Here is a 57,671-nt window from a genome sequence, read left to right as displayed (position 1 = left end):
ATGTGGAGAAGCGTTATACGACGCTCATGCGACAAGCCCGCTCCAGGTCGAAGGAGCAGGGACAGGATGCTGAGGAATCTTTTGCGAAAATAACGAAAGCCTACCGTCTTATCCTGGAATACGAGGACCGCAAGCTGACCGACGCCTTCAATGAACAGGAATACGGCAAGTACAAGAAAATGGCGGGGCAAGCGCAGAAGATGGACCATTTCTGGCGCTATTATAAATTCCATACGCTTGGCGCCATTGCCGCGGTTGCACTTATTATTTACGGCATTATCAGCTTTATGGATTACCGTGCCGAGCAGGAGCGGCTCGCGAACCTGCCGCCCGTCGATCTGAACGTTTCTTTCATGGGCAATTATATGCTGATGGAGGACGCTCCCAAGGATGAGCCAATCGAGAAAGCACTTTTGACAGCGTTTCCCGAATGGAAACGGTTCGCCTCGATGGTGACCTTCGTCCCTGCGGATGAGGCGAATCAATACGCTTATATGCAGAAGGCCGTCCTTATTCTGGCGACGGAGCACCCGGACGTTTATATTATGGACCGTAATATTTTTCAATGGGTCGGGGTACAAGGCGTACTCATGAACCTGGACAGCGACGTTGAAGGCGATTTCAAGCCGCTGCTGAAGGAAGGCGTCGCCATGAAGCTGAAGACGGACGAAGACACCGAAGAGCATGTGTACGGCATCGATCTCACCAATACCGCCCTCGCGGACGATGTCCCTCTCTACAAGGAGAACATGATTGTCGGCATCCGCGTCGACAGCAAGAATCCCGATAAAGCGCGGGAGTTTATTAAAAAATATTTGACAACGCTCAAATAAGGAAAAGCCCGGACTTACGCAGTTAGTCATGACTGCCGAGAACCGGGCTTTTTTGCGGTACAACAAAATCTATTTGGAGCGTCCGCTTCGGAAGACATATGCGTCAATGATATCGCCCTCGGGCTCCGAATCTTGTTCTAAGAGCTGATCGTAACGAAGGTACGACATTTCCTCCATGCCGATGCATGCTTTGAATTGATCGACCAAGTCGAATTTTTGATCGCCGGTTGAATCGTTATTTGCGGTTAGCATGCCGCGAAGCTTCGCGATTTGTTCCTCCGGAACTTCGAAGAGTCTGAAAGCTTCGACATGACTTTCTTGAAACAACACCTGCTTGGCATGCTTAAGACCGCCTTGCTCAAGAAAAGCTGCATGAACTTCATCATAAGCTTCACCGTATAATGCAAGGATATCGCGTGTCGGATACTTAGCCTTGTAAAACTCTACGAGCGCTTCTTCCTCCAGTTCGTATGTAAAACGCAGGTAAGCTTCTTCACGCCCTGCCGAGAAGATCCGATATCCCCAAAAATGATCGCCAAAGTTACAAAAATATAAAACCGGAGCATCCTTGGAGAGCTCATAAATAAAAGAAGGAGCGTCCTCGTATTCCAGGTATTGATCATTCGGCGTAAAGAAAGCGGCCCATTTATGGTTTAACGGGATAGTAATTACTTCATTCCGTATATGTCTGGAGATGGTCTCCCGGTGAGCTGAAAGCATAAGATGTCCCGACGTAAATTCGCTCACGATCATCACCTCTTCAGTTATTCATTTTTGTTGCCTCTAGTTGGCCGCCCTAGCGCCTATCGCCCCAAATGCTTCATCACGATGCTCCCGATATGCTGCAAATGCCGTCTCATCCGCTCGGAGGCCAGTTCTGCGTCCTGTAAGCCAATCGCATCGAAAATCGCGGAATGCTCCTTGTACAGCCGCTCCGCAACGGCCTCGCTTGCATACAGCTCGACCCTTCTTATATCGTGAATGGCCGTTTCGATATGCCCCATGATCGACTCGAATAGCCGGACCATGATCGAATTATGCGTCGCTTTGGCAAGTGTCAAATGGAAAAGAAGGTCAAGTCTCTCCCCTTCCGTTTCATCCCCGGCGAAGCGCTTCATCTCGTCAACGATGCCGCGCAGCTCTGCCAAATCTTCAGCTGACCGCTTTAAGGCAGCAATTGCGGCATTCGATACCTCCAGCGACTCCCTCGCCTCCAGCAGCTCCAGCACCGTACTGCGGTTCAAGCGGAGCGATCGCAGCTCCGGGAGCTCCACCCCGGCCGGGGCGCTGCCGATGACTCGGCAGCCGCCGCCTTGGCGGATTTCGATCAGCCCCATCGCTTTAAGCGCGCTAAGCGCCTCGCGCGTGGTCGAGCGGCCGACGCCGAATTGCTCCGACAGCTGCTTCGTGGAAGGCAGCTTATCGCCTGCCTTGAGCTTGCCCTCCACGATCAAACGCTTAACCTGCTCGGTTATTTCTTCATAGTGGTTACGCTTTGACAGCTTCTCAATGTCCAGCGGCGGCATGCCGGTTCACCTCCTGGGCGGTATGGATCACTTCCGTTACCCGACAAGCAGAGCATAGACGATGCCCGGGCCATGTACGCCAATCGTCAGATCATTCTCAATATCGGATGAACGGCTCGGTCCCGATATAAAATGAATGCCGGCGGGCAAATTCTCGCGTCCCGCCTCGTCGAACGCGGAAAGCACCTCGCCCAGACGCGTCTTTAGCCGATCAACCGGGATGATAATGATAAGCACAGTCGGCAGCAGACTCACGGAGCGTCCCTTGTGCTCCGCGGACAGCACCGTTACCGAGCCTGTATAAGCGACGGCATGATCGGCGATAACGATGCCGAAATCCGCTTCCGCCGCGCGGGCCCTCCAGTACTGCCCGGGGTCGGTGTTCCATACCGATACTTGCGATTCCGGAAGAGCGCCTTCCAGATCAAGATCCGCAAGCTCGGGCTGATTTTGACGGATGACATATTTCGCGCTCATTTCTTCGGCCTTCTCTACCATAAACCGTTTCGCTTCTTCCATCGTTTCCAGCCTGGCCACATGTCCGCCTACAGACAGAAAATTATCCGTAAACGCTTCGATCCGTTCTTCGACGGACCATTCGAACGCCTTCCAGAAATCCGGCGAGCCGCGGAACGGATGCTGCGGCTTCTCCGTCATCCTCGGATGTCTCAGTTTGGCGGCGATATCGTTCATGAACAGCTCCTGCTTCTTGCGGGACTCCGCCTCCAGCCTCTCCAACCACTCTTTATGCGTGTCAGCCATGATGCCCGTTCCCCCCTTTGCCATCCTTCCGCTCCTGCTCCCGCTTCTTCACCAGCTCCTCCATCCGGCGTTGCATCGCAGGGTCCATCTGCCTCAGCTCCTGCTTCAGCTCCTGATCAAGCGTATTCCAGCGGTCCCGGAAGGATTCCTTCGGCAGGCTCGGCGTGACGCGGTAAGTATTCCAGCCCTTCAGCGGTCCCAGCTTCGTCTTGATTACGCCGCTGCGGACAACCAGCTTCTGTCCGAGCTTGCCAAGGCGAAGAACGCCGCCAAGCCGCGAGGAATTGCCCATTACGGTCGCGAAGCCCTGCATGCCAAGCGATTCCAGCTTATTGCCGTTGCCGCTCTCGACCTTCCGCCTGCGCAGATAGACGAGCATGTCATGCAGCGGGATTTTGACCGGACAAGCCTCATAGCAAGCGCCGCATAAGCTGGAGGCATTGGCGATATCATCCCATTCGGCGATGTTTTTGTTAAGCGACGGCGTCAATACCGCTCCGATCGGTCCGCTGTACGTGCTGCCGTACGCATGGCCGCCGATATGACGGTAGACCGGGCATGCGTTTAAACAGGCGCCGCAGCGGATACAGTTGAGCAGCTCCTGGAATTCAGGGTCTCCAAGCTGCAGCGAACGACCGTTGTCGACGATTATAATATGCATCTCATCCGGGCCGTCTCCATCCTTCTCGCGGCGCGGTCCCGTAATGCCGGACATGTACATCGTCAGTTTCTGGCCGGTAGCCGAGCGCGGAAGCAGCGTCGCCATAACCTCAAGATCCTCCCAAGACGGAATAATGCGCTCCATCCCCATAAGGGTGATTTGCGTTTTCGGAACCGTTGTGACCATACGGGCATTTCCTTCGTTCTCAAATAGCACTATCGAGCCGGTCTCCGCAATCGCAAAGTTACAGCCGGTCATCCCGATCTCGGCTTCAAGAAACTTCTCCCGAAGCTTCTTGCGCACGAACCCGGCAAGCGCCGTCGTATCCGGCGGCAGCGTATAACCCGCTTCCTTCGACAGCAGGTCGGCGATTTGGTAGCGGTTCTTGTGAATGGCGGGAATGACGATATGGGACGGCATCTCGCCGGCCAGCTGAATGATATATTCGCCGAGATCGGTCTCCACCGCTTCTATGCCGATCGATTCGAGCGCATGATTCAAATGCAGCTCCTCCGAAACCATCGACTTCGATTTGACGACTGATTTCGCCGATGCATGCTGAGCGATATCAAGCGAGAGCTTAACCGCCTCCTCGCCCGTATTCGCAAAATGCACATGAACGCCGTTGGATCGGGCATTATCAACGAATAAGTTCAAATAATAATCGAGATGCGCGATCGTATGGAGACGGATTTGCTTGCCGCGCTCCCGCCATTCCTCCCAATTGCCGTGCTCCTCGGATGCCTTTTTCTTCCCGCCCCGCAGCCGTTCCGTCGTGAAGCGTACCGCTTTGCGTAGAAATTCATCGTTAAGGGCAAGCTCGGCTCTCGCTTTTACCGACGATTCCGTCTTCGATCCAGCAGCCATCCTATTTCACCCCTTCATATAACAGTTCTGCCAAATGCATGACGCGAACCGGTTCATTCCGGTAGCGCAGGTTGCCGGCAATGTTGAGCAGGCAGGCCATATCGAGCCCGACCAGCACCTCCGCTTCCGTCTCCAGCACATGATCCGCCTTCTCCGTCACCATGGCGCCGGATATATCGGCCATCTTCACCGCAAAAGTGCCGCCGAAGCCGCAGCAGTCCTCCGCGAACGGAAGCGGAACGAGTTCAAGCCCTTTTACGTTTTCCATCAGCGCTATCGGTTCGTCCTTCACGCCCAGAATCCGGCTCCCGTGACAGGATGGATGATAGGTAACCTTATGGGGAAAATGCGCGCCTACATCCGTCACGCCAAGCACCTGTACGAGAAACTGAGTAAATTCATAAGCTTTGCTTTGCAGAAGGTTCGCCCGCTCCAGCATAACCGGATCGTCCTCGAACAGCTTCGGATAATGATGAATCATGCCCGTGCAGGAGCCGGAAGGCGAAATGACAAAATCGCTGTCTTCGAAAGCATCCAGTATCGTCCTTGCCGTATCTCTCGCTTCCTTCCAATAACCGCTGTTAAAAGCAGGCTGCCCGCAGCAGGTTTGCACCGTCGGAAACTGCAGCGACACGCCGTACTTGGCCAGCAGCCGCACCATCGCTTCGCCGACGCGCGGGTACAGCGCATCGCTCAAGCAAGTAATAAATAATGAGACTTTCATTCCCGGCACCCCTTTGTTCTCGATTGCTGAATTCTATCAGGTTGTCAGACATGTTGAGTAAACGTAAACGGCTTTTACCGTCCTATGGCGACCATAGCCAAATTTTATCCCGTATTTTCGGAAGCTGCTCAAGAAGCATGCTCATCGAAAAATCGGAACCGCAGCGAATTCTAACCAGCCTATACGTGAAACTTATATGCTCCTAGAATGAAATAAAGCAGCTGCCGCTGCTTCGGGTGCATTTCTGCACCTCATTCCCGCCTCCCGTACAACCCTAACGAATGAACTTGGGCTACACCGTCGTAACGGTGATTTGCTTCTCCTTAAGCTGCGCCAGCAGCTCACCGGACAAGTGCGTGTCCGTAATGACGGCGTCGATTTCGCTCATATCCGCGACATGCGTAAACGCTTGAACGCCGAACTTGCTCGAGTCGGCCAGCAGGATAACCTGTTCGGCCATGCCGACCATTTTTTGCTTAATGCGCGCCTGCAGCTCGTTCGACTCGCTGACGCCGCGCTCCATGTGTACGCCTTTGCAAGAGAAGAAGGCTTTATCCACGTGATAGGCGTCAAGGGAACGTTCCGCAAGCGGGCCGACATAGGACAAAGAACGTGCGGCGAGGATACCGCCGGTCGAGATCACCTCGATTCTTTCCTTGCCGCTGAGCTCCATCGCGACTTTAATCGAATTTGTCAGCACCGTAAGCGGGATATCCGGCATGCTGGCCGCCATATACCAGGCCGTCGAACTGGCATCGAGCAGAATGCGGTCCTGCGGCTGAATCAGCCTGACCGCCGCCTCAGCGATCCGCTTCTTCTCGTCCGCCCTCGTCACCTCGCGCTCGAAATAAGGGATTTCCGGCTGCTGATCCTTGACGCTAACCGCACCGCCATGGGATCGGCGTAATCGTCCGGCTTGCTCCAAGCGGTCCAAATCGCGCCGAATCGTTTCCTCGGTCACCTGGCAAAGCTCGCTCAGCTCCGTTACCCTAATACTGCCTCTCTCATTGACTAGCTGTACAATTTTGTCATATCGTTCCGCAACCAGCATGGCGTACCTCATCCTTACCATTAATTTATATTCGCATCGATTCCTGTCTCTATCTAGGAGATTCCGACTTGCGCTTTAAAAGCAAGGTAAGCCTTCTCCCATTCCTCATCCTGCTCCGGTTCGTAACTCTCGATCGGGAACGACTCGCGAATGACCTTGCGCGCTTCCCATATGTCCGCAAGCTCACCGCTTGCGATCCACTGCACGGCCATGTTCCCGATCGCGCTTCCCTCCACCGGCCCCGCCCATACCGGCTTGCCGATGGCGTTCGCGGTCCATTGGCACAGCAGCGTATTCTGAATGCCGCCTCCAACCATATGAAGCCCGCTGAACGACTGGCCGGACAGCTGTTCCGTCAGCTCCAGCACATAGCGGTATTTGAACGCCAAGCTTTCCAAAATGCAGCGGACGACGGCCCCTGCTTCCTCCGGCGCCTGTTGTCCCGTTGCCGAGCAGTACTCGCTTATCCGGGCCGGCATATCGCCCGGGTGAAGAAAAACCGGATCGTCCGGGTCGATGAAGGCCGCAAACGGCTTCGCGCCGCCGGCAAGCTTAACTAATTCGGGGAAGCTGTACGAAATTCCTGCCCGCTCCCACGCACGCCTGCACTCCAGCAGGATCCATAGGCCCATTATATTTTTGAGCAAACGATACGTGCCGCAAACGCCGCCCTCATTCGTAAAATTCAGCTCCTTAGCGGTCTCGTTAATAACCGGCTCGTCCACCTCCGTCCCCATCAGCGACCAAGTGCCGCAGCTGAGGTAGGCGAACGAACGCTCCAGAGCCGGAACCGCGGCAACCGCCGAGCCGGTATCGTGCTCCGCAGCGGCATACACGTCAATCGGTTCAATATCAAGCTCCTCGCACAGAAACTGGCGCAGCCGCCCAACCTTCGCGCCGGGCCGCACTACCGTGCAGAAGAGATCCGGCGATATGCCGATGGCGCGAATAAGCTCCTCGTCCCATGCCTCCGTTACCGGATTATACAGCTGCGTCGTCGTCGCATTGGAGAACTCATTGAACATTTCCCCGGTCAGGAAGTATCGCAGCAAATCCGGAATCATCAGAAAATGCTTCGCTTCCCGGAGCAAAGGCGAGTCGGCCCGCTTCAATGCCGCAAGCTGGTATATCGTGTTAAACGGCAGAAACTGAATGCCCGTTTTGCCGAATATGGCGGATGCCGACAGCTCCTTCACAACCTCTTCCATCACACCGTCCGTATGGCGGTCACGGTAATGGTACGGATTGCCGAGCAATTCCCCGTTGCCGCCAATCAGACCGAAATCGACGGCCCAGGAGTCGATGGCGATGCTGCTGAGCTTTATATTGCGGTGCTTCACCTTCAGAAGCGCTTGCTTAAGCTCATGCAGCAGCCGCAATATATCCCAGTGCAGCCGTTCGCCGGCCTGTACGGGATCATTCGGGAACCGGTGCAGCTCCTCGACCTCGATTTTCCCGTTATTCAACCGGCCGAGCAGCGCCCGGCCGCTGCTCGCCCCCAAATCGTAAGCGAGGATGGTCACCAGCTGGCACCGCCCTTGCCTCTCGCCAGGATGTCCTTGCCGTAGCTGCTGTTCAAATAAGCCTTCATCGGATCCAGCGGCAAGCCCTGCTCCTCGCGAATCGCATGAAGAAGCGGAGTCACGTCGAACTCGAATGCGCGTCGGACGGCATCTTCCGCGCCAAGAACGTCATTGCTCTCAGCCGCCGCGCTTACTTCCGCGTGATTGATCAGCAGCGCTTTCGCGAATTGCGTCTGCACGTTAAGCACGGAACGCAGCATGGCAGGAATTTTTTGTTCGATGTTATGCGATTGGTCGATCATGTACGCGATGTTAGAGACATTTTGACGAACACCCGGGTCCGCATCGCCTGCCGCATTCAAGATTTGATAAAAAATAAGGAACAGCTCGTATGGATTAACCGACCCGACGATCAGATCGTCGTCCGCATATTTGCGGCTGTTGAAGTGGAAGCCGCCCAGCCTTTTCTCATCAAGCAAATAAGCGACGATATGCTCGATGTTCGCGCCCGGCAGGTGATGTCCGGTATCGACGAGCACCTCCGCTTGCGGGCCAAGCTTCTGCGCCATATTAAACGCCATGCCCCAATCGGCCAGATCGGTATGATAGAACGCAGGCTCGAAGCATTTGTATTCGATCAGCATCCGCATATCCGGCGTCATCGCTTTGTACATTTCGGATAATGCCTCGTGCATCCAGCCTTTACGCTTGCGGATATCGCCTTGGCCCGGGTAGTTCGTGCCGTCGGCAAACCATAAGCTAAGATCGCGGGAGCCCGTTTCCTTCGCGATGTCGACGCATTCCAGCAGGTGGTCCGCCGCTTTGCGGCGGATTGCGGCGTTCGCGTTCGTCACGCTGCCGAGCATGTAGTCCTCATCCTGGAACAGATTCGGGTTCACCGCGCCGATGGAGAGGCCAAGGCTTTCCGCATGGCTTCTCAGCTTGCTATAGTCGTCTACTTTGTCCCATGGAATATGGATCGCAACGGACGGCGCAAGACCGGTCAGGCCGTGCACCTGCGCGGCATCCTCGAATTTCTCAAACGGATTGCGCGGAACGCCTTCCTTCTGGAATACTTTGAACCGGGTGCCGGAATCGCCGTAGCCCCAGGATGGAGTTTCGATTTTTAGCGCTTTCAAATTTGCTTTCACTTCGTCCAAATTAATGCCTCTAGCCTTCTGCTGCTCTTCGAATAACGCGTAAGCGCGGTCGGACATATCGAACACCCTTTCTTTCAACTGGGAATGATTTATTTTATCGGATAGGCCATTGTCGACATCAGCGTGTTCTCCGCCTGCGTCGAATCCAGCCTGCTGTATTGCACAATGATCGGAATATCGCTAAGCACCTCGATGGCGTAAGGAACGCCGATTGGAATCGACGCTCCGTCCTTCGTCAAAGAGCTGGTGCGAATATGTTTCGTGCGGCGGCCCTGAACGACAAGGAGAATATCATCCATCGGTTCCCGGTCTTCAAAATAAATCGTAAAACGGATAAGTGCTTCTTCCGACGAGCAATTCAGCACGCAGACCGATTCGTGGCTGGTGAGCGCGCCCGTGCTGTCCGGGGGAATAAAACCGTCAGGTATAAACCAATGTTTCTCGCCTCGCGCTTGATACATCCGTCAGCTCTCCTTTTTCTTAACGCGTAAACGCAGCCGGCACGCCGCCGTCGATCGTCAGCATGCAGCCCGTCGTTTTGTCCGCTTTCGACGATGCGAAGAACGCAATGCCTTCGGCAATATCGCGCGGATAGATATTAACGAGCAGCGTCGTCCGCTTGCGGTAGTACTCTTCCAATTGATCCGGCTCGATGCCGTATGCGGCTGCGCGCTCGTTGCGCCAGCTTCCGTTCCAAATCGCCGACCCTTGCAGAATCGCGTCCGGCAAAATCGTATTCACGCGAATGCCGAACTCGCCGCCTTCAGCCGCGATGCAGCGTGCCAGATGCGCCTCAAGCGCTTTGGCTGCGCTGTACGCCGACGCGTTTTTACCCGCATAGACGGAGTTTTTCGAGCCGATGAATACCATGTTCCCGCCGATGTTCTGCTGCTTCATTAATTTAAACGCTTCGCGGGCAACCAGGAAGTAACCCGTGCCGAGCACGTTCATGTTCAGGTTCCATTCCTTCAGCGAGGTCTCGTCAAACGGGCTCGAAGTCGCAAGTCCCGCATTGTTGACGATAATGTCAACGCCGCCGTAAGCAAGCGAAGTCTCGGCGTATGCCGCCATAACCTGCTCCTCGGAGGTTACGTCCATCTTAACCGCTGCAGCCCGGTTCTCGCCATATTTCTCGTTAATCTCAGCCGCAACCTTCTGAGCGCCTTCGAGATTAAGGTCCGCCAGTACGACATGCGCGCCTTCCGATACGAGCCGGCGCGCCGTTTCGCTCCCGATACCGCCTGCGCCGCCGGTGATGAAAGCAATCTTGCGCGAAAATTCGGCTTCCGCCGGTGCCAGCGACAGCTTGTAAAGCTCAAGCGGCCAGTACTCCACGTTGTACGATTCGTTCTCGCTCAGTGATACGAAATCGCCCAGCGCCGTCGCGCCGCGCATAACCGCAATCGCCCGGTGGTAGAGCGCTCCGCTCACCTGCGACATTGCCCAGCTCTTGCCCGTATTGATCATGCCGATGCCCGGAATGAGAATAACGCGCGGAGCGGCTTCGAACATGACGTCGCCTTCGTTCTTGTTGCGGTCAAAATAAGCTTTATACTGCTCTTTATAGGAAGCGATTCCTTCCGCCAGCTTCGCTTTCAAGCCTTCGACATCCTCCGCATTCGGCGTCCAGTCGATAAACAGCGGCACGACCTTCGTGTGAACGAGATGGTCCGGGCAAGCTGCGCCGACTTGGGACAGTTGCGGCGAAAGTTGACCGCTGACAAATGCCAGAACGTCCGCTTCGTCATCGAAGGACAAAATCATTTTCTTCGTATCGCTTACCGCCCCGCGAATCGTCGGCATCACTTGCGCAGCTACGCTTCGGCGAACGCCTTCCGGCAGCACCTCATGCTTCACGCCGCCGAAAAGGCTTGCTTCGTCGAAACGCGCTTCGATGAACGATTCCGCTTCGGAAATGATTTTGATCGTTTGCGCGTAGCACTGCTCGGAAGTCTCGCCCCAAGTAACAAGGCCGTGCTTCTCCATAAGCACAAGCTCTGCATTCGGGTTGGCGAGAACGCCTTCCGCAATCATTTTGGAGAGATTGAAGCCGGGACGCACGTAAGGTACCCAGACGAAACGGTCGCCGAAAATTTCCTTCGCCAGCGCCTTGCCGTTGTCCGCGCAGCAGAGGCTGATGATCGAATCCGGGTGCGTGTGATCCACGTGCTTGAACGGAAGGAACGCATGCAGCAGCGTCTCGATGGAAGCGCGCGGATGCTTGGCGTCAATCATGCAGTTCGCGAGGTAAGAAACCATTTCCTCGTCCGGCATTTCGGAGCGTTCGAACAGCGGACGGATATCATCCATGCGAAGTCCCGTAAAATTGCCCGCTTTCATCGTCGCAAGGTCGGAACCGCTGCCTTTCACATACATCACTTCGATGTCGCGGCCGCGGAAGTCCTTCACGATCGTTTTGCTCGACGTATTGCCTCCGCCGTAATTGCAGACGCGGCGGTCTGCTCCGATAATGTTGGAGCGGTAGACCAGCTCAGCCAGACCGCCTTCCAGCTCCGATGCTTTTGCCTTATCCCATAAACTTTGTACCATGAGAATACCTCCGAATGATGTTTTGTTTTTGTTTGAATCGATCATATCATATTTGTTTGTTTTTGAATATATGGATTTCAAACAAAAACAGAAATATGATGCGGTAGACTTATGCCCGATTCAGCGGCATTTATGCCGCTCATCCGCCGCTCCGGCGCCAGATTCAGCGGCATTTTTGCCTTTCATTCGCCGCTCCGGCGCTCACAAGCATAATTCTACGGCATTTATGCCGTACATTCGCCGCTCAGGCGCTCCAGTGTCCAATTCTACGGCATTTATGCCGTACATTCGCCGCTCAGGCGCTCACAAGCACAATTCAACGGCATTTATGCCGTTCACGCCGCTCAGGCGCTTACAAGCACAATTCAACGGCATTTTTGCCGCTCATTTGCCCCTCCGGCGTTCCAGCGCCCGATTCAACGGCATTTATGCCGCTCATTTGCCGCTCCGGCGCCAGCGCACGATTCAGCGGCACTTATGCCGCTCATTTGCCGCTCCGCCGCTCCAGCGCCCGATTCTGCGGCACTTTTGCCGCTCATTCGCCGCTCCGGCGCTCCAGCGCGCCCGATTCAACGGCATTTATGCCGCTTATTCGCCGCTCCGGCGCTCCAGCGCCCGATTCTGCGGCACTTTTGCCGCTTATTCGCCGCTCCGGCGCTCCAGCGCCCGATTCTGCGGCACTTTTGCCGCTCATTCGCCGCTCCGGCGCTCCAGCGCCCGATTCTACGGCATTTATGCCGCTCATTCGCCGCTCCGGCGCTCCAGCGCCCGATTCTACGGCATTTATGCCGCTCATCCGCCGCTCCGGCGTCTGTAAATAAAACAAAAAAACCGCTCAACAAACGGGCGGTTATCCAAACATTCAATCACAGCGAAGCGTTACATCGATGTCCTGGTTATAATTACCGAAACCTTTGCCGAACAAGGTGACGCCGCCGCAGTTTTTGGCTGAAGCGCTGCAGGAGATCCGGAATAATATTTCTTTGTCGTAGGCCAGCATCAGCCGGTCGATCGTGACATCGGATACTTGAATACCGTCGATAAAGGAACCTTGGCGGTTGACGCGGATCGTCTTGATCAAGCCATGCTGGATGTTTTTGTGCCACCACTCCGGCGTATACAAGCCGCGCGTGCTGCCGAAGTCGCCGGGATAGGTCCATGTCCCGATGCCGACCCCGTTAAGCATGAACGCGATGTCCGAGGGCAAGCGGTTAACGGCGCATGGCGTTTCCGAGCATATTTCCAATGAAATTTCCAGCGATTCCGGCGTTTCATTATTCACCATATAATTAGGAATCCGATATTCGACATAGCCGGAGCCGAACCACAGCACCCGGGCCTTCACATGCTCCGGATCGGCAAAATACCGCGGGTCGTCGCACATGCCGATCATTTGCGTCTCGGAAGCAAGCCCGCAGGTAGGCTTAATCTGACAAGACGAGTAATGCCCGACCGGGAGCGAGACCATATATTTTTTCGACTCATCCGCCGGAACCGTTCCTCTAAAGAGAAGCATCGCATGCGTGAGCCGCAAGTGACACAGCTTCTGCATCCCCCTCTTGCCCGCAATGCTCTCGCAGCGAACGATTCCCGCTTCCTCCAGCATATGTATATGCCGCGTTACGATAGGAGACTTTATATCTAGCGCTTCGGAAAGGCTCTTAATATTCATAGGCTGAACGTTCAGCAGCTCGATGATTCGAACCCGGGTTTGCGACGAGAAGCATTCCAGGAACTTCATGTTCCGACTGCTTACTTCGATTTCCATTACGGTTACCCCTTTATTGTAAACGATCTAATGCTTCATCATTATATAACTAAAAAGTTAACGTATCAATCTATAATTTTGTCTATAAATGTGTCTACCTTGACAGATCGGTCTAGTTTCACTAAAATAAACGGCGTATACATAACTCGAATGATATTTAGTTGCTTTTTTAGTTACCTAAATAGAATTGCAGGAGGAAACCCATGAACTCTTTTCAATTTGCAAATCCGACGAAAATTGTATTTGGCGAAGGCACGGCCGACCAGGTCGGACAATTAACCGCGCAATATGGCAAAACGATTCTGCTTGTCTACGGTTCCGGCAGCATAAAAAAAACGGGCTTGTACGACAGAACGATGAAGCATCTGAAGGATGCGGGCCTGACGGTTCACGAACTTCCGGATATCGAACCCAATCCGCGTCTGACTACTGTGAAGAAAGGGATTGAAATTTGCCGTGCACAAGGCGTCGATTTCGTTCTCGCGGTAGGCGGAGGCAGCGTGATCGACGGCGCGAAGGCGATTGCGGCCGGCGTTCCTTATGAAGGCGACGTTTGGGATTTCTTCACGAACAAAGCCGTTATTAAGGATGCGCTGCCGCTCGGCACCATCCTGACGCTAGCGGCGACCGGCTCTGAAATGAACGGCAACGCGGTCATTACGAACTGGGAGGAAAACCTGAAGCGCGCTTTCGGCAGCCCCTTTACCTATCCGAAGTTCTCGATTCTCGATCCTGCTCTGACTTATACGGTACCTCGCAACCATACGGTTAACGGCTCCGTCGACATGATGTCGCATGTATTCGAACAATATTTCAGCCTTACGAAAAATACGCCTTTACAGGAGCGCTTCTGCGAATCCATCCTTCAAACGGTGATCGAGAACGTTGAAATCGCGCTTGAAAATCCGAACGACGCTGCCGCGCGCGCTAATCTGATGTGGTGCGGCACGATGGCGCTTAACGGCGGCATGATCAGCGTCGGCATGGAGAATGACTGGGCATCGCACGGCATCGAGCATGAAGTTAGCGCGATTTACGATATTCCGCACGGCGCGGGGCTTGCGGTTATTTTCCCGAATTGGATGAAATATGTCCATGAGGAGAGACTTGACCGATTCGTTCAATATGCCGTGCGCGTATGGGGCATTAATCCCGAAGGCAAGTCGGACAAAGAAGCGGCGCTGGCCGGCATTCAGGCGACAAGGGACTTCTTCACGCGCATCGGAGCGGAATCTCGTCTCGCCGACTTCGGCATCGGCAGCGAGAAGCTGGACCGCATGGCCGAGGAAGCGGTCCGCTACGGCGCGATCGGTTCCTTCAAACGACTGGAGAAGCAGGATGTTTACGCTATTTTAGAAATGTCATTATAATTCGGGAGGGCTGCTGAAATGATGAAATCAATGACGGATACGACGGTATTAAGCAATGGAGTAAAAATGCCTTGGCTCGGTCTTGGCGTATGGAAGCTGAAGGATGACGGGGAGACGGAAAGAACCGTTCTTTCCGCGATTGAAGCAGGCTACAGAAGCATTGATACAGCGGCTGCTTATAACAATGAAGAAAGTGTTGGCGCCGCTATCCGAAACAGCGGAATCCCGCGCGACGAGCTGTTTGTCACGACAAAAATTTGGAATGCGGACCAGGGGTATGAATCGTCGCTAGCCGCTTTCGAGGAAAGCAGACGAAAGCTTGGCATCGAAGTCGTGGATCTTCTGCTCATTCACTGGCCGGTCAAGGGCAAATATACCGAAACCTGGCGTGCGCTTGAGAAGATTTACCGGGATGGACATGTGAGGGCGATTGGCGTCAGCAACTTCCAGATCCATCACCTGCAGGATGTCATGAAATCCGGCGAAATCGTACCGATGGTCAACCAGGTGGAATACCATCCTCTGCTGTCCCAGCAGGAGCTTCGTCAGTTCTGCCAAAGCAACAACATTCAGCTTGAAGCATGGAGCCCGCTTATGCAGGGGAACCTCGAGCAGCCGGTTCTCGCCGAAATCGGGGCCAAGTACGGCAAATCGGCGGCACAGGTCATTCTTCGATGGGATCTTCAGAACGGTGTCGTTACGATTCCGAAATCGACGAACCCGGCGCGCTTGAAGCAAAATGCCGAAATCTTCGATTTCGAATTGACGCCGGAGGATATCGAACAAATTAACGGGCTTAACCGCAATCAGCGATTCGGTGCCGATCCGGACAATTTTAACTTCTAATCCTTCTTTTTAAGAAAAGAGGCATCCGCGACATGCTCCCGTACAGGGGATTGCGCGGCTGCCTCTTTTGTTTTTATTCGATTCATTTTTCGTTTATTTGATAAAATAAGGACACATCCAGCCGCAAAAGCTAAAATAGTGAGTCAAAACTCAATCGGATAGCTTCATGCGGCGAGGTTTTCCTTACTGATTTGATTTTAAGCTGAGCTGTCATAGTCATCTATGAGTTTGGCTTCATTAATAAAGAAGATTGATTTACTAATCTGCAGCACCATCACCCAAGGTCCGGCTCACTTCATATTATAAGCCCGAAGCAGCGTGTATCGGTTCGGCCTGACATGATGCGCCTCCCGCAGGCTGCGCGCGAGCAGCTCCGCATCCACGCCCAGCTCCTCCGTCGTCGACGGGCCGCCAGCCGCACGGAGCCAGCTGCGGATCGTCTGCTCCTCCGGCAGCGCCGCGATTGCTTCTCGGACTTTTACCGGATTAGCAGCGAATGATAATCCTGCTTCCTCGGCGGCAAGCCGGTGGTACAGCTTCGAAATTTCCGCGCAGGCAACGCCGACCTTGGCGCCGTGCAGCAGCTGTCTCCGGCCGAGCCGGATGTATTCCATCTCCCAATAGTGGGAAAGGTGATGCTCAGAGCCGGATGCCGAATGCGATTGTCCTAACATCAGCATGGCCAGTCCGGATTCAATCAAGGCCTCGATCAGAATCCTAATGCCTTCCTGATCTCGGCGGGCAATCGCCTCAACATGCTCCATACATTTGTCCAGCGCCAGCCTTGTAATTTCCGCGACCTGCTCCGAGTATGGTTCTCCTCCCTCAGCGGCGCCGAAGCTCCAATCCAGCAGGGACGTATACTTGCCGAGCATATCGCCGAAGCCGGCTGCAATCATCCGTGCGGGAGCTGCCGTCAGGATTTCCAAATCGGCAAAAATGGCAGCCGGTCCGATTGCCGCGATCGTTTTTTTCTCTCCACGAATAATAATCGGAGCTCCTTTGGAATTGAAGCCGTCAACGGATGGTGCCGTCGGTACCGAGACGAAAGGGATTCGCGCCGTATAGGCGGCGTATCTGGAAATATCGTGAATCGTTCCGGAGCCTGCGGCGACCACAACCTCCGTCCCCTGCTGCTGAATATCGAGCAGCAGCTGGACGATGGAAGCTTCATCCGCAATAACATCGCCCTGACGGTCCGGCTTAATGATCGTCCCATGTGCTGAAATACCAAGCGCCTTAGCTGCCGTTTCAATCTCTTTGCCTGCGATTTCGTATGTAATGGCATCCGCGGCGACGATGACATGCCGATACCCCTTCTCCCGCAAGTAAGGAGCAACGCCATGAACCGCACCCGCTTCAATGATAAGCGGTTCAATTTCAATGGATTTCAGCGTCTGTTCGTCGAAACCGACGGCAAGCTTCTTGACTTTATCTATTAGAGCTGACATGAGCTTCGCCTCTTTTCGTATATGTATAAGCTTCATTCTGCTCTTGATCGACAAAGCTTGTCAACATGCGTCCGCATGGAAATCCCGCAGCTTCTTACTCATCTTCGCTGCTGTTCAGCGGTATTTGCAGTTACCTGGATGATATGTTCGTTTGGCGGCGCCTTTGAAAGCGCCCATGGTAGGAATGGCAGAAAGCTATCATGGAATTCGTACTGTGTACAAATCCGATTTTGCACATCCGTCTGGCTATCATGGAATTCATGCAGGATACAGGGCCAATTTAGGCCAAAAGAGCCCGTAATCCGTAATTCAATTGGACGAAATCCAGTATAGGTCGGTTTACGAGGCTAAAATCATAAAATTGCTGCAATATTCCAGTATAGGCTGAGCGGAGTTTGATAAGTTTGATTCGTGGAATGCATCAGGTACGAAGTGCCGGGCAGACTGTGTATCGTTGTGCGAATATTAAACAGTTACCCCAACCTCCAGTACAGGCTGCGCGGTGTTTGATGAGTTTGGTGCGAGGAACGCATCATAAACAGGTATAAGTCAAGAATTGAGCGTACTGATGTACACCTGAAAGGGGACCGGCCGCAAAATAATTGCAAGCCGGTCCCCTCGCCTTTCCGTAGTCCTATACCATGTAAGCTCATTTCACGTTTGCAACGCAAGCTGCAAAGATTTAAAAGTCCCGTTAGCCACCCAACCGATCTTCAATCACATGTAAAAATATATTCTATTGTAAAATCTGTGAGCCTGGCGGCTATTTACCGGAAGCCGCCTGCATAAAATCGGCTATCCGTACTTTGCGCTCCGTCTTCGCGCTCTCGAGCGCGGCAAGCACCATCGCCATGCTGTATATATTGTCGCCGCAATCCGTCTCCGGCTTGCGTCCTTCTTCCAGCGAAGCAAACATCTCGTCCAGACAGCCATGGTGGAACGTATTTCCCATTTCAACCCGTCCGCCTTCGATCCGGTCATATGAAAGGATGAACTTGCCAGCCTGATCGCCGCCCGCCACGATTTCCGCATATGGCTCCCCATGGCCGTCCCAAATTGCCGTGCCGCGCTCGCCGGTCACGCGCCAGGAAGCTTCCCACGAGGTCGGAACGCCTTCCGCGCACCAGGAGCCTCGATAGTTAAACACGGAACCGTCGGACATTTCGTATATGCAGACGGCATTAGCGTTCCCTGCGTACCAGGATCCGGGAGGATTAAACTCCTGGCAGTAAACGGATACCGGATCGGCTCCGCTAATAAACCGCGCCTGATCGAACGTATGAATGGCCATATCGAGCATCAGCGGACTTTCCATCGCATCGCGAAAGCCGCCGAAATGCGCGCCGATAAAAAAATCAGCGCCAATAAATCCAGTCCTCCCAATTGTTCCTTCAGCAATGAGTTTGCGATACGCCCGGATTCGCGGATCGAAACGGCGATTTTGCATCACCGCATGCGTCTTGCCCGTACGTTCGGACAATCGGACGATATGCAGGCAATCGCTCATCGACTCTGCCAGCGGCTTCTCGCCGAACACATGGCAGCCCAGCTCCAGCGCCGTTGTGCCAATCGTATAATGGCTTGCCGGAATCGTAACGTCAAACACGATCGTGGCGCCCGTAGCCTGCACGGCTTCCTTCATATCCGTAAACGTCGGACAAGCAAGCTCCTTCCGCTCGGCCATCGCCTTTGCGAACTCCTCCTTAATATCGACCAGGCCGACGATTTCCGTATCCGCCCGGTTCTTCGCGTAATCGACCCATGTATTCGCCATGCCTCCGCAGCCTGCGACTACTACTCGATGTTTGATTGTCATTTGACACCAGCCTCCTTTTCTTCACCGTTCCTAAATGGGGTTCGGCACAAAATCGCCGCCGCGGCAACGCTTCAAATAATTTAACGCATGCACCTGGCCGGTCATTTCCAGCTCGCCTTTGTAAACAGGATCATGCCAGCCCTCGATATCGATCGTTCCCTTATAATCGTTCTGCCGCAGTATGGTAATAATATCGCTCCAATTACTGTCGCCAAAGCCCGGGGTGCGGTGCCATACGAACGGCTTAGGTCCGTGTACGCCGTATTCTCTCACGATATCCCAAGCGATTGTCGCATCCTTGCCATGCACATGAAAAACCTTGCTTACCCACTTGCGCAGCTGCGGAATCGGATCGATCAAGCTTACCATCTGGTGGCACGGCTCCCACTCCAGTCCGATATTGTCTTCCGGAACCGCGTTGAACATCATTTCCCATGCGGTCGGATTATGCGCGATATTCCAGTCCCCCGTCGCCCAGGTGCCGCCCATGTCGCAGTTTTCAAAAGCGATCCGGACCCCGCGGTCTGCCGCGCGCTTCGTCAGTTCCCCGAATACCTCCTTGAACCTCGGAATCGATTCATCGATCGGCCGGCCGGTCATACGCCCCGTGAAACCGGATACAATAGTTGCGCCAAATAGAGGCGCATGATCGATCAGGCGCTCCCAGCTTGCGAGCGTGTCCGCGTTGTCGCCTTCCCCGGTCAGCGGATTGCCGAATACGCTAACAGCCGGAACGATAAAATCGTGCTCGTCCGCAAGAGCGCGCACACGCGCAGCCAGCTCGACTAAATTCGTATTTCCCGTCGTCTGCCAGAATGTCAGATTAAACGATTCAAATCCATGCTGCACAATTTGCGGAATAACTTGATCCGCATGGCCTCCGCCCACAAGCGTACCGATTCGCAATTTATTTTCCATCCTTGTATACCACTCCAATTTTGGCTTATAGTTAACGTAACAACTCCATTATAACTGGGCATTTTCCAGATTACTCTAAACAATCTTGCGTAATACTAGTCTAATCTTGCGGTGGTGAATAGCAATATGACGTATCCGAAAGAGCTATGGGAAAATACCCGTCTCGAGCAAAAAACGTATCCGGTCCAGCTGTTTCGAAATCAGCGGACCTCAGCCAAGACGAATGACTGCATCCTTTATTTGCACTGGCATGAGCATTTTGAAATAATCGTCATGAGGCAGGGCAGCGGTTTATTTCATATCGACAGCCGCCCTTATCCGGTTAACGCAGGAGATGTGATCATTATCCCCGGCGGCGGGCTGCATGTCGGCTACGCGCTGAAGGACGAAGATATCCTTTACGACTGTATCGTCTTGAATGCTTCTTTGTTCAACGATTGGGTGCATGATCCCGTTCATGCGCAGTTTGTTGCCCCTTACCTGGAGGGACGGCTGCATTTTCCCGTAAAACCCGCCGATCAGGACGATTCGATCATCCGTTATTATTCATTGCTGGACGAGGCGATCGCCGAGCTTAAGGAGAAGCCGCCGGCCTATCAACTGGTCGTGAAGACAAAGCTGTACGCGTTATTCACCCTGCTTTCCCGCACCTTTCTCGAACGGCAGTCGGGCGGTAAGCCTGCGGAGCCGTACTTTGCGAACCGAGACCGCTTCAAGCAGCTGATCGGGCGGATCGAGAGCCGCTTCACCGATAAAATGACGATCGGGCAGGCGGCCAAGCAAGTCAGCCTGAATCCATACCACTTCTGCAAGCTGTTCAAAAAGCTTACAGGGCGAACTTTCGTCGAATACGTCAATGTGTGCCGCATGAACGAGGCGGAGCGGCTGCTCCGCGAAAGCAACGAATCGATATCCGAAATCGCGGCCAAGGTCGGCTGCGATAATCCGAATTATTTTACGAAGCTGTATAAGCAATATAAGGGGATGACTCCCTCGGAGGCACGGAGGAGATAGGTGCTGCGTTTCACCCGACAAAAAAAAGGCTGCCCTGTACGGTTCTACGCCTGCAAGACAGCCTATAATGATTAAACTCGCTTCAATTTATTGACCGATTTCCGCTCGCCGAGCAGCGGAAACTCCCCGATGCGCAGTCTGGCGCTGCCGTAAGGTACGAGCTCCAGCTCGGTAACCGGCTGTCCTTCAACATCCGGACGAAGCGGCGGCGTGCCCGCGCTGTTGCCCTCCATCCGCCAGTCGCGCACCAGCTTGCCCCTCGCCTTCAACCGGATTGGCGCGACGGAAGGGTCGAACGGCTGGTACGGAATGGGGTCCGCGCTTACCTCTACCTCGAAGCCCGCATCGTCGGCCAGCAGACCGTACTTCCACGGCGATGCCGGATAAATCTCCCAATCATGGAACAGCTCGCGCTTCTTCAGCAGCTGCCAGTTCTCTTCGATCGGCAGCACATAGACGAGGGGCCCGCGTTCAACGTTAACCGCGAACAGGTTGCGGGAAACGGTGCGCACCTCCATCGGCAGCTTCAGCAGCAGCTTATCGCCGGACTTCCATTCCCTCTCCACGCGCGCATAGCCGTTCACGGCATGCAAGGCGACCTGCTCGCCGTTCACCGTTAAGCTTGCCGATTCGCACCATTCGGGAATACGCAGTGAGATGGCAAACGATGCGCTGCCGCTAAGCGTTACATCCATCGATACTTCATCGCGGAACGGGTACTCGCCGCCTACGCGAATCTGAGCACGCACGCCGCCAGCGACCGAGGCATTCACGGCGCACGGCGCGTAGGATACGGCGGCCAAGCCGCCCTGACCGTCCGTCATCCACAGATGTGAAGCAAGCTTCGGCCAGCCTTGATGCATGTTCGAGGTGCAGCAGCCAAAGTTCGGCTCCAGTCCGAATGTATTCGCATCCGCGCTGTTGCTCCAATTTCTCGGCGCGACGTTGCAAATGATTTGATTTACCTGCTGATCATATTGATGCGAAGTCCAGTCCTTCGAGATCGTCGCCGGAAGCGCGTTGAACGCCACCTTTTCCAAAATATCGCCGAAACGGCCTTCCCCGAAAATCCGGGTCAGCTGCTCCATCGAGTACATATATTCTACGACTGCGCACAGCTCAACCCCTTGGCTCGGATGCGTGCCCGACAGCCATTCGTCGCCGGAGAACATGCCGTGCGCCTGCCCGTGATGCGTCATCAGGCTGTCGATCCCGCGATGCACCGCATCCCTCTGAACGGCATCCCCTGTCATCTCAAACAAAATGCCCGGCGTCTTGATGCCCATCGCCACATTGACGACATGCGTCCGGTAATCCCAGTGCTCCACCTTGCGCCAGAACGGGAAGTCATGGAAGATGTCCGTCCAATCGAAGGTTTGGCCGGCTACGATTTCCGCGAGCTTCAGCAGCTCGTTGTCCTCCGTCTTCTTGTACAGCCACAACAGGCAGAGCAGCATTTCCGAGCCGCGGGATTCCGCCCAGCCCCGCAGCGGCTGCTCCTCAATCGTCGCCCGCACATAACCGAAAAACTTGGTCAGAAACGGCACGACGCGCGCATCCCCCGTCGCTTCTTCATACTGCATCAAGACCTTCAGCATGATCATGAAATGCCACCAGTCCTGCTTCTTGTCCACCTCATGATTGACCGTCTCAATACGTTCCGGTCCAAACGAACCGTCCTCCCTCTGGCTGTTCAGCGACCACTCCACCCACCGGTTTGCCTTGGCGATCAGACGCTGATCCTCTAATAAATACGCAAGCGGCAGCAGCCCGTCCAAATAATACGGTCCCCGCTCCCAGCTCTCGCCGCTGCCGCCGATCCAGCCGTTATTCGGCCCCACATCGGCCCATTGCTCCTCCAAATGTCCGGTAAACCCGTCCGCTTGAATGCGAAGCTGATTATTTAGCCATCCCTCAGCCTTGATGCTGCCCAGCGGGAGCGCTCCAAATGCCTCATGTAATTTACTCATCTCTTGCCTTATCACTCCTTCGCGTGAATGGGTTCTACCCGAATATACCACGCGCGGCACCTGCTGTTGGATAGCCGATCCCAACCTTTTTTTATCCAATCACAACATCAATAATAAAACGACAACTTTGCCAAAATCATTGCAGTAACATATAATCGGGCTAACGAATGAACAAGGGAGATGTCCCCGAATGTTCCAATTCATTTGTCCGCCAATGCCCCACTATATCATCGGCGGAGAGGATACATACCCGATCGGCGGCAAGCACGCCGCCCGATCAAATATCGGCGTATTCGACCTTATTGTCGTTACGCGCGGCTGCTTGTATATGGAAGAGGCAGGCGAGGCGATCGACATTGCAGCCGGGCATTATGCCGTCCTTCGTCCGGATCAGGCTCATCGCACGGCTAAGCCGTGTACGGAGGAAACCCGCTTCTATTGGCTTCATTTTCAAACGGTCGGCCAGTGGAGCTTCATGGATGAGAATCAGCCGTTCGCGTTATCCCGATACGGACATCCCTTCGCGCAAATCGAGTATTTCCCTTTTCATTTGCCCCGGAGCAAAAGGCTGCAAGCGCCTCTGGAAATCGAGGAAAAAATGCGCGAGCTGCGGAGACTGCAGGATCAGCTCTCCGCGCATTCCCGCTTCGCGCAGCAGCAGCTGTTCCATTCGCTTCTGCTTATGCTTCAGGAAGAAAGCGGCACGGCCGCGGATAGCCCCTATTTGCGGATTGCCGAGGACGCTGCTTTGTATTTGCGCCGGCAATACCGGGACCCGCTCAGCTATAAGCAGATGGCGGAGGAGCTTCATTTTCATCCTAACTATATCTCGCTCTGCATGAAAAAAACGTTCGGCTGCACGCCGCTCGAATATTTGACTCGTCATCGGATTGACCAAGCCAAACGTCTGCTCATCCATACGAACGAGCCCATCGGCAAAATCGCCGAGGATACGGGCTTCGGGTCCTTCCCTTATTTCGTCAGATGCTTCAGCAAGCATACAGGCGCGAAGCCGAAGGCTTTTCGAATGCGGTACCGGTCGGAACAACCGTAAAAAGGCTGCCGCTTTGCCCGAGCGGTTTTCTTTATTTTCATATAGTTTCATTCTTATAAATTAAAAAGATTGAAAGTTCTGAAAATTCCATTATACTAATAGAAATTTCTTTATTTTCGGAGGTGTGCGGAATGCCGGATTTATATACCGAAAGGTTATTTTTGCGCTTATTAGAACAAAACGACGCAGAAGCCATTGAGCGGTTGATTAACGACTACGGCGTGGCGCGAACGACCTTGAACATTCCGTATCCTTATCCGAAAGGCTCGGCCGTGCCGTTTATTCAGCGGCGTACGGAGGCGGCCGCGAATGGCGACGGTTACTCATTCGCCGTGATCGACAGGGAGAGCGGTACGTTTATGGGCTCGATCGGCATGAATATCGACAAGAACCATCACCGCGCGGAACTAGGCTATTGGCTCGGCGCACAGTTCTGGAATAACGGCTATATGACGGAGGCAGTAAGGCGAGTCGTGCAATTCGGTTTTCTCGAGCTTGGGCTTAACAAAGTGTCGGCTGCCGCGATGACCGGCAATCCCGCCTCTTCCAGCGTGATGAAAAAAATCGGCATGCAATACGAAGGAACGTTCCGGCAGCATTTTATCAAGTGGGGGCAGTATGAGGATATTGGCTATTTTGGCATCCTGCGGAAGGATTTCGTTAAGGGAGGAGCTCAATGATAAAGCCCGGAATTAAGGATGAGTTCGGCGCGTCCCATGTCCCGATTGTCGCTGATTTCGACTTTGGACATACCGACCCCAAATTTATTTGCCTCTTGGGACAATGGTGGAAATAAACGCTCTAACCTTCTGGAAAACCCGTTCGCCGGATGAGGTATGGTTCAGCTACTAAGGCTGCCGTTATGTACGGCAGTCTTGCTGCGCCGAGTTAAGACAACGTCTTCACAGATCCGACAAAGAGCAGCACGCCGCTCTGCAGATCTTGGATGGCGAACAGAAACGGACGGTCAACCGTCATTTCGAAGTTCCCCTCCGGCGGCGCGCTTCCCGCGTCCATCCCAATCATCGTTACGGCAGCGGCTTCCGTGCCATGTTCAGACACGTCGACGAGCGTCTTGTGCAGTACTTTGTTTATATACAGCCGCTGCTCCTGAACGCCGCTCATGTCTGCCATTTCACTGAAGTCGGCCCTATTCGGATCGAACGGCAAGCTCATACCCATGGCTTTTAATAGTTCCGACAATTCAAACTTGCTTTCCGCCCGGAATTTCGGCAGCGCCAGCCGACCGTTTAAATGATCCATTCGTTTTGTCCAAAAATCAGGATCCGCTAATAATTTGGAAGCCAAAGCTGTACGGTCGGAATTTATTCGCGGCTGCACGATGAGCATCCCCATCTGGCCGTCCCCGTAAGGCAGCCGAACCGCTTGGTACGTTTCGGTCTCTTCATATTCAAAGCCGCCCTCTTGATGCATGAATGGAACGCTCCGTACCTTGCCGTCAGAATCCGTAAAGTCTCTGTCTTTCGTGTCTTCCGGTTCAAACGGCGTCTCCCAGTTCCCGTCAAAGTATAGCGCGTTCATTAGCAACAGCTTCGTCATTTCAGGTACAGGCTCATCCAAAATCGTCGGAATAAGTCCGTTTGTCTGCTTATCGACCCATTTATTGATCTCCTTCATCACTGCGGGATCGGACAGCTCCCGTTCATAAAGTTCAGCATCGTATACGGTATTCATGCGGTCAAGGTATGGCTTATGGAACGGCCACTCTTGCTGTATCCAGAGCGAATTGGCCATCGACAGCTTCACGCCCGGACCGGGCTGCCGCAGCAGCTCACGCAGCTTTCGTTGTCCGTCATTCAGCTCATCCGAGGACAATCCCTCCATATGCATCGTCTTCAGCATTTGTTCCCGCGTCGGACCAACCGCTCCGTTCAATGTCATCGATAGCGCTTGCGCGATGCTAATAGGAGAAATGACCATGTTTTGCCCCTTCGTATCCCGCAATAGCTTAGCGGCCAGCTCAAGACCAAATGCATTCGTCGCCTGCGCCGCACGCGGGTCGGTTTGCTTCGATAGCTGACTGCGCTCAGACACGGATATCGGCTTCGGATCTTTGGAATCGGATTGCCCGCATGAAGATAACAGAATAACAGCCGCTGTTGCCGCGATCATAGCTTTGCGTGCCATTTGATCCCTCTTTTCAACCATTCTTATCCATAACGACGAATCGTTCCCGGATAAGGTTGCGGATGGGCAGCTCGTTCCATGGCTTGAATACAAGGAGAAACGCCTGACGGCGTCTTTGTCCGAGGACGCAACCGTTTCGCGGAGAAATATAATCCAAATTATAAGTGCAAAACTTATAAAGTCTTGTATTTAAAAAAGCGGCGCTCCCGATCACTCGGAACGCCGCCTTTGTTCGAGCCGCCATTACTTCTCCGCAATGACGCCCTTCTTCAAAATCAAATTCGCGTACAGCGCGGATTCGCCGGTTGCGATTACCGCATAAGCGCGCTTGGCGCGCTCATAGAAGGCGAACCGTTCAAGCTCCTCGACGGATTCCTCAAGGCCCGTCCGTTCCTTAATAATTGCCCGGTATTCGTCCCAGATCGGCGTTTGAACGGGATCGCCCGGATTCACCTGCATCAGCACAACCGGCTTCGCCACGTATTGGTCAAGCGGGAACAGCTGCAGAATTGCGTCAAGCAGCTCTGTCGCACCATGCCCATCCGCGCGAATCAGGCGCTGCGCATGGCTGGCTGCAGGAAAATTGCCGTCCGCCAGCACGATCTCATCGCCATGCCCCATTTCACTTAACACCTTCAACAGCTCGGGGGAAATAAGCTTGGAAATTCCGATTAACATATATACCTCGTCCTTTCGCCCATATATCCATTGCTATTTTGCGGGAAGCAGCTTAAAAGCCTCGTACGTTTTGTTCCAATCACCCGACCCCGATGGCTCGTAAGTATCCACTGGAAACGAAGCGGCCACCAGCTGCCGGGCATCCCGCAGATTCACGCATTTGCCCTGTGCAACAAGCTGCATCAGCATATTGCCGATCGCGCTCGCTTCAACGGGACCGGTCCACACCTGACGGCCGATAGCATCGGCGGTAAGACGGCAAAGCAGCTGATTCTGAATGCCGCCGCCCACCATGTGCAGCCCCTTATACGCATGACCGGTTAACGCCTCCATCTGCTCCAGCGCTTGCCGGTATCTGAGCGCAAGGCTTTCCAAGACGCATCTCGCCACCTCGCCCATCGATTCGGGCACCGGCTGCGACGTTTCACTACAGTACGCTTGAATGCGGCCTACCATGCCGGACGGCGCATAGAATGCCGGATCATCCGGATAAATGAAGCTGCGAAACGGCTCAGCCTGTTCAGCGAGCACAACCAGCTCGGCGAACGACACGACTTGGCCCTGCTCATCCCACTCCCGCTTGCATTCCTGTAAAATCCACAAACCCATAATGTTCTTGAGCAGCTGATACGTGCCGCAGGCACCGCCTTCATTCGAGAAATCCAGCGCCATCGCTTCCGGCGTCACCAGCGGCTGCGCAAGCTCGGTACCCAGCAGTGACCAGGTGCCGCAGACGAGGTACGCGAACGGCCCTTCGCCTAAGGCAGGCACTGCCGCAACGGCGGATTCCGTATCGTGCGTCCCGACCGCAACGGCTTCGATCGGCGGCACATCCAGCTCCTCGCATACCTCCGCCGTTAACGGACCGATTCCCGTGCCGGGATGGATCGGCTCCAAAAACAGCTTCGACGGGATGCCGAGACGATCCATGAGCGCCGTATTCCAGGTCTGCTCCTTCGGCCGGTACAGCTGCGTCGTTGTCGCCATCGTAAACTCGCATACCTTGCGCCTTGTCAGAAAGTAAGCCAGCAGATCGGGCGTAAGAAGCAGCGTGTCGGCTGCCGCCAGCTTAGCCGAACCGGCTTTGCTCATGGCGTACAGCTGATTAATCGTATTGAAGGGCATGAACTGCAGGCCGCCCTGCTCGTATAAGCTGTCCTTCCCGAGCAGTCCGATCAGCTCCTCCGCAATGCCTTCCGTCTGCGGATCGCGATAATGGTAAGGGTTGCCGAGTAGCTCGCCGCCGGCATCCAGCAGCCCGAAATCGACGCCCCAAGTATCGATGCCGAACGTTTGGGGATGATAGCCCTCTTGAAAGGCTTTGCGGATCGCCGTCTTCAGCTCATGGAGCAGCCGCAGAATGTCCCAGTGCAAATGCCCGTTCACGGCTATCGCATAATTGGGAAATCGGTGAATTTCCGTTACCCGCAGCCTCGGCCCGCCTCCCGTTCCGTCAGGCGCCAGCTCGCCGATCAACGCTCTGCCGCTGCTGGCGCCAAGGTCAAAAGCAAGCACCGTTGTTAGCTTCTCCATCCTGTGAGCCTCCCAACTGAATGACATGTTACGTCTGCGGGTTACTTCATCTTTTGCAGCAGTTCAATCCGGTAAGCCTCGCTCTCCAGTGAAGCGATTTCCTCGAATTCTTCCTTCGTAAGCACCTTTGGCTCGCGAATGGCCGTCGCGATCAAATAAATTTTCGCGCTTTCTTCAACGACCTCCGTCCGGTAATAAGCCTCTCTCAAATTGCGGCCGGAAGTAACGAGACCGTGGTTGCCCAGCAGGACGGAGCTGGCTTCGTTCACCTTCTCCACATAGGCGTCGGCAAGGCGATCCGTCGTCGGCAGCACATATGGGACATACACCGTCTTGCCGACGAGCGCCGCCTGGTCCGGGAACATAATCGGAAGCTCCTGCTCCACCAGCGTGAACGCGATGCAGTACGGCGGATGCGTGTGTACGATCGCGCCGATGTCGGGATTTGCGCGGTATGCATACAAGTGCATGAGCACCTCGGATGACGGGCGCAGGGCGATATCCGTAATATCGCCGGTCTCGATATCCACCTCTACCCATTGATGCGGTTCGATCTCATCCAGCGCGAAGCCGCTCGGCGACAAGTACATTTTCCCTTCATACTTGGCGCTGATGTTGCCGCCCGGGCCGACGACCAGCTTGTTCGCGACGGTCTTGCGGGCGTATTTGCAAAGCTCGTTTCGAATATCCGTGCTGCTCATGATAGTACCTCCGTTTATTTATAGATCGGGCCGAAGTTTTGACATGCCCGGAAATCTGCGCTCTCCAGCTCCGCAGTGCCGAATAAACCCCATGCCCGCGGACGGAAAATGCGTTCCTCCGCCACGTTATGCATGTTGACCGGGATACGAAGCATAGAAGCCAGCGTAATGAGATCTGCGCCAATATGGCCGTAGCTGATGGAGCCATGGTTCGCTCCCCAATTATTCATGACTTCATAGACGGAGCGGAACGAGCCCTCGCCAGTAATGACCGGCGCGAACCAGGTCGTCGGCCAGGTCGGATCCGTTCTTTGGTCAAGCGCATCGTGGACATGAGCAGGCAGGTCGACCGTATAGCCTTCCGCGATTTGCAGCACGGGACCGATTCCCTTTACCAAATTAATCCGCGACATCGTCATCGGCATGCCGCCGCGCGTCATGAAATCCGAGGAGTAGCCGCCGCCGCGGAAATATTCCGTGTTAGCCGGGCGCCAGGACGTGGCGTCCAGACATTTCTGCGCTTCCTCTTCGCTGATATCCCAGAACGGCTTCATCACCGGCTTGCCGTCTTTCGACTGCTCGCCAGTTCCGTCCAGCGTCGCCGAACCGGAGTTGATCAGATGAAGCACGCCGTTCTCCGCGTCGTTGTCGAGCTTAAAGCCTGTCACGCGCTCTACCGATTCCGGGCTCCAGTAGGTGCGGACATCGGCGAAAATTTGCGCCGTGTTCGTAAGCAGATAGCCGAACAGCATAACCGCGCCGTTGAGGCTGTCGTTCTCCGTTGCGACGATATACGGCGCGCGGATGCCGTTCCAATCGAAGGAGGAGTTCAGAATCGATTCCAGGAAGTCCCCGTTCGGAAAATGGTCCGTCCACTGCCGCTGGCCCTGGAAGCCGGATACGATCGCGTTATGCCCGAGCGCCTCTTCGCCGAATCCAAGCTCCGCGAGCTTCGGATTGCCGACCATAAGGTCGCGGGCAATTTGCGTCATTTTGACAACCGTTTCCCAATCCTTATCCTTCTTCTCCCTCGACTGCTGAAGCTCTTCGCGGTTGTTATCCGGCCCTTCGATGCAGTTCTCCTTCACCCATGCGAGCGCTTTCTCAAACTCTGCAGGATCGTAAATGTGTTCATCCATCCGGCGAACATATTCAGTCATGTCGATGTATTCGTTGCGCATGCCCAGATATTCCTGGAAGAACGTATCGTTCACGATCGAGCCGGCAATCCCCATCGATACCGAGCCCATCGACAAGTAGGATTTCCCTTTCATATAAGCGACGGCAAGAGCCGCCTTGGCGAATCCGATCAGCTTGCCTTGAACGTCCTCAGGCACATTCGTGTCGCCGGCATCCTGCACATGCTCGCCGTAAATGCCGAAGGCAGGAAGACCTTTTTGCGCATAACCGGAAAGAACGGCTGCCAAGTATACCGCGCCCGGACGCTCCGTACCGTTAAAGCCCCATACCGCCTTCGGAATATGCGGATCCATATCCATCGTTTCTGTGCCATAGCACCAGCATGGCGTAACGGTTATCGATACGCCTACGCCGGATTTGGCGAATTTATCGGCACAAGCAGCCGCTTCCGCCACGCCTCCGATACAGCTGTCGGCAATAATGCACTCGACCGGCTCGCCGTTCGGGTAACGGAGATGCTCCGACAACAGCTTCGCCGTTGCGATGGCCATGTTCATCGTTTGCTCCTCTAGCGATTCGCGGACTCCTTTGCGCCGGCCGTCAATCGTCGGGCGAATACCGATCTTCGGGAAGCCGGATTGAAAACGAAAGCTTGTGTCCGTCATTATAAATACCTCCAATAAGTAAGATTAATGTTATCGATAACCTTAAAATAACAAGGATAATGCTTGCTGTCAACGCTTACTTTTTTGTATGATAGTACTTATGATTTATCTATAAGGGGACAAAAGTAATGGTAACGATCTATGACATAGCGGCCAAAGCAAACGTATCCGCAATGACCGTCTCCAGAGTTATCAATAACACTGGCAAAATAAGCGAAAAAACAAGAGCGAAGGTAAAGCGCGTCATGGAGGAGCTGAATTACGTGCCGAACCAAACGGCGCGAAGTCTGGTTCTGCAGCAGACGAAGCTTCTCTTCCTGCTCATCACCGATATTATGAACCCGTTCTATACGACGCTCGCGCGCGGCGCGGAGGATGCGGCGAAGAAGTCGGGCTACCGGCTCCTCTTCGGCAACAGCGATGAAAACCTCGAGAAGGAATCGGATTACATCACGACGATACTGACGGCGAGGGTCGACGGCGTGCTGGTCGCGCCGGCGGGCGACCCTTCGCTGCCGCATCTGGAATCGCTGCGGAGGCACAACGTTCCGTTCGTGCTGCTCGATCGCGAGGTGCCCGGCATAGCATGCGATATTGTGCTCGGGGACAGCAAGGACGGCGCGCGGAGACTGGTCGAGCATCTCATCGCGCTGGGCCACCGCAGCATCGCGATGGTTAACGGTTCGTCCTCCATCTCCAGCGCCCGCCTGAGGCTGCAAGGCTATCAGGACGGCCTTAAGCTGAACGATCTGCCGTATGATGAACGGTATGTATATGAAACAAGCTTCGGTCCGTTAAACGATTTAACGGAAATGGAGCAGTGGATCGAACGGATGGATCCGCTGCCGACCGCGATTGTAGCGGGCAACAACGTGCTGGCCATCGAAGTCATGAGGCTGCTGCGAGACCGCGGAATCGGCGTGCCGGAGCATATGTCGATCGTCTGCTTCGACGATCTGGGGCCGTACTCGGAGATTGAGCCTTTCTTAACGGTAGCGGCGCAGCAGGCATACCAATTCGGCTACATGGGCATGCAGATGCTGATCGAACGCATCCAGGAACGCGGAACCTCGCTGCCATGGAAAAAAATCGTGCTGCCCGCCGACCTTATCATACGCAGGTCGGTGAAGGACATTACGTGACGCAAGTGGTGGCATTCGTAAATTTTGAATATTCGCTTACTGCTTGAAACGGTATTACCCGCTTAAGAAGCTTCCGGTCTTGCTAACCGGCCTTGCTAACCGGAATTCCTCCTACTAAATGACAACGAAAACGTTATTTCGCTCATCTAGCGGGATTTTCTCCTGTTATTCCCATTGATTTGGATCAAGTGAACCGCATGTAATGTAATTAACGGGAGGAATTCCAGTTATGCTGATGGTATGATGAGTTTCTGCTGATTTTAGAGGGGGATTTTCCGCTTAACTACAGTTGCTTCACGATAGCAATCAACCAATCAGCTAGCAATCAACTCTCGCACCGTAAACTGATAATATCGAATCAAATGCCGACTACGACCTGCTGACAGCCCACTGGCACACCGCAAACCGATGCTATCGAATCAAATGCCGACTACGATAGCTTGTCCCTATCTCTTCGTCCCCTCCGGAAATCGGTCGGGGATTGCCCGCTCCACTTGTGGAACTGCTTGGTAAAGAACAGCGGGTCGTTATAGCCCACAGAAGCCGCGATTTGCGCGACGGTCAGCTCGCCTTCGAGCAGCTCCTCCGCCTTCTTCATCCTTACCTTGAACAAATACTGCATCGGGGAAAGGCCTGTCGCTTCCTTGAACAGCTTGGACAAATGCGCCCGGTGATAGCCTAATGACCGAGCGATTTCTTCGATGGACAGCTGCTTGCCGTATTGCAGGGAAAGCAAGCGGATGGCCTGGTCGATTTGCCGGAATGAGCGTGACGGCGTCGTCTTCGCCTCGGCATCCGCCGGCTGATGAAGCAGCGCCAGCTCGCCCATAATCAACCGAAGCCAGCCGGAAGACTCCATATTTCCCGCTTGCGGATACTCCGTTTTTTGCAAGCTTTTGCGCAGATTTTTGAACATCCGCTTCATCACGGGCAAGGAGCAGCCCCGAATGACCGCCCTGTCCGGCGTGATGCCGATCGAGGTCAGCGAGTCCTCGACGATTTCACCGGAGAAGCCTACCCACATGTACGTCCACGGAATCTCCACGCTCGCCTCGTATTTGACCAATATATCCGGAAAAATAACAAACGCGTCCCCCGCCCGTAAAGAATGCGTTTCTCCCAGCGTTTCGAATATCCCCTCTCCGCTCAGTACGATATGGATCAAGTAATAGCTGTGCACGCAAGGCCCGATAAAATGCCCGCCCAGCGGCTCCCCATGGCCGCTAAATAAAACCGACATTTCTCCTTTTAAAGGAGCGGCATTTATGTTAAGCGATATGCTGCGATGCGTTTCCACTACATTGCCCCCTTTCTGCTGCTTACATTATCATACTATATGATGCAACATTTCTCCATATATTGCTTCGTTCCTTCCATATTCATTTGGGAGAGGCATCCTTATACTGAAGGAGTCGGAAATAAACTTTTTAGGAGGCAAATGAATCATGTCCAAAATTACGTTTATTGGAGCGGGAAGCACCGTTTTTGCCAAAAACATTCTCGGCGACGTCATGCAGACGCCTGCTCTGCAAGATTTTGAAATCGCTTTATTCGATATTGACATGGAGCGGCTGCGAGACTCCGAGCAGATGCTGCTCAACATTAAGAAGACAAGCGAAAGCACATGCCGGATAAAGGCATATACCGACCGGAAGGAAGCGCTTCGCGGGGCAAAATACGTCGTCAACGCCATCCAAGTCGGCGGCTACGATCCATGCACCATTACGGACTTTGAAATTCCGAAGAAATACGGTCTGCGTCAAACGATCGCCGACACGGTAGGAATCGGGGGGATTTTCCGGAATTTGCGCACGATCCCGGTCATGCTTGATTTTGCCCGCGACATTAACGAGGTGTGTCCGGACGCTCTGTTCCTGAACTATACGAACCCGATGGCCGTTCTGACGAACGTCATGAACACCTACGGCGGCGTTAATACCGTCGGTCTCTGCCACAGCGTTCAAGTATGCGTGCCGCACTTGTTCAAGCATCTGGAGATCGATACGACCGGCGTCAAGTACAAAATCGCCGGCATTAACCATATGGCTTGGCTGCTTGAAGCATCGAAGGACGGCATCGACCTCTATCCGGAGATCAAACGCCGCGCTGCCGAGAAGCAGAAGGAAAAGCATAACGATATGGTTCGTTACGAGCTCATGCTGAAATTCGGCTACTATATTACGGAATCTTCCGAGCATAATGCCGAATACCATCCCTACTTCATTAAGAAAAGCTATCCGGAGCTGGTTGACCGCTTCAATATTCCGCTCGATGAATACCCGCGCCGCTGCGTGAACCAAATCGAACGCTGGAAGACGATGCGCGACGAGCTGGTTACCGACCGCAATCTCGAGCATAAGCGCAGCCATGAATATGCCTCCTATATTTTAGAAGCGGTCGAAACGAACAATCCGTTCAAAATCGGCGGCAACGTCATGAACACGGGGCTGATCACGAACCTTCCGAAGGAGGCGTGCGTCGAGGTGCCTTGCCTCGTCGATGCGAACGGCGTAACGCCTACTTATGTCGGCGATCTGCCGCCGCAGCTGGCCGCCTTGAACCGGACCAATATCAATACGCAGCTGCTCACGATCGAAGCGGCCATCACCGGCAAGCGCGACCATATATACCATGCGGCGCTGCTTGATCCGCATACGTCCGCCGAGCTTTCCATGGACGACATCGTATCGCTCTGCGACGATCTGATCGAAGCGCATGGCAGCTGGCTTCCGAAATATAACTAAACATTAGCCAGGCAGAAACGCCTATTGGCGTCCTCAGCAGAGGACGCCAACCGTTTACTCCGTATTTTCTGAAGCGACTCCTGAAGCAAGCTCACCCTAATAACGGTATCGCAGAGAATTCTAAGCGCATATAAATGTAAAACTTCTCAGAAGCTGCGAAATAGCCGGGCGCTGCCGCCCGGCTATTTGTTATGGTTTATCACCCAAAACATTCATATTCGTTTTACCGCATCTATACTGGATTTGATCCAATGTATTGACGAGTTTCAGCTACAATTTGCAGCTATGATGGAATTCATCCAGCGTGCACGCCAACATACCCGTTTTTTCGGCTGAATTCGCACATTTGATTGGATGGAATACAGTATAGCCGCCGACACACCGACAAACAAACCAAAGTTACTGCAATAACCCACTATAGTACCATACAGCGAGCAATTGAGTTCTTTGGCGGTTAAAGTATCAGCGGGTCAAAAATCTAAAATGAGGCTTACCGCATCTATACCGGATTGGATCCCGTGTAATGACGAGCTTCAGCTTCAATTCGCAACCCGCTTACGCATGCTTCGCCCAGCGGCTGCCGCCAGGGAGCGGACAGGCGCGGTCCTTGTACTTGGCCGCAATCCGGACGAAGCAGCCGCAGACGGCGCAGGTCGTGCCGAATTGCAGCTTCGGGCAGGCGCCGCACTGCGCAAGCCGCCGCTCATACACCTCGTCCGGCACGCTGATGCCGGATGAGAACATCGGCGCCGCCAAAATCCGGTCAATCTGCTCGTCGGTAACGCGATACTCGTCGCTGCAGCCCTTGCACTGCCCGTTGCTGCTCATACAATCAACACCTTATTCCGGAATAATCTCAAGAACGGTAACCGACATCGGCGAAAGCTTGGCGTTAACCGATGAGCCGTCAACAGTGAAAGCATGATAGGAAACAGGCGAAACGGCATCCGGCTGTTCGAACGTATTATGCGCGTCCTTCACTGCCGCCGTCAGCTCGGTTCCGGTTACGTTCAAACCGCTCGCAGCCAGTCCGCGCAGATCAATCGCAACATCCGCGGCTTTCTGATTGTCAAGGTTGCATAGGCTTACGTGAATCCGGCCTTCCGCATCCTTCGACGCAGAGACGGATACCTGCGGGATTTGCTGATCGCGCTGCGCGTAGTTTTCGCTTTCGATCTCCACCTTGAGCAGCGAAGCGTCCTGATGCACCTTGTACATATCGAACACGTGATACGTCGGCGTCAGCACCATTTTCTCGCCCTCCGTCAGAATGACCGACTGAAGCACGTTAATCACCTGCGCGATATTCGCCATCTGTACGCGGTCGCAATGATCGTGGAAGATGTTCAGCGTCAAGCCGGCGACCAGCGCATCGCGAATCGTATTCTGCTGATACAGGAAGCCCGGATTCGTACCCGGCTCAACATCGTACCACGTCCCCCACTCATCGACGATCAGGCCTACCCGTTTGCCCGGATCGTACTTATCCATAATCGTGGAATGCCGCTTAATAAGCTCGTCCATCCAAAGTGCCTTCTTCAACGTCCCGTACCACTCGTCCTCCGAGAAGCCGGTTGACGCGCCTTTGGCCGACCATTCGCCAGGTATGGTGTAATAATGAAGCGAGATCGAATCCATCATCCGGCTTGCCTCGCTCATCAATACATCCATCCAGCGGTAATCGTCCACATTCGGTCCGCAGGCGATTTTATGTATTTTGTTCCCGCCGTAGTTGCGAACGTATGTCTGGTATCTGCGATACTCATCCGCGTAATACTCCGGCCGCATATTGCCTCCGCAGCCCCAGTTCTCGTTGCCGACGCCAAAATATTTCAGCTTCCAAGGCTTCTCTCTGCCGTTCTCCTTGCGCCATTCCGCCATTGGCGATACGCCGTCGAACGTCATATACTCCACCCATTCGGACATTTCCTGGACGGTGCCGCTGCCGACGTTGCCTGAGATATACGGCTCGCACTCCAGCATCTCGCACAGCATCAGAAATTCATGCGTGCCGAAATGGTTGTTCTCGACAACGCCGCCCCAATGCGTATTGACCATCTGTTTGCGGTTCTCGCGAGGCCCGACGCCATCCTTCCAGTGGTACTCGTCGGCAAAGCAGCCGCCCGGCCAGCGAAGCACCGGAATCTTAATGTTCTTGAGAGCCGCTATGACGTCGTTCCGGATCCCGTTCGTGTTCGGAATCGGCGAATCCTCGCCCACCCAAATGCCTTCATAAATGCAGCGGCCCAAATGCTCGGAGAAGTGGCCGTAAATGTTGCGGTTAATCGTGCCTGCCGTCAAATCGGCGTTAATTGTCACGCGGTTTGCCATCGTACAATCGCCCTCGTTTCAATAGGATAAATTAATGAATTAATAAATTCATTACTTAATAATATAATTATTAATTATACTCAAATCATAATGCGAGCGCTTACGTTTTGCAACCTTAAAATTTCAATGCTCCCGATCTAAAGGGAGCCACTTCAGAAAATGCCTGATATGCTCATCCCAATAACCCCATTCATGGCTTCCCGGACCTTCTATGTATGTAAGCGGATAGCCGGCCTGCTCGCAAGCGGCGCGAAACGCCAGGTTGTCGTTGTACAGAAAATCCTCGGTACCGCAGCACTGAAAGAGGGCAGGCTTCGGAGAATCCGTCTCTGACAGCCGGGATACGACATGAAGCAGATCGTCGTCGGTTCCGGTAAGCTCCCGGTCGCCATAGATAAGCTTGAAATAATTATTCATGTGCGGCAGCGGTACGTCCTTAATATGATACGCCATATCCAGCGCCCCGGATAAGCTGCCCGCAGCCGCGAATCGCTCCGGGTGCCGAAGCGCCCATTTGAAAGCGCCGTAGCCTCCCATTGACAGGCCCGCCACGAAATTATCCTCGCGAGCGTCGGATAATGGAAAGAACGAGCGCGCGACGGACGGAAGCTCTTCCGTCAGGAACGTCCAATATTTATTGCCGTATTCCATATCCGAATAAAAGCTCTGATGCACGTTAGGCATGACAACCGCGAGGCCAAGCTCCGCTGCATACCGTTCAATCGATGTTCTTCTGGACCATATCGTATCGTCATCGGAGAAGCCGTGAAGCAGATAAAGCGTCCGGTGCTTGTTCTGTCCGCTGCGGCTGTCCATCCCGATTTGGGTTGAGGTCTGCTGCGGCAGAATAACCGTCATCGATGTGCTGAGTCCTAGCGTTTCCGAATAAAAATGACATGTAATGAGTGCCATCCTTCATTCCTCCCTATCTATGGTCGAATGGTTTATCCTCTGTAATGTAGCACCAAACTGAAACGCTTGCAATCTGCCGTTTGACGTATGTTGCCCTGTCTGCAAGGGCATCTCACAAGTGTAGTTACTGAACTATTTTTCAGTGCTTATCTGAATTGGAATGGAAAGGTATAATAGTATCCGTCTGGATCTATTAAAATATCGGAGGTTGATGGAAAATGAAAATGATGCCGCTGGAACGCCGCGGAATCTCGAACAGCCGGCTCGCGCTTGGCTGCATGGGATTCGGCGGAAGCTGGAGTGCCGAAGATGCCTATACCGATGATCATGTTAAGCAAGCAGAAATGGCGGTAGACGCCGCGTTATCGATTGGCATAACCTTCTACGACCACGCGGATATTTATACGAGGGGAAAAGCAGAGTCCGTATTCGGGCAGGTGCTGAAGCGGCAGCCGCAGCTCCGGGAGCAGATTGTCATACAATCGAAGGTCGGCATCCAGTTGGAGGATGGAGCGCTTCCGGCACGTTTCAACTTCTCGAAGGAGCATATTTTGCCTTCGGTGGACGGTATTCTGTCCCGGCTTGGAACCGAATACATCGACATTCTGCTGCTTCACCGCCCCGATCCCCTGATGGAGCCGGACGAAATCGCCGAGGCCTTCTCGCAGCTTAAGCTTTCCGGCAAGGTTCGCAACTTCGGCGTTTCGAACATGAGCCCCGGGCAAATCCGGTTCCTGCAGCGCGCGCTGCCTGATCCGATCGTCGTAAATCAGATCGAGATGAGCCTGCTTCGGCATGACTGGATCGATCATGGTATCCATGTCAACCAGAAAGCCGGCTTAAATGACAGCTTTCCGGAAGGCCTTATGGAATTTATGCAGATGGAAGACATTCAAATACAAGCCTGGGGACCGCTTGCCCAGGGCAGGTTCTCCGGACGCGTACATGAGAAAGCAACTGAAGCCGAACTGAAGACGGCCGCGCTTGTGAAGCAGCTCGCCGAAGAGAATGACACAACGCCCGAATCGATCGTGCTCGCATGGCTGATGAAGCATCCCGCCCTCGTTCAACCCGTCATCGGAACGGTTAATCCGGAACGGATCATCGCTTGCCGGGACGCGGTGCGACAATCCGAGCTAATGACAAGAGACCAATGGTATTCCCTGCTCATAAGCGCAAGAGAAGCAAACAAACCTTAACCTTCAAAGCAAGCCGCCATTCATTAATTTTTTTTTATTTATTTCTCATAATGGCGCAGAAGCCTTATTACGGCTAATCTTAGACTCTCATGTTCGTAAAACCACCTCCCGCGGATATGGTATAGTCGGGACATAATACGAAACGCGGAGGGACATAATTACAGCATGAGAACTTCAAACCTTTTGAAATCGTTTGCCAAAGCAGGCATTTGCAGCGCTGTCGTCATGTCAACAATCACTATGGGCTTTTTTGCGCAGAAAGCGCATGCGGCAACACCGGAGACGATCGATCTGATTTCCACGGGCAAAGAATATATCGGAACGCCATATCGATTTGGCGCGCCGGCCGGCATTACATATGCCTTTGATTGCTCATCATTCACCCAGTTTTTGTACAAAGGACTCGACGTCAACCTGCCTCGCACCTCGGCTGCGCAGGCCTATGCAGGCAAGAAGGTCGCCAAAGGGTCGCTTAGCATGGGCGATCTTGTCTTCTTCAATACAAACGGCAAGTCCATTAGCCATGTCGCGATCTATGCCGGCAACAACAAGATTATTCACAGCTCCTCAAGCCAGGGCGTGACGGTCTCCAGCCTCGGCTCCGGTTATTGGGCGAAGCGTTATGTTACGGCTAGACGGGTTTTGAATTAATCCCCTGACAGTGTTCGAGGCATAACGGATAGCGTTAAAAAAAGAACTATAATCGCGAGGCTTGCGATTATAGTTCTTTTTTCTAATCTTCCCATACCTTCTCGGGCGAAAGTCCGCGCTCCAGCCGCGCGAGATCTACAACCCTTTGGATAAAGGCTGTCTTGGCTCTGGTATATTGCTCGGCATCCGAAGGATATCGCTCCGCCAGCCTGCGCTTGAGTTCACCGTATTCCTGCACGAAATGCGGGTGCGCACGAAGATAATCCCGAAACAGCAATTCATTTCTTTCATGAAAACCCTCGAACGGCAAAATATGCAGATGATGGGTGCGGATTCCGCCAGTCCCCTTCACGAATAAGTAACGTCCGGTCATCCCCGTTTCCGCAAAGCGGTATCCGAGTACCTCAAGTAAATCCCCGTATAAAGATGCTTCGCCAAAAGGTCGCACAGCCGCAAACATATCAATAACGGGTTTAGCAGCCTGGTCCGGAATCGATGTGCTTCCGGTATGCTCGATGGAAGCAAGCCGCTGCCCCAATGCTTCCTGCACCCTCGCCTTCTCTATACCGAATTGGCGATTCCAATCCGGGTTAAACGGCATAATTATTATAGGTTGTTGCTGTTCCCCGGACATTCACGCGCATCTCCCTCCGAATCAAGAACGGCTAATTTGATGACGCATCCTTATGAACCTTGCGGCATTCGATAATAAGAGTACGCATCGGATGCCTGCATTCTGGCTTGTCTAGCCGCCAATTGCAATTTTGCGTAATCAGCGTTTATGACCTTCTGCCAGCTTTCGTCCCGCCCGTCGAAATAGAGGCTGTCCTTGCGCTTGCAGGCAACACCTTCAAGCTCCGACCGCTTTACGAGATCGAATAACGTTGTCCCGTCTCCGTCAATGAACGGCAGCTTCTTATAGTACGCATTGTCCTCCAAAATTTCTCCAAGCAGCTTTTTGCGTTCAAGAAGCGGCCTCTTTCTCATGTCGACGCCATTGTAATAAAGAATATCGAAAATAAAAAATTGGACCGGTATTTCCTTTTTCGCTTCCCGGATGCGGGGTTCCTTCTTCATTTTGTACCTTTCGATCAAGGTATCGAATTCAATAGCTCCCGTATTAGGGTTCACATAAGTAACCTCCCCGTCCAGCACGACGTCGGCAGGTTCAACTAATGGAACATTATGTAATTCCGGATATTGCCGAGTTACATCATTATTATGCATGGTGTACAGCTTCGCCTTGCGGTTAACGAAAGATAATTGCAGACGGTGACCGTCGATAATCGGTTCGAAAATATAACGTTGATCGTTAAAAGGCTCTTTGCGCTCCACCATAAGCATAGGCTTCATAAACATGACGACGCCCCCTTCCGTCTTCCCATTTTAACACGGACAGGCGCTTTAAGACGGCGGTAAATTAAGGTGAAAAATAATGAATAATCCATTCTCACGTGTTACATAATATGGACAAAAGGAGGCTGATAAAGATGGCAAACCGATCCAACCAACTCGTTATCCCGGGAGCCCGCGCCGCGCTTGAGCAAATGAAATTTGAAATCGCGCAAGAGCTGGGCATCCAAATTCCGATGGACGGTTATTACGGCAACATGACGACCCGCGATACAGGCTCCATCGGCGGTAACATCACTCGTCGTCTCATTCAAATTGCAGAGCAGCAGCTCTCAGGAAGCCGATAACCTTTACGCAAGCAGCGAAATATATGCATAGTGTAACTATATAAGTTGAACGATTGATTTACGTCAGCCGTTATCGCTGCGAGAGCAAATCAATCTTACGATCGCTGTACCAGAGTTCCTCCAGAACGATTGGCTCTCTCGGCTCCACGCGTTCGTTTCTTTCGTTCAACTTATATAGAATATTATACTTGCTTGTATTTAAAATAAGCGCCGGAACAGCATTCTTGCTCTACCGGCGCTTATTTGCATGCGGAGGATCATAAATAATATATTCATACCGCCCGGAAGGAACTTCCCTTTGGAAGCAAAAATCGGTAAAATGGGATAGAGTTGTCCCGTTACATAACTGAATTCAAGTCGATTCCATTACAGAAAGGAATATTCCAATATGATCATTCAACCGAAAACCCGCGGATTTATATGCACGACTGCGCATCCGGAAGGATGCGCAAAGCAGGTACAGCGCCAAATCGATTACGTAAACGCGCAGCCGGCGATCGAAGGGCCGCGCAACGTGCTTGTCATTGGAGCTTCCACCGGCTACGGCCTGGCATCGCGTATCGTTTCTTCATTCGCTGCAGGCGCTAACACCATCGGCGTATATTTCGACAAAGCCGCGGAAGGAGCGCGCACCGCATCCGCGGGCTGGTATAACTCGGCGGCGTTCGAAGAAGCTGCAGCAGCAGCCGGGCGCAAATCATACAGCATTGTAGGCGATGCCTTCTCTGACGAGATTAAAGCGAAAACAATCGACCTTATCCGCACGGAGCTCGGCAAGATCGATCTTGTCGTTTACAGCGTTGCATCGCCTCGCCGCACGCATCCGAAGACCGGCGAGACATTCTCTTCCGTCATTAAGCCGCTTGGCGGCACGTACACGAACAAAACCGTCAATTTCCACAGCGGCGAAGTTTCGCAAGCGACGATCGAGCCGGCTACGGAGGACGAGCTTCGCCAGACGATAGCCGTTATGGGAGGCGAAGACTGGCAGATGTGGATCGACGCGCTTCAGCAGGCCGGAGCGCTTGCCGATGGCGCAACGACAGTCGCTTATTCCTATATCGGGCCGGAAATTACGCACGCCGTATATCGCGACGGAACGATCGGCGCCGCTAAGAACGATCTTGAAGCTACCGCTCACCGCCTTCACCAACAACTGGGCGCAAGCGGCGGCCGCGCATACGTCTCGGTGAACAAAGCGCTCGTTACGCAATCGAGCTCCGCGATTCCTGTCGTTCCGCTTTATATTTCCGCGCTGTACAAAGTAATGAAGGAGCAAGGCATCCACGAGGGCTGCATCGAGCAAATGTACCGTTTGTTCTCCGAGCGGCTCTACGGTAAAGACGAAACGCCGGTCGACTCGAAAGGGCTAATCCGTATCGACGATTGGGAGATGAGACCGGAAATTCAAGCGGAGGTTGCTAAGCTCTGGACGGATCTGACGACCGGGAACGTGTATGAGCTATCCGATCTCGAAGGCTACCGCCGTGAGTTTTTCCAGCTGTTCGGCTTTGAGACGGACGGCATCGATTACGAGGCCGACATCAATCCGGAACTAAATATCGTAAACCTTCGTTAACTAGTATGCCTAACCGAGCATGCTTCAGGGCCCTTTGCTTCGATCCTATCGAAGCAAGGGGCTTTTTACTTTACTTGATCCCCTCCGCCCGCCCGCCTGCCTTCATTCATTCATTTATTCATTCATTTCATTCACCTGCCGAAAGTTTTAATAAAATGACCTCTTTTTGGAAATGATTAAAGTCGTACAGATCATACCCATTATTTGGTGTTCTCAAGAAAGGTGGAGCCGGACCAGATGTCCAAACCGACCGCGATTAGTCCGACCCAGCTGTTCGCCATGATTATCCTGTTTGAGTTTGGCACCGCCCTTGTGCTTCCGATCGGCATGGCGCCCGGACCAAACGTATGGCTATCGATTTTGATTGCGATGCCCGGAGGCATCCTATTGTATCTGCTCCTTGCATATTTTGCCAAACAATATCCGTCGTTAAATTTAAGCGGCTATATTCAAAAAATCGTCGGCGTTTATATCGGTTGGCCGATCAGCTTGCTCTTTATCCTTATCTTTATCTATATTTCGTCTCGTAATTTACGTGAAGCGGGAGATCTGCTCATTGCTTCCTCCTATGATCAAACCCCGCTTGCCGTCGTACATGCGGCCATGATCATTCCGGTTATCTATGTCGTTTACAAAGGGGTAAACGTATTGTTCCGGGTAGGGGAAATCTATCTCATCATCATGCTGGCATTAGGAGCTCTAAGTTTTATTGCCACTCTGATGTCCGGAGCCATCGATTTAAAAAATCTGCTGCCGGTTATGGGTGAAGGCTGGATACCGACCTTGAAAAATGCTTACCCGAATATTTTCTTGTTTCCGTTTGCCGAGCTGTTCTGTTTCGCTACGATCATGCCTCATTTCAAACAAAAGCAAATTGCCGGAAGGACAGGCATGATTGCCATTATCACAAGCAGCGTATTGCTTAGCTTAACCCATGCGTTAGAGGTGACGGTTGTCGGAGCGGACGTATATACCCGGGCAACCTTTCCGTTGTTTACGGTTATTTCCACCGTGAAGGCGGCTGAGTTCCTGCAGCGGCTGGACGCTATTGTCATCCTTGCGCTTATTATTGGCGTGTTTTTTAAAATGACCATGTATGCTTACGCCGCAGCCGCCATAGCGGCGGATATTTTCCGGTTCGCTGAGCAGCGTTCGCTGGCTTATCCGATTGGAGCCGTTATTTTGCTCGTATCGATCATGTCCGCTTGGAGCTACCCGGAGCATAGCACGGAAGGATCCCGGCACTTGCTCAGCCTTCATCCTTTTTTCATGGTGATCCTGCCTGTGCTGCTGTTGATCATACATTTGATAAGGAAGAGGTTCAGCCATAACCGCCCAGCATAAGCAATTACCCTAAGATAGCGGCGAGGTGACCATAACGGTGTTCAAACATCCCGATCGATTTGCAAACAAGCATGTCCGTAACAGAGAAGACGATTCAAAGCCGGGGCGGCAGTCAAACGGCAAGATGCCTCTCTTCTCCCGTCTAACCGAAAACTTGGCCTATATCAAAAACGAGCTGGGAGACAGTCCGGATATCATTGTCAGGAAATTCGAGATCGGTACAAGCCAGACAGCGGCCGGTGCCGTATATATGGACGGAATTACCGATAAGAACATGGTTAATCAATATATATTGCAATCCCTCATGCTTGACGCCGATTCGCGCCATCTTGATCAGGATCAAAGCGTGCTGTCGTACATTAATGACAATGCGCTTAGCGTCGGTGAAGTTTTTATCTTGAAGGACTGGGACAGCGTTATCCTTGCCGTTCTTTCCGGCGATACGGTCATCTTCATTGAGGATACGGACGAAGCGATAAGCGGCAATACGAAGGGCGGAGAGCAGCGGACGATTTCGGAGCCTTCCACCCAGGTCGTCATTCGCGGACCGAAGGACGGGTTCACGGAATCGATTGGCACGAACGTATCGCTCATACGGCGGCGGATCAAAAGCCCTAATGTCAGACTGGAGCCGTTCAAAATCGGTACCGAGACGAAAACGGCCGTAGCTATCATGTATCTGCAGGGTAAAGTGGAAAATAGCCTTGTCCAGGAACTAAGGAACAGGCTGCAGCATATCCGGATTGAATCGCTAACGGGCTCCGAGCACCTTGAGGAACTCATTCAGGATCAGAAGATGACCCCGTTTCCGACGTTGACGAATACCGAACGGCCCGATGCCGTTACAAACCATATTTTGGACGGCCGGATTGTCATATTCGTAGATGGGACTCCCTTTAATTTGATCGCTCCTATCACCTTTTTCAAAAATTTTCAATCCGTCGAGGATTATTACATGCGCCCGGAGGCAGCGGCTGCTATTCAATTTCTTCGTTACGCGTCCCTGCTGATCTCGCTGTTTGGTCCTTCCATCTACATCGCGGCCATTACCTTTCATCAGGAAATGATTCCGACGCCTCTACTTCTCAGCTTGGCTGCCCAGCGGGAAAGCGTCCCTTTTCCGGCTTTCATTGAAGCGCTGATGATGGAATTTACGTTTGAAATTTTACGCGAAGCCGGCATACGCATGCCGCGCGCAATCGGTCAGGCCGTGTCCATCGTTGGGGCGCTTGTGCTTGGGCAAGCGGCGGTGGAAGCCGGCATCATCTCTTCCGCCATGGTTATCGTGGTAGCCATTACGGGTATTTCCAGCTTTGCGAATCCCACTTACAGCATGGCGCTTTCGATCCGGTTAATCCGTTTTCTTATGATGGTGGCCGCGGCGCTGCTCGGCTTCTACGGAATCGCGATACTCAGCATCATTCTTATCGCTCATATGTGCGGCCTTACTTCGTTAGGCGTTCCATATATGACGCATATAGCGCCGTTTGTCCCGGAGGATCAGAGGAAAACGTTGTATGGGCTGCCCTTGACGAAGAAAGCGGAGATTCCTCAGACATTTGCGATCCCAAGCGAAAATGAAACGAATGGAGAAACCGATTCTTCGCCTCCTGCTTCTTCCGCTTCGCATACCGAAGGGAGACCCTCATGAGAACCTGCAGGTCCTTCTGTCTTCTTATGCTGCTTAGCCTCCTTTTGCTGCCGGGCTGCTGGAACAGCAGAGAGCTAAGCGATATGGCGATCGTTATCGGGATAGGAATCGATAAAATACCGGATACGGATCAGTACCGGGTATCGCTGCAGATCGTCAATCCAGGCTCGGTTGTAACAAGCAAATCAGGCAGCGGCGGACAAAATCTGATGCCAAACGTCGTTTACTCCTCGGTTGATCATACGGTCTTCAGCGCAATGCGAAAATCTTCGCAAAAGGTGCCTCGCAGGCTGTTTTTCGCCCATTCTCAGCTGCTGGTTATTGGAGAAGCTTTAGCAAAAGACGGCATTGATGATCTGTTCGATTTTTATGAAAGATCTCACGAGCTAAGGCTTAATACATCTGTCGTCATCGCGAAAGGTACTGACGCCGAATCTTTATTGAGAGTATTGATTCCTTTGCAGACGACGACAACGACGGCAATCACAGGCAGAATTAAGGTGACCTCTGAATCATGGGCGCAAAGCGTGGACACGACGATTTCCGATATCGTGAAAAGTTTGGTCGGTGAAGGAGCGCCGGTCATAAGCGGCATTCGGGTAACGGGTAACCCGTCCAAAGGCCAAAAGAAAGAGAACCTGGAACAGTCTACCCCGCTCTCCAACGTTGAAACCAAAGGGATTGCCGTATTCACGGATGGAAAGCTCGCAGGCTGGCTCGAAGGCAAATCAGCCCGCGGGGCCGTATGGGCGCTCGATAAAATGAAAAGCACGATCGTCAATATAGACTGCGAAGATAAAAAAGACGCGATGGCGATCGAAATTACGTTTTCCACGACTAAGGTGAAGGCGCATCTTATTAACGGCAAACCATCCTTCACCATCCAAGTAACGGAAGAGGGCAATTTAAGTGAAACGAAGTGTCCGATCAATCCCAAAACGCATGAAGTGATCGCGAAGCTGCAGCAACAGCTGGCGGAAGAAACGAAGAAGGAGATCGAGCTGGCCGTAAAAGCCGCTCAATTAACAAGAAGCGACATCTTTGGCTTCGCGACTGTAATAAAGCGCACCTATCCGAAGGACTGGAAAAAAATGAAGGAGAATTGGCCGGCTCTTTATTCGGAGAGCGAAGTGAAGGTCAGCGTAAAGGCATACGTCCGAAGGACGGGCCTGCGGTTCAAATCCTATATAAAACCAAAAGAGGAGTAATCCTTACTCCTCTCTAATCAGCTTACCCGGATGCAGCTTTCTTTCTCTTCCATATGCTGCGAACGATCGGGATAAAGAAAGGAACAAGAAATACAACGATGATAATGAATTTTTCCTGTACGGTTACGACAGCCAGAGATTGAACGAGAGTACGAACCGCTTCCGGAAAGGTGAATCCGACGATCAGGTCAGTCACAACTAAATAAATGAGCGATAACAATAGGATCGTTACAAAAACGACCGGCATTTTCATACAAAATCCTCTCCCTACGGCTGGAATTGGTAGTTCTTTCAGGGATTCCTAATGATAACAGAATCCCCTTTCCGCTTCTTTTTATACGATTCCACCCGGACCTGGTCAGCCTACATATTTCGCCGATACTGTCCCCCAGCTTCGAACAAGGTGCCCGTGATCTGTCCGAGGGATGCGGTTTTTACCGACTCCATCAGCTCTTCGAAGAGGTTTTTATTTTCCAGCGCCGCTTGTTTGAGGCGCTCAAGCGCCGCAACGCACGCGCTTTGGTTGCGCAGCCGGAAAGCCTGAAGATTAGCGATTTGGGTTCGTTTCTCCGCTTCCGTCGAGCGAGCCAGCTCGATATCATAAGCCGTCTCATCCGCGTTCGGATCGATAAAGGTATTCACGCCGACGATGGGGAGCTGACCCGAATGCTTCTTCTGCTCATAATACAGCGACTCCTCTTGAATCCTGCCGCGCTGATATTGGGTTTCCATTGCGCCCAGCACGCCGCCGCGGTCATGAATGCGCTGAAATTCCGCCATCACCGCTTCTTCTACGAGATCGGTTAGTTCGTCTATAATAAAGGAGCCCTGCAGCGGATTCTCGTTTTTCGCAAGGCCAAGCTCCTGATTAATGATCATTTGAATGGCCATAGCCCGCCGGACCGAATGTTCCGTCGGTGTCGTGACCGCTTCGTCGTAGGCGTTCGTATGCAGCGAGTTGCAGTTATCATAAACCGCGAATAAAGCCTGCAGGGTCGTTCGGATATCGTTAAAATCCATTTCTTGCGCGTGCAAGGAACGGCCGGAGGTTTGAATATGATATTTTAGCTTCTGGCTGCGATCGTTCCCGTTGTATTTATGTTTGATAACGGTTGACCAGATCCGGCGCGCCACTCGTCCCATGACGGCATACTCGGCATCCAGGCCGTTGCTGAAGAAGAAGGACAGATTCGGCGCAAACTCATCGATCCGCATGCCCCTGCTTAAGTAATACTCCACATAAGTAAATCCGTTCGCCAGCGTAAAGGCTAATTGAGAGATCGGATTTGCCCCCGCTTCGGCAATATGGTAGCCGCTTATGCTTACGGAATAATAATTCCGTACCTTATGGTCAATAAAATACTGCTGGATATCCCCCATCATTTTCAACGCAAACTCCGTCGAGAAAATACACGTGTTCTGCCCTTGGTCCTCCTTCAAAATATCCGCTTGAACGGTGCCGCGCACGGTCTGCAGCGTGTAAGCTTTGATGCTCTCGTACTCTTCCGGACTTGGCTGCTTCTTGTTCGTTTCCTCATACCGTTCAACCTGTTGATCAATCGCCGTATTCATATACATCGCCAAGAGAATCGGCGCCGGCCCGTTGATCGTCATGGAGACGCTGGTGGAAGGATCGCATAAATCAAAGCCGGCGAACAATTTCTTCATATCATCAAGTGTGCATACGCTTACGCCGCTGTTCCCGATTTTCCCGTAAATGTCGGGCCGGTCGTCAGGGTCTTGCCCGTATAAAGTGACGCTGTCGAAGGCGGCCGATAAACGTTTGGCTTTATCATTTTGGGATAAAAAATGAAAACGCAGGTTCGTGCGCTCAGGCGTCCCTTCTCCGGCAAACTGCCGCCTCGGTTCTTCATTCGTCCGCTTGAACGGGAATACGCCCGCTGTATAAGGAAAGAAGCCCGGCAGGTTCTCCTTCATTAGCCAGCGCAGAATTTCACCTGGGCTGTCCCACTGCGGCAGACTGACCCTCGGCAGCCGATTGCCCGACAGCGTTTCGGTAAATAACGCCGTACGCATTTCTTTGCCGCGAACGTACGTGACCTGTTGGTCCTGTTTGTAGGCTTTTCGGATTTCCGGCCACTCTTCGAGTTTTTTTTTGTTTTCCGGGTGAAGCTTTGCTTCGTATTGCTCCTTTATGTCATCCAGCTTTGCCGCAAAATAGACAGCCTCCGCCTCCGTCATCACACGTCCTTGGTCATTGGCCACCAGCTGTTTCGTTCCTCTCAGCTCGGTTAGCCTATTCACCACGGAAACTTGTTCTTCGGTAAATTGCTTATATTCGCGTACGGTTTGGATAATTTCTCCTAAATATCCGGTCCGGTGCTGCGGAATAATATTGTTTCTTTTCTTCACAATTGGAGTAGGCGCCTTGTTCGTGGAAGACCAGGCGCCGCCGGCTTTCTGTTCGACGATACTCATAAGCGAGTCAAATAAAACGTTGGTTCCCGGATCGTTGAATTGGCTGGCAATCGTCCCGTATATAGGCAGCTCTTCATCCGGAATGTCGAACAGCCGGCGGCTGCGCTTGAATTGCTTCCGCACATCCCGCAGCGCATCCTCGGATCCCCGCCGTTCAAATTTATTAATAACAATGATATCCGCAAAGTCGATCATATCGATTTTTTCCAGCTGGGTCGTTGCGCCGAATTCGCTGGTCATGACATACATCGCAATATCGACCAGACCGACGATTTTGGAATCGCCTTGTCCGATCCCGCTTGTTTCAACGATCACAAAATCGTAGCCTGCCGCTTTGACGATAGCAACGGCTGCTTCCGCCGCTTCGCTTAACTCCGATTTGGAGCCCCGGGTCGCCATGCTTCGCATATACACGCGGGGGCTGTTGATCGCATTCATTCGGATACGGTCCCCGAGCAGCGCTCCGCCTGTCTTCATCTTGGTAGGATCGATCGAAATAATGGCAATGGACCGGCCAGGGTTCCGGTCGAGAAACCTGCGAACCAATTCATCCGTCAACGAGCTTTTTCCGGCACCGCCCGTGCCTGTCACTCCCAGAACGGGAGCATGTTTTACTTCCGTTTTCAAGTTCTGCAAAGCAGCTTGAACCGATGCGGCTGAGCCCTCTTTCGGTACGGCTTCCTCAGCGAGCGTAATCCATTTGGCAATCGAGCTCCAATCGGTGACCTTTAATTCCTTCAATTCTTTTTTAAGCTGCTTTGGCGTTGGAAAATCCGATTTTCGGATCATTTCGTTGATCATGCCCTGCAAGCCCAAATCCCGGCCATCGTCCGGCGAGAAGATCCTGGCTATGCCGTATTCGCTTAATTCCTTGATCTCGGAAGGGACGATAACGCCACCGCCGCCGGCAAAGATTTGAATATGACCAGCTCCCGCATTCCGGAGCAGGTCGTACATAAATTTCAAATATTCGATATGCCCGCCCTGATACGAGCTAATGGCAATTCCCTGCACGTCCTCTTGAACCGCCGCATTCACCACTTCCTCCGCCGAACGGTTATGCCCGAGGTGAATGACCTCCACGCCGGAGGCTTGCAATATCCGTCTCATAATATTTATAGATGCATCATGACCGTCGTATAAGGCGGCAGCCGTAACAAAACGCACATGGCATGCCGGTCGATAAGCCTGTGTCTCCAACGCCCATTCCACCTTTATTAACCGTCTTCATTCATCTCTACGTACGGTTTAAGGAGAATATGTACGGCAGGCCGCCATTTCGGTTGTAAGCTTATCCTTATTTGACTACCGGCCTTAGGGCATGGAGACGGAGAACGAGAAACATGATAACGTAAAAGAAGGCTGACCAAAGCAAATTCCGGTCTCTATGATAGGTAATTCTTTTTATTCGTTCTCCTGAATGACAAACGTTGTATAGAACCATGGTTTTGGCTGATACTATATGAAATCAAATTTCCGGAGTGACAATCATGCTGTATCTCATCACTTTTTTACTATTGGTTATTTGGATGGTTGCGCTGGTTTCAAAGAAGCGGCTTACATGGCATGCTCTTGTCCTCTCCTACTGCATTGCCGTGTTCTGTGCGGATATGCTGGAGGTTACCTTCAACCTGCTGCTTCAGTTCTATAAATTTCCGACGCATCTGACGAAAAATCCGATCTACGAGAACGAGCTTGGAATTATTTTTTCGGACACTTTAATTTTGCCGGCTGCCTTTATTATTTTTGTCTATTATGCCAGGAAAGGGCGGCCATGGACGATGACGCTCCTATTCGCGTCGTTGTTTACAATATTGGAGTGGATTTATTTAAAATTCGAATATTTAAGATATATACATTGGAGCTTGGCTTATTCTGCCGCCTTTTACGTTGCCGGCTTTCGAGTCGGCGCCAGCCTGGCTCCCCGCATCGCGAGCTATGATCCTCCAATGGCCTATCGGATTCGGCTGCTCTGTTTCTCGCATACCGTCATCATGTGGTTCGGAGCATTATTCTCACTGCCGCTGCTCAAGCTGTTCCGATTCAGACCGGGTGTATTTCAAGATATAATGGCAGACTGCCGGTTTACAGACCTGCTCTCGGGAGATCTCTTAGCCTTAATCTGCGTGCTCGTCATTCCAAGAACGCCCGATCGGATGAAACTGTTGACCGTAACCGCAATTGCGTGTATAGGGTTCTCTTTCTCCCTGTACGCTTATTACAGCGGATGGTTGATCTATTCCCGCTGGAATCACTTCCTCATGGCAATGCGGTATTTTGCGCCTTTATATATGATTCTGCTGTATGACCGGTGGGAGCGGTCTTACGGAGGACAGAATATAAGGAAGGGACCATTTCCCAAGACATAGCTTGGGGGATGGTCCCTTAAAGGCCGAGAAACTCCCCGCCGTTGACATGGATCGTTTGGCCGATCATAAAGGTGGAATCGTTTGAAGCCAGATATAAGTAAACAGGCGCAAGCTCCATAGGCTGTGCCGCCCGTTTTATCGGAGATGCACTGCCGTATGTGGTGTAAACTTCGGGAGGCAGCGTTGCGGGAATAAGCGGGGTCCAGGTTCGTCCGGGCGCAACGGCGTTCACACGGATCCCTCTTCCGATCAGGGATACCGCTAACGATCGGGTAAATGCGCAGACAGCTCCCTTGCTTGCCGAATAATCGATGATTCCGTCATATCCTTCGACTCCGGCTATGGAGCTCGTATTAATGATAGCGCTTCCCGGTCTTAGATGAGGAACGACGGCTTTGGCAAAATAAAAATAAGAGAACACGTTTGTTCGAAACGTCCGTTCAAGCTGCTCGGCGGATAAATGCTCGATCTGGAATTGTACGGATTGCTCAGCGGCGTTATTGATCAAAATGTCAATGCGTCCATATTCGGACAATGTCTGTTCAACGGCTTCCCGGCATAAGGATTCGGCTCCAACATCTCCGGCGATCGTCAAGCATCTGCGCCCTATTTGCCGGATTCTTTCCTTTGTTTCCATCGCGTCGCCGTGTTCATTGAGGTAGACGATGGCGATGTCTGCTCCCTCCTGCGCGAACAAATAGGCGATTGCTCGGCCGATACCGCTGTCTCCCCCGGTAATCAAGGCGACTTTATGAAGCAATTTGCCGCTCCCGGTCCGATGGGGATTCTCCGACAGGGGCCTCGGGACCATGATGGATTCAATGCCGGGTTGCCCTGGTTGGTATTGCGGAGGAAACTCGACGGACACTTCTTCGCATTTCGTGATTTTACCATAGCCGGAGTGCATGTAAGGACCTCCAATAATTAGGATTTTCTCACACACTATTCCATAAGACCCAAATAAGTTCACGCATCCGCTTCTTCATTTTTCATAAAGATTTCGATATCCTGATCGGCCTTCGACTGATTGCAGGCATTACAGGCGCAAACGCAATTGTCCGGAGTCGTATGTCCGCCCTTCGCTCTTGGCAGCATATGATCGATGGTGTCGCCCGGTTCCCCGCAAAAGTAACAGGTATACCGGTCTCGCTCCAAGATGTACTGCCTGAAATCCCTATTGCTGTACAGGCGCTTGATCGTAGAGCGATTAACGAGCACGGCCATTCTTTCCTTCACCAGCGTGATCGCAAGCTCCAGATCGATTTCCTGATGCCACCTTCGCCCTTTATCCGTTCTTCCGCGCATCCAGACCGTACCCTTGCGCGTCGTCTTCAGCAAAGCGGCTTCCTTGGCGGCTTGATCGCTTGTACGCTGCAAACCGGGCGAAGACTGCTCTGCGCCGTTCCTGCTTGGAGTATTTAAACGCGGCAGCTTTCGCCGGGAATCCGCCTTGGCTGAAACCACGGTGTCGGTCGCCAGCAGCACCCTCGCCTTGCGGCATTCCCGGCAGGTGCCTCTGCGCGTGCCGCCTGCTCCCGAGCGCCTGCCTGTCCTGCGCAAGAAAGAAGAGACCGGCTTTTGCTCTCCGCAAATCCTGCATATTTTCGTTATTTGCTGCTTATTATCGCCCAATTTCTGTTCTTGAGCGCCTTCTCCATCCACACTCACGCGATTTGTCCCCTCAGCTTTTTTTATCATTGTAGCATTAATTCCCGGAAGAGGCGAAAGGTGAATGGCCGGCATCAAGTCAGCCGGTTACGCCATGTTATTCTATGCCAGGGGACACGGGCAGCAAATGAGCGGCATGTTCATCCTGATTTAAATAAACGACACAGTCGCACATAAAGGCCGTAAACAAAAAAAACAGCCGGACCCAGGGGTTCGGCTGTCTTCACTGCACGTGGCGATTAGAAGTTAACCGCCGCTTTCTCAGCCTGTGCGAGGCCGTTTGAAATAATGGTTTGCGCTTGATCTTGATGCATGTTATGACCTTCGATAATGACATTCTCGAGGTTCGTTACGCCAAAGAAGCCCATGATGTTGCGCACGAGATTATAGGACATTTCCACAGCTGCCGCGGGACCTTCGGAATAAATACCGCCGCGCGCGTTAAGAAGAGCGACTTTTTTGTCCTTAACAAGACCGACAGGTCCTTCAGCCGTGTAACTAAACGTTTTGCCTGCTTGGCAGAGATAGTCCAGGTACGTATGAAGCACGGCCGGAATCGTAAAGTTCCAGAGCGGGAAGGCGAATACGACTTTGTCCGCCGCCAGAAACTGATCGATATACTTGCCGGAAACCTCTGCGGCCGCCTGCTCGGCCGGCGTAAGATCAAATCCCCGGGCTACTTTGAAGTTCCCGTTAATCATATCGGCGTTCATATATGGCAATTCCACTTTGAATAAGTCCAGCTCGATAATCGTATCCTGAGGATGGCTTTTCTTATAGCTGTCCAAGAAAGCCTGGTATAGCTTTACGCTTACCGCTTGTTCAATATCTCTGTCGTTTGCTTTTACAAATAATACAGTGCTCATTTTTTAATTCCCTCCACCTATTATTTACTTTTTGTAAGCAGCTTTATTGTATAAAGTTTTGTGGAGAGTGACATCGGCAATTAGACGGAAAAATAGAAATAAATAATCCGCTAAAGGCGGAGGACCGGACCTACGACCATAGGCTTACGACTCTTGCTCGGCATCGTGCAGCGCGTGCACGGCATAGAGAGCAGCTTGCGTCCGGTCGGATAAATTCAATTTGCTCAGAATGCTGCTTACATGCGATTTGACCGTCTTCTCGGCAACGGTAAGCGCTCCTGCAATCTCTTTATTGCTCATCCCTTTCGTCAGCAGCTGGAGCACCTCCAGCTCCCTTGGCGTCAAGCTATCCGCCAATTCGCGCCTCGGAAGCTCTAGCTCTTCCCCCGTCCCTGCCTGAAGGGCCGATTGCGCCAGCAGGGCGCTGGCGATATCCGGATGAAGCTGAATATTTCCCTTATATGCGCTGCGTATAGCCTCTGCCAGCTGATCCGGCTCTACATCCTTGAGCATGTAACCGGCTGCTCCCGCCTGCAGCGCAGGCACAATGTGACTCCTGTCGGAGAAGCTGGTCAGCACGAGAATTTTGATGCCGGGATGCTGCTTGGCGATGAGGCTGCTCGCTTCGATTCCGTCCATAACCGGCATATTCAAATCCATCAGTATCAAATCCGGCTGAAGCTCGGCCGCTTTCTCTACGGCTTCCTTGCCGTTATGCGCTTCTCCTACCAGCTCGAAATCAGGCTGCATGGCCAGAAAAAACGATATCCCTTTTAATACGATTTGATGATCGTCAACGAGCAATATTTTTATTTTCACGGCTGTTCCTCATTCCTCTTCCCCTAAATCAGGACTAACGACGATAGGGATTGTCACGTGCACGATCGTCGGCTCTCCTAATCCGCTTTCAATGATAAGTTCGCCGCCGAGCGTCTCCGCGCGCTCCCGCATGGTTAGCATTCCCATCGACAGCCTGCCCTTTCTCGTTTCCTCGGAAAACCCTTTACCTTTATCCATAATTTTCAGGCTTGCGAATTGTTCCGATTTCACCAGATGAATGTATACCGTGTTGGTGCCGGCATGCTTCTTCACGTTGTTCAACGCCTCTTGCCCGATTCGCCATAACGCCTCTTCGATCGCGCGCGGCAGCTCCCGTACGCCTGTAACCTGCTCATGTACGGTTAAATCCATGCTGTTCCCGTACTGCTTCAGCGCCGTCAGCAGCCCATGCTCCAGACCTGCCGGGCGCAGCTGCCAGATGAGCGTCCGCATCTCCTTCAATGCTTCCTGAGACAGCTTCCTGATTTCCTGAAGCGAGCGCTCGGCGACCGGCTCTTTGCCGGCCAGCACCGTCTCCGCTCCCTTAGCCAGGAAGGATAACGAGAATACCTTCTGAATGACCGAATCATGCAGGTCTCTCGCCATTCGATTGCGCTCCTCCATGCGGGCAAGCTCGCGCCTCTGCTCATACACGCGCAGATTCTCTATACTGAGCGTAAAGTGATCGCCGAGCGAATACATGAAGTCCTCATAATAATCGTCGAACCGCTTTCTCACCGGGCTGCTTATAAAGAGTACTCCGATCGGACGATTCCGGATGCGGAGCGGAATGGCGGCGGCAGATGCGAACGGCGGAATGCCGACCGGCAGCAATGACATGCAGACCTCCGACTTCACCGTATGCTTCTCGGACAATATAAGGAGACGGTTTTCCAGAAAAGCCGTGCTGATCGGTCCCGCCTGGTCGAGATTAATCGACTGCCATTCCTTTTTCACTTGACGATCGGAATATTGAACCCGAAGAGACAGCTGCTGCTGTTCGTAGAAAAACAACGACACATGCTCCCAACCAAACGTATCGCCGATCAATTTGATCGCCTGCAGCGGGAGCTGATTAATATCTTCGATCGCATTTATTTTCTGAATGACGTTGCCAAGCTTGGCGTAAAGCTCCGCGTTCTTCTCCTGCGCCTGATATAGCCGGATCCGTTTGACCGCCGTGCCGATCTGATAAGCGATCGCTTGCAGCATTGAAAGCTCATCCTCTTTAAAATGCTCCTTGCCCGGCTCCGCCACGTTCAGCAGGCCGTAGAGATCCTCTCCTGCTTTAAGCGGAACGCTTGCATGGTGAGTAATTCCTCCGGTATCGCCAAACTGCCGCTCTGCGGCGTAAATGATTCGGGAGCATTCAATGATGTTAACGGCCCGATGAAGTTTGTTCTGCATAAAGCTTGTGACGCACCAGCATTCCGAACCGCACATAACGGACTGCTCATTCGCATTCAGCGCCTCGGGCAGTTGATGCGTCGCCACGCAGCTGCTGCCGCAATTCTCGCCAATCATGAAGATCCAGCCGGTGGAAAACCCCGTTACCTGAAGCAGCTTCGCCAGCACATCGTTTAGCATCTGCACCATGTCATTCGTACTGTTCAACGCCTCCGCTATTTCCTTCAATGCGATTAACTTAGAAGCTCTTAGATCCCGGGGCATACCGCCACTTCCCTTCCAGATTCCCATTCTACTCCCGCCGCTCCCGCGACAAAAATGTAGGTTTTCGTATGAGCACGATATAGCAGATTACGGCTCCCAGCTCTGCCGCTGCGATCCAAATCCCCATCGGCAGCGCATTCGCGCTCCCGCCCAACCCGACAAGAGGAGCCATTACGCCGCCGAACGTGAACGACAGTAGGCCGAGCAGCGCGGAAGCGCTGCCCGCGGCATGTCCGTTCTTCTGCATGGCAAGCGAGAAGCCCGTCGTACTGATCATGCCGACGCTTGCGACAACGAAGAACAAAGGAATCAGCAGCGCAAGCAGCGGCGCCTTTATTATGGTCATTGCGAGAAGCACGACGCCGGCCGCTGCCGCAATGGCGAGACCAAGCACAAACAGCTTCTTTTCGCCCGTTTTCGCCGCCAGCCTGCCCGTGATTTGCCCGAATAATATGATGCCTAAACCGTTCGTTGCGAATATCAAGCTGAAGCTCTGCGGGGATACACCGTACACATTTTGCAGAACAAACGGCGAGCCCGCTATGTAGGCGAACATGGCCGCCATGACTAAACCCTGCGCGAGCGCATATCCCATAAAGGTCCGGTCGCGCAGCAGCGTTCCGAACGTAGTGAATGTCTGCCGCAGCCC

At 52.9% G+C, this 57,671-nt stretch carries 52 protein-coding genes (2 of these 52 running past the window's edge); 18 read left to right on the top strand and 34 right to left on the bottom strand.

The window, feature by feature from the left end; genetic code table 11:
• Positions 1-833: the 3' portion of a hypothetical protein gene (locus H581_RS0112350; protein WP_028610254.1), read on the top strand. Its footprint begins 61 nt before the window's first position; 833 of the gene's 894 nt are visible here — the last part of the coding sequence; its start codon lies off the left edge, out of view; its stop codon occupies positions 831-833.
• A gap of 69 nt (positions 834-902) precedes the next feature.
• Here the strand turns inward: H581_RS0112350 and H581_RS0112345 are convergent, their stop codons facing one another.
• The 10 genes from H581_RS0112345 to H581_RS0112300 all read right to left on the bottom strand — a co-directional run bounded on the left by H581_RS0112345 (position 903) and on the right by H581_RS0112300 (position 11,657).
• Positions 903-1,580, bottom strand: coding sequence for a hypothetical protein (locus H581_RS0112345; protein ID WP_156889574.1), 678 nt, complete (start codon positions 1,578-1,580; stop codon positions 903-905).
• A gap of 56 nt (positions 1,581-1,636) precedes the next feature.
• Entirely contained in the window at positions 1,637-2,359 is a 723-nt protein-coding gene (locus tag H581_RS0112340) for a FadR/GntR family transcriptional regulator (protein ID WP_342663404.1), read from the bottom strand.
• 36 nt (positions 2,360-2,395) lie between these two features.
• A complete protein-coding gene (locus H581_RS0112335) occupies positions 2,396-3,121 on the bottom strand; it encodes a LutC/YkgG family protein (RefSeq protein WP_028610251.1) in 726 nt (241 codons plus the stop codon).
• Positions 3,114-4,649 carry a LutB/LldF family L-lactate oxidation iron-sulfur protein gene (locus H581_RS0112330; RefSeq protein ID WP_028610250.1) on the bottom strand — a complete coding sequence of 512 codons (1,536 nt, stop codon included), beginning with the start codon at positions 4,647-4,649 and terminating at the stop codon, positions 3,114-3,116. The genes H581_RS0112335 and H581_RS0112330 overlap by 8 nt, the downstream gene beginning before the upstream one ends.
• Before the next feature lies 1 nt (position 4,650).
• Entirely contained in the window at positions 4,651-5,373 is a 723-nt protein-coding gene (locus H581_RS0112325; RefSeq protein ID WP_028610249.1) for a (Fe-S)-binding protein, read from the bottom strand.
• 292 nt (positions 5,374-5,665) lie between these two features.
• Positions 5,666-6,424: a DeoR/GlpR family DNA-binding transcription regulator gene (locus H581_RS0112320; RefSeq protein WP_028610248.1), complete on the bottom strand. Its 759-nt coding sequence runs from the start codon at positions 6,422-6,424 to the stop codon at positions 5,666-5,668.
• Between the two features lie 53 nt (positions 6,425-6,477).
• Positions 6,478-7,947, bottom strand: a complete 1,470-nt coding sequence (locus H581_RS0112315; protein ID WP_028610247.1) for a rhamnulokinase — start codon at positions 7,945-7,947, stop codon at positions 6,478-6,480.
• A complete protein-coding gene (rhaI, locus tag H581_RS0112310) occupies positions 7,944-9,164 on the bottom strand; it encodes an L-rhamnose isomerase (RefSeq protein ID WP_028610246.1) in 1,221 nt (406 codons plus the stop codon). Before rhaI ends, H581_RS0112315 begins: the two co-directional genes overlap by 4 nt.
• Before the next feature lie 32 nt (positions 9,165-9,196).
• Positions 9,197-9,568, bottom strand: a complete 372-nt coding sequence (locus H581_RS0112305) for a sensory rhodopsin transducer (protein WP_028610245.1) — start codon at positions 9,566-9,568, stop codon at positions 9,197-9,199.
• A gap of 19 nt (positions 9,569-9,587) precedes the next feature.
• Positions 9,588-11,657: a bifunctional rhamnulose-1-phosphate aldolase/short-chain dehydrogenase gene (locus H581_RS0112300; protein WP_028610244.1), complete on the bottom strand. Its 2,070-nt coding sequence runs from the start codon at positions 11,655-11,657 to the stop codon at positions 9,588-9,590.
• Between the two features lie 256 nt (positions 11,658-11,913).
• On the opposite strand from H581_RS0112300, the gene H581_RS0112295 reads away from it, so the two are divergent.
• Positions 11,914-12,474 carry a hypothetical protein gene (locus tag H581_RS0112295; protein WP_156889573.1) on the top strand — a complete coding sequence of 187 codons (561 nt, stop codon included), beginning with the start codon at positions 11,914-11,916 and terminating at the stop codon, positions 12,472-12,474.
• A 45-nt stretch (positions 12,475-12,519) separates the two neighbouring features.
• On the opposite strand, the gene H581_RS0112290 is transcribed toward H581_RS0112295, so the two are convergent.
• Positions 12,520-13,425, bottom strand: a complete 906-nt coding sequence (locus tag H581_RS0112290) for an ArsR/SmtB family transcription factor (RefSeq protein WP_028610242.1) — start codon at positions 13,423-13,425, stop codon at positions 12,520-12,522.
• Between the two features lie 203 nt (positions 13,426-13,628).
• On the opposite strand from H581_RS0112290, the gene H581_RS0112285 reads away from it, so the two are divergent.
• Positions 13,629-14,795 (top strand): iron-containing alcohol dehydrogenase, encoded by a 1,167-nt coding sequence (locus H581_RS0112285; protein ID WP_028610241.1) that lies wholly within the window; start codon positions 13,629-13,631, stop codon positions 14,793-14,795.
• An 18-nt stretch (positions 14,796-14,813) separates the two neighbouring features.
• Positions 14,814-15,641 (top strand): aldo/keto reductase, encoded by an 828-nt coding sequence (locus tag H581_RS0112280; protein WP_028610240.1) that lies wholly within the window; start codon positions 14,814-14,816, stop codon positions 15,639-15,641.
• Positions 15,642-15,931: 290 nt separating this feature from the next.
• Here H581_RS0112280 and H581_RS0112275 read toward each other — a convergent pair whose 3' ends face one another.
• The 3 genes from H581_RS0112275 to H581_RS0112265 form a co-directional block, all read right to left on the bottom strand.
• A complete protein-coding gene (locus H581_RS0112275; protein ID WP_028610239.1) occupies positions 15,932-17,092 on the bottom strand; it encodes a sn-glycerol-1-phosphate dehydrogenase in 1,161 nt (386 codons plus the stop codon).
• A gap of 763 nt (positions 17,093-17,855) precedes the next feature.
• Complete coding sequence (locus H581_RS0112270; protein WP_028610238.1) at positions 17,856-18,908, bottom strand: Gfo/Idh/MocA family protein; 1,053 nt, start codon at positions 18,906-18,908, stop codon at positions 17,856-17,858.
• Between the two features lie 30 nt (positions 18,909-18,938).
• Positions 18,939-19,826 (bottom strand): sugar phosphate isomerase/epimerase family protein, encoded by an 888-nt coding sequence (locus H581_RS0112265; protein ID WP_028610237.1) that lies wholly within the window; start codon positions 19,824-19,826, stop codon positions 18,939-18,941.
• Between the two features lie 126 nt (positions 19,827-19,952).
• Between H581_RS0112265 and H581_RS0112260 the strand changes: the two genes are divergently transcribed.
• Positions 19,953-20,840: a helix-turn-helix transcriptional regulator gene (locus H581_RS0112260; RefSeq protein WP_028610236.1), complete on the top strand. Its 888-nt coding sequence runs from the start codon at positions 19,953-19,955 to the stop codon at positions 20,838-20,840.
• A gap of 71 nt (positions 20,841-20,911) precedes the next feature.
• On the opposite strand, the gene H581_RS0112255 is transcribed toward H581_RS0112260, so the two are convergent.
• On the bottom strand, positions 20,912-22,810 hold the full coding sequence (locus tag H581_RS0112255) for a beta-L-arabinofuranosidase domain-containing protein (protein ID WP_036718525.1): 1,899 nt from the start codon (positions 22,808-22,810) through the stop codon (positions 20,912-20,914).
• A gap of 190 nt (positions 22,811-23,000) precedes the next feature.
• On the opposite strand from H581_RS0112255, the gene H581_RS0112250 reads away from it, so the two are divergent.
• The 3 genes from H581_RS0112250 to H581_RS39460 all read left to right on the top strand — a co-directional run bounded on the left by H581_RS0112250 (position 23,001) and on the right by H581_RS39460 (position 24,660).
• Positions 23,001-23,864: a helix-turn-helix transcriptional regulator gene (locus H581_RS0112250; protein ID WP_028610234.1), complete on the top strand. Its 864-nt coding sequence runs from the start codon at positions 23,001-23,003 to the stop codon at positions 23,862-23,864.
• A gap of 131 nt (positions 23,865-23,995) precedes the next feature.
• Positions 23,996-24,544 carry a GNAT family N-acetyltransferase gene (locus H581_RS0112245; RefSeq protein ID WP_028610233.1) on the top strand — a complete coding sequence of 183 codons (549 nt, stop codon included), beginning with the start codon at positions 23,996-23,998 and terminating at the stop codon, positions 24,542-24,544.
• Positions 24,541-24,660 carry a hypothetical protein gene (locus H581_RS39460; RefSeq protein ID WP_169507499.1) on the top strand — a complete coding sequence of 40 codons (120 nt, stop codon included), beginning with the start codon at positions 24,541-24,543 and terminating at the stop codon, positions 24,658-24,660. Before H581_RS0112245 ends, H581_RS39460 begins: the two co-directional genes overlap by 4 nt.
• A gap of 92 nt (positions 24,661-24,752) precedes the next feature.
• Here the strand turns inward: H581_RS39460 and H581_RS33885 are convergent, their stop codons facing one another.
• The 5 genes from H581_RS33885 to H581_RS0112210 all read right to left on the bottom strand — a co-directional run bounded on the left by H581_RS33885 (position 24,753) and on the right by H581_RS0112210 (position 30,729).
• A complete protein-coding gene (locus tag H581_RS33885; protein ID WP_051250743.1) occupies positions 24,753-26,012 on the bottom strand; it encodes a serpin family protein in 1,260 nt (419 codons plus the stop codon).
• Between the two features lie 243 nt (positions 26,013-26,255).
• A complete protein-coding gene (gene fucU / locus H581_RS0112225; RefSeq protein ID WP_028610231.1) occupies positions 26,256-26,690 on the bottom strand; it encodes an L-fucose mutarotase in 435 nt (144 codons plus the stop codon).
• Positions 26,691-26,723: 33 nt separating this feature from the next.
• Positions 26,724-28,223, bottom strand: coding sequence for a rhamnulokinase (locus H581_RS0112220; RefSeq protein ID WP_028610230.1), 1,500 nt, complete (start codon positions 28,221-28,223; stop codon positions 26,724-26,726).
• 41 nt (positions 28,224-28,264) lie between these two features.
• Complete coding sequence (locus tag H581_RS0112215) at positions 28,265-28,924, bottom strand: class II aldolase/adducin family protein (protein ID WP_028610229.1); 660 nt, start codon at positions 28,922-28,924, stop codon at positions 28,265-28,267.
• Positions 28,925-28,938: 14 nt separating this feature from the next.
• The gene (locus H581_RS0112210; protein WP_028610228.1) at positions 28,939-30,729 is read right to left on the bottom strand and encodes an L-fucose isomerase; all 1,791 of its coding nucleotides are present in this window, start codon (positions 30,727-30,729) and stop codon (positions 28,939-28,941) included.
• 128 nt (positions 30,730-30,857) lie between these two features.
• On the opposite strand from H581_RS0112210, the gene H581_RS0112205 reads away from it, so the two are divergent.
• Positions 30,858-31,871: a LacI family DNA-binding transcriptional regulator gene (locus tag H581_RS0112205; RefSeq protein ID WP_028610227.1), complete on the top strand. Its 1,014-nt coding sequence runs from the start codon at positions 30,858-30,860 to the stop codon at positions 31,869-31,871.
• A 430-nt stretch (positions 31,872-32,301) separates the two neighbouring features.
• Here the strand turns inward: H581_RS0112205 and H581_RS0112200 are convergent, their stop codons facing one another.
• Positions 32,302-33,168 (bottom strand): AraC family transcriptional regulator, encoded by an 867-nt coding sequence (locus H581_RS0112200; protein WP_036718522.1) that lies wholly within the window; start codon positions 33,166-33,168, stop codon positions 32,302-32,304.
• Positions 33,169-33,316: 148 nt separating this feature from the next.
• Between H581_RS0112200 and melA the strand changes: the two genes are divergently transcribed.
• Positions 33,317-34,615, top strand: coding sequence for an alpha-glucosidase/alpha-galactosidase (gene melA / locus H581_RS0112195; protein ID WP_028610225.1), 1,299 nt, complete (start codon positions 33,317-33,319; stop codon positions 34,613-34,615).
• 555 nt (positions 34,616-35,170) lie between these two features.
• Here melA and H581_RS0112190 read toward each other — a convergent pair.
• From H581_RS0112190 to H581_RS0112180, 3 genes are all read right to left on the bottom strand, one after another.
• Positions 35,171-35,443 (bottom strand): DUF6171 family protein, encoded by a 273-nt coding sequence (locus H581_RS0112190; protein WP_028610224.1) that lies wholly within the window; start codon positions 35,441-35,443, stop codon positions 35,171-35,173.
• A gap of 12 nt (positions 35,444-35,455) precedes the next feature.
• Complete coding sequence (locus tag H581_RS0112185; protein ID WP_028610223.1) at positions 35,456-36,946, bottom strand: alpha-N-arabinofuranosidase; 1,491 nt, start codon at positions 36,944-36,946, stop codon at positions 35,456-35,458.
• 123 nt (positions 36,947-37,069) lie between these two features.
• Positions 37,070-37,858, bottom strand: coding sequence for an alpha/beta hydrolase (locus tag H581_RS0112180; RefSeq protein ID WP_028610222.1), 789 nt, complete (start codon positions 37,856-37,858; stop codon positions 37,070-37,072).
• Positions 37,859-38,076: 218 nt separating this feature from the next.
• Between H581_RS0112180 and H581_RS0112175 the strand changes: the two genes are divergently transcribed.
• Both H581_RS0112175 and H581_RS0112170 read left to right on the top strand, forming a co-directional pair.
• Positions 38,077-39,057, top strand: coding sequence for an aldo/keto reductase (locus tag H581_RS0112175; protein WP_028610221.1), 981 nt, complete (start codon positions 38,077-38,079; stop codon positions 39,055-39,057).
• 165 nt (positions 39,058-39,222) lie between these two features.
• Positions 39,223-39,708 carry a C40 family peptidase gene (locus H581_RS0112170; protein WP_051250741.1) on the top strand — a complete coding sequence of 162 codons (486 nt, stop codon included), beginning with the start codon at positions 39,223-39,225 and terminating at the stop codon, positions 39,706-39,708.
• An 82-nt stretch (positions 39,709-39,790) separates the two neighbouring features.
• Here the strand turns inward: H581_RS0112170 and H581_RS0112165 are convergent, their stop codons facing one another.
• Together H581_RS0112165 and H581_RS33880 are read right to left on the bottom strand one after the other, a co-directional pair.
• Positions 39,791-40,342: a GrpB family protein gene (locus H581_RS0112165; RefSeq protein ID WP_028610219.1), complete on the bottom strand. Its 552-nt coding sequence runs from the start codon at positions 40,340-40,342 to the stop codon at positions 39,791-39,793.
• 50 nt (positions 40,343-40,392) lie between these two features.
• Entirely contained in the window at positions 40,393-41,067 is a 675-nt protein-coding gene (locus tag H581_RS33880) for an ATP-dependent DNA ligase (RefSeq protein WP_051250739.1), read from the bottom strand.
• Between the two features lie 131 nt (positions 41,068-41,198).
• Between H581_RS33880 and H581_RS0112155 the strand changes: the two genes are divergently transcribed.
• The 5 genes from H581_RS0112155 (at position 41,199) to H581_RS0112135 (ending at position 47,190) form a co-directional block, all read left to right on the top strand.
• Complete coding sequence (locus H581_RS0112155; RefSeq protein ID WP_028610218.1) at positions 41,199-41,408, top strand: alpha/beta-type small acid-soluble spore protein; 210 nt, start codon at positions 41,199-41,201, stop codon at positions 41,406-41,408.
• A 388-nt stretch (positions 41,409-41,796) separates the two neighbouring features.
• A complete protein-coding gene (gene fabV, locus H581_RS0112150; RefSeq protein ID WP_028610217.1) occupies positions 41,797-42,987 on the top strand; it encodes an enoyl-ACP reductase FabV in 1,191 nt (396 codons plus the stop codon).
• A gap of 237 nt (positions 42,988-43,224) precedes the next feature.
• Positions 43,225-44,331: a GerAB/ArcD/ProY family transporter gene (locus H581_RS0112145; RefSeq protein ID WP_028610216.1), complete on the top strand. Its 1,107-nt coding sequence runs from the start codon at positions 43,225-43,227 to the stop codon at positions 44,329-44,331.
• Between the two features lie 37 nt (positions 44,332-44,368).
• Positions 44,369-45,982: a spore germination protein gene (locus H581_RS33875; protein WP_051250737.1), complete on the top strand. Its 1,614-nt coding sequence runs from the start codon at positions 44,369-44,371 to the stop codon at positions 45,980-45,982.
• The gene (locus H581_RS0112135) at positions 45,979-47,190 is read left to right on the top strand and encodes a Ger(x)C family spore germination protein (protein ID WP_028610215.1); all 1,212 of its coding nucleotides are present in this window, start codon (positions 45,979-45,981) and stop codon (positions 47,188-47,190) included. The genes H581_RS33875 and H581_RS0112135 overlap by 4 nt, the downstream gene beginning before the upstream one ends.
• A gap of 22 nt (positions 47,191-47,212) precedes the next feature.
• On the opposite strand, the gene H581_RS0112130 is transcribed toward H581_RS0112135, so the two are convergent.
• Together H581_RS0112130 and icmF are read right to left on the bottom strand one after the other, a co-directional pair.
• Entirely contained in the window at positions 47,213-47,443 is a 231-nt protein-coding gene (locus H581_RS0112130) for a YczF family membrane protein (protein WP_028610214.1), read from the bottom strand.
• A gap of 110 nt (positions 47,444-47,553) precedes the next feature.
• Complete coding sequence (icmF, locus tag H581_RS0112125) at positions 47,554-50,829, bottom strand: fused isobutyryl-CoA mutase/GTPase IcmF (RefSeq protein WP_028610213.1); 3,276 nt, start codon at positions 50,827-50,829, stop codon at positions 47,554-47,556.
• A gap of 290 nt (positions 50,830-51,119) precedes the next feature.
• Here icmF and H581_RS0112120 point away from each other — a divergent pair, with 290 nt between their 5' ends.
• Entirely contained in the window at positions 51,120-51,998 is an 879-nt protein-coding gene (locus H581_RS0112120) for a hypothetical protein (protein WP_028610212.1), read from the top strand.
• Between the two features lie 16 nt (positions 51,999-52,014).
• On the opposite strand, the gene H581_RS0112115 is transcribed toward H581_RS0112120, so the two are convergent.
• From H581_RS0112115 to H581_RS0112085, 6 genes are all read right to left on the bottom strand, one after another.
• Positions 52,015-52,905, bottom strand: coding sequence for an SDR family oxidoreductase (locus H581_RS0112115; RefSeq protein ID WP_036718517.1), 891 nt, complete (start codon positions 52,903-52,905; stop codon positions 52,015-52,017).
• Between the two features lie 59 nt (positions 52,906-52,964).
• On the bottom strand, positions 52,965-53,666 hold the full coding sequence (locus tag H581_RS36415; protein WP_028610210.1) for an HNH endonuclease: 702 nt from the start codon (positions 53,664-53,666) through the stop codon (positions 52,965-52,967).
• A gap of 239 nt (positions 53,667-53,905) precedes the next feature.
• Positions 53,906-54,532, bottom strand: coding sequence for an FMN-dependent NADH-azoreductase (locus tag H581_RS0112100; protein WP_028610209.1), 627 nt, complete (start codon positions 54,530-54,532; stop codon positions 53,906-53,908).
• Between the two features lie 144 nt (positions 54,533-54,676).
• The gene (locus tag H581_RS0112095) at positions 54,677-55,351 is read right to left on the bottom strand and encodes a response regulator (protein ID WP_028610208.1); all 675 of its coding nucleotides are present in this window, start codon (positions 55,349-55,351) and stop codon (positions 54,677-54,679) included.
• A gap of 9 nt (positions 55,352-55,360) precedes the next feature.
• Positions 55,361-57,022, bottom strand: a complete 1,662-nt coding sequence (locus H581_RS0112090; RefSeq protein WP_028610207.1) for a GAF domain-containing sensor histidine kinase — start codon at positions 57,020-57,022, stop codon at positions 55,361-55,363.
• Between the two features lie 28 nt (positions 57,023-57,050).
• On the bottom strand, positions 57,051-57,671 hold the end of the coding sequence (locus tag H581_RS0112085; RefSeq protein ID WP_028610206.1) for a multidrug effflux MFS transporter. It continues 627 nt past the right edge of the window; only the last 621 of its 1,248 coding nucleotides appear in the window; its start codon lies off the right edge, out of view; its stop codon occupies positions 57,051-57,053.

Source organism: Paenibacillus harenae DSM 16969 (assembly GCF_000422465.1).
Taxonomy (GTDB): Bacteria; Bacillota; Bacilli; order Paenibacillales; family Paenibacillaceae; genus Pristimantibacillus; species Pristimantibacillus harenae.
Note: the sequence above shows the minus strand (reverse complement) of the source record. Positions and strands in the feature narration are given on the sequence as shown.

Coding starts and splice junctions, on each gene's coding strand:
- H581_RS0112340 (WP_342663404.1), bottom strand. CDS start 2,359: ATGCCGCCGCTGGACATTGAGAAGCTGTCAAAGCGTAACCACTATGAA.
- H581_RS0112335 (WP_028610251.1), bottom strand. CDS start 3,121: ATGGCTGACACGCATAAAGAGTGGTTGGAGAGGCTGGAGGCGGAGTCC.
- H581_RS0112330 (WP_028610250.1), bottom strand. CDS start 4,649: ATGGCTGCTGGATCGAAGACGGAATCGTCGGTAAAAGCGAGAGCCGAG.
- H581_RS0112325 (WP_028610249.1), bottom strand. CDS start 5,373: ATGAAAGTCTCATTATTTATTACTTGCTTGAGCGATGCGCTGTACCCG.
- H581_RS0112320 (WP_028610248.1), bottom strand. CDS start 6,424: ATGCTGGTTGCGGAACGATATGACAAAATTGTACAGCTAGTCAATGAG.
- rhaI (WP_028610246.1), bottom strand. CDS start 9,164: ATGTCCGACCGCGCTTACGCGTTATTCGAAGAGCAGCAGAAGGCTAGA.
- H581_RS0112305 (WP_028610245.1), bottom strand. CDS start 9,568: ATGTATCAAGCGCGAGGCGAGAAACATTGGTTTATACCTGACGGTTTT.
- H581_RS0112300 (WP_028610244.1), bottom strand. CDS start 11,657: ATGGTACAAAGTTTATGGGATAAGGCAAAAGCATCGGAGCTGGAAGGC.
- H581_RS0112290 (WP_028610242.1), bottom strand. CDS start 13,425: ATGGAAATCGAAGTAAGCAGTCGGAACATGAAGTTCCTGGAATGCTTC.
- H581_RS0112285 (WP_028610241.1), top strand. CDS start 13,629: ATGAACTCTTTTCAATTTGCAAATCCGACGAAAATTGTATTTGGCGAA.
- H581_RS0112280 (WP_028610240.1), top strand. CDS start 14,814: ATGATGAAATCAATGACGGATACGACGGTATTAAGCAATGGAGTAAAA.
- H581_RS0112275 (WP_028610239.1), bottom strand. CDS start 17,092: ATGTCAGCTCTAATAGATAAAGTCAAGAAGCTTGCCGTCGGTTTCGAC.
- H581_RS0112270 (WP_028610238.1), bottom strand. CDS start 18,908: ATGACAATCAAACATCGAGTAGTAGTCGCAGGCTGCGGAGGCATGGCG.
- H581_RS0112265 (WP_028610237.1), bottom strand. CDS start 19,826: ATGGAAAATAAATTGCGAATCGGTACGCTTGTGGGCGGAGGCCATGCG.
- H581_RS0112260 (WP_028610236.1), top strand. CDS start 19,953: ATGACGTATCCGAAAGAGCTATGGGAAAATACCCGTCTCGAGCAAAAA.
- H581_RS0112255 (WP_036718525.1), bottom strand. CDS start 22,810: ATGAGTAAATTACATGAGGCATTTGGAGCGCTCCCGCTGGGCAGCATC.
- H581_RS0112250 (WP_028610234.1), top strand. CDS start 23,001: ATGTTCCAATTCATTTGTCCGCCAATGCCCCACTATATCATCGGCGGA.
- H581_RS0112245 (WP_028610233.1), top strand. CDS start 23,996: ATGCCGGATTTATATACCGAAAGGTTATTTTTGCGCTTATTAGAACAA.
- H581_RS39460 (WP_169507499.1), top strand. CDS start 24,541: ATGATAAAGCCCGGAATTAAGGATGAGTTCGGCGCGTCCCATGTCCCG.
- H581_RS33885 (WP_051250743.1), bottom strand. CDS start 26,012: ATGGCACGCAAAGCTATGATCGCGGCAACAGCGGCTGTTATTCTGTTA.
- fucU (WP_028610231.1), bottom strand. CDS start 26,690: ATGTTAATCGGAATTTCCAAGCTTATTTCCCCCGAGCTGTTGAAGGTG.
- H581_RS0112220 (WP_028610230.1), bottom strand. CDS start 28,223: ATGGAGAAGCTAACAACGGTGCTTGCTTTTGACCTTGGCGCCAGCAGC.
- H581_RS0112215 (WP_028610229.1), bottom strand. CDS start 28,924: ATGAGCAGCACGGATATTCGAAACGAGCTTTGCAAATACGCCCGCAAG.
- H581_RS0112210 (WP_028610228.1), bottom strand. CDS start 30,729: ATGACGGACACAAGCTTTCGTTTTCAATCCGGCTTCCCGAAGATCGGT.
- H581_RS0112205 (WP_028610227.1), top strand. CDS start 30,858: ATGGTAACGATCTATGACATAGCGGCCAAAGCAAACGTATCCGCAATG.
- melA (WP_028610225.1), top strand. CDS start 33,317: ATGTCCAAAATTACGTTTATTGGAGCGGGAAGCACCGTTTTTGCCAAA.
- H581_RS0112190 (WP_028610224.1), bottom strand. CDS start 35,443: ATGAGCAGCAACGGGCAGTGCAAGGGCTGCAGCGACGAGTATCGCGTT.
- H581_RS0112185 (WP_028610223.1), bottom strand. CDS start 36,946: ATGGCAAACCGCGTGACAATTAACGCCGATTTGACGGCAGGCACGATT.
- H581_RS0112180 (WP_028610222.1), bottom strand. CDS start 37,858: ATGGCACTCATTACATGTCATTTTTATTCGGAAACGCTAGGACTCAGC.
- H581_RS0112175 (WP_028610221.1), top strand. CDS start 38,077: ATGAAAATGATGCCGCTGGAACGCCGCGGAATCTCGAACAGCCGGCTC.
- H581_RS0112170 (WP_051250741.1), top strand. CDS start 39,223: ATGAGAACTTCAAACCTTTTGAAATCGTTTGCCAAAGCAGGCATTTGC.
- H581_RS0112165 (WP_028610219.1), bottom strand. CDS start 40,342: ATGTCCGGGGAACAGCAACAACCTATAATAATTATGCCGTTTAACCCG.
- H581_RS33880 (WP_051250739.1), bottom strand. CDS start 41,067: ATGTTTATGAAGCCTATGCTTATGGTGGAGCGCAAAGAGCCTTTTAAC.
- H581_RS0112155 (WP_028610218.1), top strand. CDS start 41,199: ATGGCAAACCGATCCAACCAACTCGTTATCCCGGGAGCCCGCGCCGCG.
- fabV (WP_028610217.1), top strand. CDS start 41,797: ATGATCATTCAACCGAAAACCCGCGGATTTATATGCACGACTGCGCAT.
- H581_RS0112145 (WP_028610216.1), top strand. CDS start 43,225: ATGTCCAAACCGACCGCGATTAGTCCGACCCAGCTGTTCGCCATGATT.
- H581_RS0112135 (WP_028610215.1), top strand. CDS start 45,979: ATGAGAACCTGCAGGTCCTTCTGTCTTCTTATGCTGCTTAGCCTCCTT.
- H581_RS0112130 (WP_028610214.1), bottom strand. CDS start 47,443: ATGAAAATGCCGGTCGTTTTTGTAACGATCCTATTGTTATCGCTCATT.
- H581_RS0112120 (WP_028610212.1), top strand. CDS start 51,120: ATGCTGTATCTCATCACTTTTTTACTATTGGTTATTTGGATGGTTGCG.
- H581_RS0112115 (WP_036718517.1), bottom strand. CDS start 52,905: ATGCACTCCGGCTATGGTAAAATCACGAAATGCGAAGAAGTGTCCGTC.
- H581_RS0112100 (WP_028610209.1), bottom strand. CDS start 54,532: ATGAGCACTGTATTATTTGTAAAAGCAAACGACAGAGATATTGAACAA.
- H581_RS0112090 (WP_028610207.1), bottom strand. CDS start 57,022: ATGCCCCGGGATCTAAGAGCTTCTAAGTTAATCGCATTGAAGGAAATA.